The 56,097-nt window shown below is 65.8% G+C and carries 42 protein-coding genes and 1 riboswitch (1 of these 43 cut by a window edge); of the genes, 15 read left to right on the forward strand and 27 right to left on the reverse strand.

Annotation, left to right across the window (positions count from 1 at the left end):
• Nucleotides 1-1,416 carry the 3' portion of a DUF294 nucleotidyltransferase-like domain-containing protein gene (locus tag THIMADRAFT_RS20535; RefSeq protein ID WP_007195028.1) on the forward strand. The gene continues 57 nt to the left of window position 1, outside the view, so only the last 1,416 of its 1,473 coding nucleotides appear in the window; its start codon lies beyond the left edge, outside the window; its stop codon occupies nt 1,414-1,416.
• 15 nt (nt 1,417-1,431) lie between these two features.
• Here the strand turns inward: THIMADRAFT_RS20535 and THIMADRAFT_RS26325 are convergent, their stop codons facing one another.
• From THIMADRAFT_RS26325 to THIMADRAFT_RS20580, 9 genes are all read right to left on the reverse strand, one after another.
• Nucleotides 1,432-2,199, reverse strand: a complete 768-nt coding sequence (locus tag THIMADRAFT_RS26325) for an adenosylcobinamide-GDP ribazoletransferase (protein ID WP_007195029.1) — start codon at nt 2,197-2,199, stop codon at nt 1,432-1,434.
• Nucleotides 2,200-2,781 carry a histidine phosphatase family protein gene (locus THIMADRAFT_RS26330; RefSeq protein ID WP_007195030.1) on the reverse strand — a complete coding sequence of 194 codons (582 nt, stop codon included), beginning with the start codon at nt 2,779-2,781 and terminating at the stop codon, nt 2,200-2,202.
• A complete protein-coding gene (gene cobT, locus THIMADRAFT_RS20550) occupies nt 2,781-3,836 on the reverse strand; it encodes a nicotinate-nucleotide--dimethylbenzimidazole phosphoribosyltransferase (RefSeq protein WP_007195031.1) in 1,056 nt (351 codons plus the stop codon). Before cobT ends, THIMADRAFT_RS26330 begins: the two co-directional genes overlap by 1 nt.
• On the reverse strand, nt 3,833-4,390 hold the full coding sequence (gene cobU / locus THIMADRAFT_RS20555) for a bifunctional adenosylcobinamide kinase/adenosylcobinamide-phosphate guanylyltransferase (protein WP_007195032.1): 558 nt from the start codon (nt 4,388-4,390) through the stop codon (nt 3,833-3,835). Before cobU ends, cobT begins: the two co-directional genes overlap by 4 nt.
• Before the next feature lie 2 nt (nt 4,391-4,392).
• A complete protein-coding gene (gene cobO, locus THIMADRAFT_RS20560; RefSeq protein WP_007195033.1) occupies nt 4,393-4,998 on the reverse strand; it encodes a cob(I)yrinic acid a,c-diamide adenosyltransferase in 606 nt (201 codons plus the stop codon).
• Nucleotides 4,995-5,582 (reverse strand): hypothetical protein, encoded by a 588-nt coding sequence (locus THIMADRAFT_RS20565; RefSeq protein WP_007195034.1) that lies wholly within the window; start codon nt 5,580-5,582, stop codon nt 4,995-4,997. Before THIMADRAFT_RS20565 ends, cobO begins: the two co-directional genes overlap by 4 nt.
• A gap of 207 nt (nt 5,583-5,789) precedes the next feature.
• Entirely contained in the window at nt 5,790-7,640 is a 1,851-nt protein-coding gene (btuB, locus tag THIMADRAFT_RS20570; RefSeq protein WP_007195035.1) for a TonB-dependent vitamin B12 receptor, read from the reverse strand.
• 220 nt (nt 7,641-7,860) lie between these two features.
• A riboswitch (cobalamin riboswitch) is annotated at nt 7,861-8,083 on the reverse strand.
• Nucleotides 8,084-8,193: 110 nt separating this feature from the next.
• Nucleotides 8,194-9,159 carry a calcium/sodium antiporter gene (locus tag THIMADRAFT_RS20575; protein WP_007195036.1) on the reverse strand — a complete coding sequence of 322 codons (966 nt, stop codon included), beginning with the start codon at nt 9,157-9,159 and terminating at the stop codon, nt 8,194-8,196.
• Between the two features lie 138 nt (nt 9,160-9,297).
• On the reverse strand, nt 9,298-10,269 hold the full coding sequence (locus THIMADRAFT_RS20580; RefSeq protein ID WP_007195037.1) for a calcium/sodium antiporter: 972 nt from the start codon (nt 10,267-10,269) through the stop codon (nt 9,298-9,300).
• Nucleotides 10,270-10,373: 104 nt separating this feature from the next.
• On the opposite strand from THIMADRAFT_RS20580, the gene THIMADRAFT_RS25945 reads away from it, so the two are divergent.
• The gene (locus tag THIMADRAFT_RS25945) at nt 10,374-10,547 is read left to right on the forward strand and encodes a MarC family protein (RefSeq protein WP_007195038.1); all 174 of its coding nucleotides are present in this window, start codon (nt 10,374-10,376) and stop codon (nt 10,545-10,547) included.
• 404 nt (nt 10,548-10,951) lie between these two features.
• Here the strand turns inward: THIMADRAFT_RS25945 and THIMADRAFT_RS20585 are convergent, their stop codons facing one another.
• Entirely contained in the window at nt 10,952-12,091 is a 1,140-nt protein-coding gene (locus tag THIMADRAFT_RS20585) for a glucose-6-phosphate dehydrogenase assembly protein OpcA (RefSeq protein ID WP_007195039.1), read from the reverse strand.
• A 15-nt stretch (nt 12,092-12,106) separates the two neighbouring features.
• Nucleotides 12,107-13,654: a glucose-6-phosphate dehydrogenase gene (zwf, locus tag THIMADRAFT_RS20590; protein WP_007195040.1), complete on the reverse strand. Its 1,548-nt coding sequence runs from the start codon at nt 13,652-13,654 to the stop codon at nt 12,107-12,109.
• Nucleotides 13,655-14,225: 571 nt separating this feature from the next.
• On the opposite strand from zwf, the gene THIMADRAFT_RS20595 reads away from it, so the two are divergent.
• Nucleotides 14,226-16,124, forward strand: a complete 1,899-nt coding sequence (locus THIMADRAFT_RS20595; protein ID WP_007195041.1) for an amidohydrolase — start codon at nt 14,226-14,228, stop codon at nt 16,122-16,124.
• Nucleotides 16,125-16,373: 249 nt separating this feature from the next.
• Here the strand turns inward: THIMADRAFT_RS20595 and THIMADRAFT_RS20600 are convergent, their stop codons facing one another.
• The 3 genes from THIMADRAFT_RS20600 to amrS all read right to left on the reverse strand — a co-directional run bounded on the left by THIMADRAFT_RS20600 (nt 16,374) and on the right by amrS (nt 20,336).
• Nucleotides 16,374-17,738, reverse strand: a complete 1,365-nt coding sequence (locus tag THIMADRAFT_RS20600) for an NAD(P)/FAD-dependent oxidoreductase (RefSeq protein WP_007195042.1) — start codon at nt 17,736-17,738, stop codon at nt 16,374-16,376.
• A gap of 164 nt (nt 17,739-17,902) precedes the next feature.
• The gene (locus THIMADRAFT_RS20605) at nt 17,903-19,108 is read right to left on the reverse strand and encodes a hypothetical protein (protein WP_007195043.1); all 1,206 of its coding nucleotides are present in this window, start codon (nt 19,106-19,108) and stop codon (nt 17,903-17,905) included.
• A 115-nt stretch (nt 19,109-19,223) separates the two neighbouring features.
• Nucleotides 19,224-20,336, reverse strand: a complete 1,113-nt coding sequence (gene amrS, locus THIMADRAFT_RS20610; RefSeq protein WP_007195044.1) for an AmmeMemoRadiSam system radical SAM enzyme — start codon at nt 20,334-20,336, stop codon at nt 19,224-19,226.
• A 304-nt stretch (nt 20,337-20,640) separates the two neighbouring features.
• On the opposite strand from amrS, the gene amrB reads away from it, so the two are divergent.
• From amrB to THIMADRAFT_RS25010, 4 genes are all read left to right on the forward strand, one after another.
• Complete coding sequence (gene amrB, locus THIMADRAFT_RS20615) at nt 20,641-21,426, forward strand: AmmeMemoRadiSam system protein B (RefSeq protein ID WP_007195045.1); 786 nt, start codon at nt 20,641-20,643, stop codon at nt 21,424-21,426.
• A complete protein-coding gene (amrA, locus tag THIMADRAFT_RS20620; RefSeq protein ID WP_139052929.1) occupies nt 21,404-22,033 on the forward strand; it encodes an AmmeMemoRadiSam system protein A in 630 nt (209 codons plus the stop codon). The genes amrB and amrA overlap by 23 nt, the downstream gene beginning before the upstream one ends.
• A 69-nt stretch (nt 22,034-22,102) precedes the next feature.
• The gene (locus THIMADRAFT_RS20625; RefSeq protein WP_007195047.1) at nt 22,103-24,538 is read left to right on the forward strand and encodes a Lon protease family protein; all 2,436 of its coding nucleotides are present in this window, start codon (nt 22,103-22,105) and stop codon (nt 24,536-24,538) included.
• Complete coding sequence (locus THIMADRAFT_RS25010) at nt 24,535-25,341, forward strand: universal stress protein (RefSeq protein ID WP_007195048.1); 807 nt, start codon at nt 24,535-24,537, stop codon at nt 25,339-25,341. The genes THIMADRAFT_RS20625 and THIMADRAFT_RS25010 overlap by 4 nt, the downstream gene beginning before the upstream one ends.
• A 340-nt stretch (nt 25,342-25,681) precedes the next feature.
• Here the strand turns inward: THIMADRAFT_RS25010 and THIMADRAFT_RS20635 are convergent, their stop codons facing one another.
• A complete protein-coding gene (locus THIMADRAFT_RS20635; protein WP_007195049.1) occupies nt 25,682-28,462 on the reverse strand; it encodes an AMP-binding protein in 2,781 nt (926 codons plus the stop codon).
• A 176-nt stretch (nt 28,463-28,638) separates the two neighbouring features.
• Between THIMADRAFT_RS20635 and THIMADRAFT_RS25015 the strand changes: the two genes are divergently transcribed.
• The 3 genes from THIMADRAFT_RS25015 to THIMADRAFT_RS20650 all read left to right on the forward strand — a co-directional run bounded on the left by THIMADRAFT_RS25015 (nt 28,639) and on the right by THIMADRAFT_RS20650 (nt 35,146).
• Complete coding sequence (locus tag THIMADRAFT_RS25015; RefSeq protein WP_233490310.1) at nt 28,639-31,515, forward strand: sensor domain-containing protein; 2,877 nt, start codon at nt 28,639-28,641, stop codon at nt 31,513-31,515.
• A 77-nt stretch (nt 31,516-31,592) separates the two neighbouring features.
• Nucleotides 31,593-34,181, forward strand: coding sequence for a circularly permuted type 2 ATP-grasp protein (locus tag THIMADRAFT_RS20645; RefSeq protein WP_007195051.1), 2,589 nt, complete (start codon nt 31,593-31,595; stop codon nt 34,179-34,181).
• Nucleotides 34,178-35,146 (forward strand): transglutaminase family protein, encoded by a 969-nt coding sequence (locus THIMADRAFT_RS20650; protein ID WP_007195052.1) that lies wholly within the window; start codon nt 34,178-34,180, stop codon nt 35,144-35,146. Before THIMADRAFT_RS20645 ends, THIMADRAFT_RS20650 begins: the two co-directional genes overlap by 4 nt.
• A gap of 254 nt (nt 35,147-35,400) precedes the next feature.
• Here THIMADRAFT_RS20650 and THIMADRAFT_RS20655 read toward each other — a convergent pair whose 3' ends face one another.
• The gene (locus tag THIMADRAFT_RS20655) at nt 35,401-35,955 is read right to left on the reverse strand and encodes a gamma carbonic anhydrase family protein (RefSeq protein ID WP_007195053.1); all 555 of its coding nucleotides are present in this window, start codon (nt 35,953-35,955) and stop codon (nt 35,401-35,403) included.
• On the reverse strand, nt 35,952-36,722 hold the full coding sequence (locus tag THIMADRAFT_RS25020) for a GNAT family N-acetyltransferase (protein ID WP_007195054.1): 771 nt from the start codon (nt 36,720-36,722) through the stop codon (nt 35,952-35,954). Before THIMADRAFT_RS25020 ends, THIMADRAFT_RS20655 begins: the two co-directional genes overlap by 4 nt.
• Nucleotides 36,723-36,981: 259 nt before the next feature.
• On the opposite strand from THIMADRAFT_RS25020, the gene THIMADRAFT_RS25025 reads away from it, so the two are divergent.
• Together THIMADRAFT_RS25025 and cls are read left to right on the forward strand one after the other, a co-directional pair.
• Nucleotides 36,982-37,320 carry a hypothetical protein gene (locus THIMADRAFT_RS25025; RefSeq protein WP_007195055.1) on the forward strand — a complete coding sequence of 113 codons (339 nt, stop codon included), beginning with the start codon at nt 36,982-36,984 and terminating at the stop codon, nt 37,318-37,320.
• Nucleotides 37,317-38,741 carry a cardiolipin synthase gene (gene cls, locus THIMADRAFT_RS20665; protein ID WP_007195056.1) on the forward strand — a complete coding sequence of 475 codons (1,425 nt, stop codon included), beginning with the start codon at nt 37,317-37,319 and terminating at the stop codon, nt 38,739-38,741. Before THIMADRAFT_RS25025 ends, cls begins: the two co-directional genes overlap by 4 nt.
• Before the next feature lie 193 nt (nt 38,742-38,934).
• Here cls and THIMADRAFT_RS20670 read toward each other — a convergent pair whose 3' ends face one another.
• Nucleotides 38,935-39,111: a PLDc N-terminal domain-containing protein gene (locus THIMADRAFT_RS20670; RefSeq protein WP_007195057.1), complete on the reverse strand. Its 177-nt coding sequence runs from the start codon at nt 39,109-39,111 to the stop codon at nt 38,935-38,937.
• 191 nt (nt 39,112-39,302) lie between these two features.
• On the opposite strand from THIMADRAFT_RS20670, the gene THIMADRAFT_RS20675 reads away from it, so the two are divergent.
• Nucleotides 39,303-39,854, forward strand: coding sequence for a hypothetical protein (locus THIMADRAFT_RS20675; RefSeq protein ID WP_007195058.1), 552 nt, complete (start codon nt 39,303-39,305; stop codon nt 39,852-39,854).
• Nucleotides 39,855-40,022: 168 nt separating this feature from the next.
• On the opposite strand, the gene THIMADRAFT_RS20680 is transcribed toward THIMADRAFT_RS20675, so the two are convergent.
• The 4 genes from THIMADRAFT_RS20680 to THIMADRAFT_RS20695 all read right to left on the reverse strand — a co-directional run bounded on the left by THIMADRAFT_RS20680 (nt 40,023) and on the right by THIMADRAFT_RS20695 (nt 48,352).
• A complete protein-coding gene (locus THIMADRAFT_RS20680) occupies nt 40,023-43,475 on the reverse strand; it encodes a mechanosensitive ion channel domain-containing protein (protein ID WP_007195059.1) in 3,453 nt (1,150 codons plus the stop codon).
• A gap of 70 nt (nt 43,476-43,545) precedes the next feature.
• The gene (locus THIMADRAFT_RS20685; protein ID WP_007195060.1) at nt 43,546-43,830 is read right to left on the reverse strand and encodes a hypothetical protein; all 285 of its coding nucleotides are present in this window, start codon (nt 43,828-43,830) and stop codon (nt 43,546-43,548) included.
• Between the two features lie 326 nt (nt 43,831-44,156).
• A complete protein-coding gene (locus THIMADRAFT_RS20690) occupies nt 44,157-47,306 on the reverse strand; it encodes an efflux RND transporter permease subunit (protein WP_007195061.1) in 3,150 nt (1,049 codons plus the stop codon).
• Nucleotides 47,303-48,352, reverse strand: a complete 1,050-nt coding sequence (locus THIMADRAFT_RS20695) for an efflux RND transporter periplasmic adaptor subunit (RefSeq protein ID WP_233490311.1) — start codon at nt 48,350-48,352, stop codon at nt 47,303-47,305. Before THIMADRAFT_RS20695 ends, THIMADRAFT_RS20690 begins: the two co-directional genes overlap by 4 nt.
• A 308-nt stretch (nt 48,353-48,660) precedes the next feature.
• On the opposite strand from THIMADRAFT_RS20695, the gene THIMADRAFT_RS20700 reads away from it, so the two are divergent.
• A complete protein-coding gene (locus tag THIMADRAFT_RS20700) occupies nt 48,661-50,907 on the forward strand; it encodes a patatin-like phospholipase family protein (protein WP_007195063.1) in 2,247 nt (748 codons plus the stop codon).
• Nucleotides 50,908-50,929: 22 nt separating this feature from the next.
• Here the strand turns inward: THIMADRAFT_RS20700 and THIMADRAFT_RS20705 are convergent, their stop codons facing one another.
• From THIMADRAFT_RS20705 to THIMADRAFT_RS20725, 5 genes are all read right to left on the reverse strand, one after another.
• Nucleotides 50,930-51,475, reverse strand: a complete 546-nt coding sequence (locus THIMADRAFT_RS20705; protein ID WP_040733143.1) for a hydrogenase maturation protease — start codon at nt 51,473-51,475, stop codon at nt 50,930-50,932.
• Nucleotides 51,475-52,710, reverse strand: a complete 1,236-nt coding sequence (arsJ, locus tag THIMADRAFT_RS20710; protein WP_007195065.1) for an organoarsenical effux MFS transporter ArsJ — start codon at nt 52,708-52,710, stop codon at nt 51,475-51,477. Before arsJ ends, THIMADRAFT_RS20705 begins: the two co-directional genes overlap by 1 nt.
• Before the next feature lie 177 nt (nt 52,711-52,887).
• The gene (locus THIMADRAFT_RS20715) at nt 52,888-53,889 is read right to left on the reverse strand and encodes an ArsJ-associated glyceraldehyde-3-phosphate dehydrogenase (protein WP_007195066.1); all 1,002 of its coding nucleotides are present in this window, start codon (nt 53,887-53,889) and stop codon (nt 52,888-52,890) included.
• Nucleotides 53,886-54,434: an arsenate reductase ArsC gene (locus tag THIMADRAFT_RS20720; protein WP_007195067.1), complete on the reverse strand. Its 549-nt coding sequence runs from the start codon at nt 54,432-54,434 to the stop codon at nt 53,886-53,888. The genes THIMADRAFT_RS20715 and THIMADRAFT_RS20720 overlap by 4 nt, the downstream gene beginning before the upstream one ends.
• Nucleotides 54,435-54,572: 138 nt before the next feature.
• Complete coding sequence (locus THIMADRAFT_RS20725) at nt 54,573-54,938, reverse strand: metalloregulator ArsR/SmtB family transcription factor (protein ID WP_007195068.1); 366 nt, start codon at nt 54,936-54,938, stop codon at nt 54,573-54,575.
• A 353-nt stretch (nt 54,939-55,291) separates the two neighbouring features.
• On the opposite strand from THIMADRAFT_RS20725, the gene THIMADRAFT_RS20730 reads away from it, so the two are divergent.
• A complete protein-coding gene (locus THIMADRAFT_RS20730) occupies nt 55,292-55,903 on the forward strand; it encodes an amylo-alpha-1,6-glucosidase (RefSeq protein WP_007195069.1) in 612 nt (203 codons plus the stop codon).
• Nucleotides 55,904-56,097 lie beyond the last annotated feature (194 nt).

A 56,097-nucleotide genomic window follows, 5' to 3' on the forward strand; every position in this document is an offset into this window, starting at 1 on the left:
ACCGACCAGGGGCTTCTGCGCAGCCTGGCGCGGCGAGAGCCGCTGATCGTCGGCCCCGGAACCAGCCTGCGCGAGACCCTCTATCACTTCAGTCAGGATCATCTGGACGCCGCGGTCGTCTGCGATCCCGTCAGCGGCCTTCCACTGGGCCTGATCCGGCTGCGCGATATGCTGCATGTCATCGGATTCGAGGGCGGCGGGCTCGACGACCCTGTCGCCGTCCACATGATCGGCGCACCCCTCACGCTCACCGCGGATGCACCCGCGCATCGCGCACGGGTCATGATGGCCAAGCGCGGTGTGGAGCACCTGCTCCTGACCGAGCACGACGGGCGCCTCTTCGGTCTGGTCAGTCAAGCCGACCTGCTGGGGCTACGCGCCGGCGGTGCGGACACGCTGATCGCGGGGATCAAGGCCGCTCGCGACGTCGAGGCGATGGCGCTTGCCGCGGATCGGGTGCGGCGGCGCGGCGCGGAGCTCTTCCACTCCGGCATGGGCGTCGAGACGCTCTGCTACTGGATGTCCGGTCTCAACGACCTGATCGCGATGCGGGTCATCGAGCTGATCGAAGACGAGTTCGACCTCCCCGCCGTGCCCTGGTGCTGGATGGCATTCGGCTCGGAGGGTCGCCTGGAGCAGACCTTCTCGACCGATCAGGACAACGGCCTGCTCTTCGTGCCGCCGGACCCGGAGAGCACCGAGTCGGTCCGTCGAGCCTTCCTGCCGTTCGCTCAAGCGGTCAACCAGGCGCTGCATTTCTGCGGCTTCGAGCGCTGCCGGGGCAACATCATGGCCGGCAACCCCGACTGGTGCCTGAGTGCGGACGAGTGGCGCAAGCACTTCCGGACCTGGCTGCGCGAGCCCGAGCCCGAGGCCCTGCTCAACGCCGTCATCTTCTTCGATTTCCGCCCGCTTTACGGCAACGACGAACCGGTCGACCGTCTGCGCGATTGGCTGAGCCGCACCGCGCCCGAGCAGACGCGCTTCTTCCACTGTCTCGCCGAGCAGGCTCTCGGGGTTGCCCCGCCGATCGGCTGGGCCGGGCAATTCGCGTTCGATCACAATCGCGATTTCCCGCACACCATCGATCTGAAGACCCAGGGCGCGCGCTTCTTCATGGACGCCGGCCGGCTCTGGGCGCTTAAGCACGGCATCTGGGCAACCAGCACGGCGGAGCGTTTGCGTCTGGCCGGTGCCGCAAAACGACGCGACCCCGAAGAGATCGCCGCCGAGATCGAGTCCTTCCACTTGATCCAGCGGTTCCGCATCCACCAACAGCTCACGACCAAGGATCCTGACGCCGTCAACCGGGTCGACCCCGACGACCTCAACGAGCTGCACCGCTTGATGCTCAAAGAAGCGTTCAAGCAGGCCAAAAAGATCCAGACGCGCATCAAACAGGAGCTCGCCCCGTAGGTTGCGCGGAAACGACTACGGGGTAAGGACTGCTGCGAGGATCACAACGGCGAGCAGGAGCGCCGTCTCGGTGATCTCGACGAGCGCACCGGCGGTATCTCCGGTAAACCCGGCGATCCGGCTCATCATGGTTCGGCGGGATAGACCGAAGACCAGAAGCGTCATGAGGCAAAGCGCGAACCCGATCCAGCCGGCGATCCAGACGCTGACGATCCCCGCAATCAGGGTGACCGCCCAAGCTGCGCGACGCGGCAGTTGCGCCACCTGCTCGGACGCCATCCCATGGGCCCTGGCATAGGGTGTGGTCAGCATCAGGAGCGGCAACTGCGCACGCGCCAACAGCGGAATCAGGATCAGAAGCCAAGCCGAACCGCCGGCCATCAGGGCCTGAAGCGCGGCCCATTTCGCAATCAGGACGAGCCCGATCGCGGTCACCGCGGCCGGTCCGCTGCGCGGGTCTTTCATGATCTCCAGGGTCCGCTCGCGGCTCGCGATCCCGCCGACCCAAGCGTCCGCGCTGTCGGCCAGACCATCCAGGTGCAGCGCCCCGGTGGACCAGACCCAGAGGATCAGGACCAAGGCCGCCGCGACGCCCGGATCCACGGGCACGAGCGCACCCCCGCCAAGCGCCAGCAAACAGCCCAGCAACGCTCCGATGAGCGGATACCAAGGCACCGACAGACCCGCAAGCAGACCCGCAAGTCCGGGCTCGATCTCACGGGGCTCGGGAAACGGCAGACGCGTGAGCAGACGTCCGGCAAGCCAAAGCGGACGCAGGTCCACTCAGGGAGGCCCGTGGCGCATGAGACTGGGTCGCCCGGGTGACTCAGGTATGCGCAGGCGCGTCAAACAGGCCGGTGGAACCTCGATCAAGAGCGACGCCTCGGGCGGCATCCTCAGCATCTCGGCGAGGACGACCCGGATCACGCCGCCGTGGGTCACGGCCAGGGTGAAGGGCTCGTCCTCGGCGCACACCTGATCCCACGCGGCCAGAACCCGCTCGCGAAAGCGCTCGAACGGCTCGCCGTCGGGCGGCGTGTAACCGACCGGATCATCCCAAAACCGGGTCAGCTCCTCGGCCGGGATCTGATGCGCGGCCAGCCCCTCCCAGGCGCCGAAGCCGCGCTCGCGCAGCCCGGGCAGGATCGATACCGACAGGTTGCGGCTCTCGGCGAGGCGGTGCGCGAATGCGCTGCATCGCTGCGATGGCGAGCAGACGACCCGCGTCCAATCCGGATCGACGGCGGTCGCACGGGCCATCTGATTCCAGCCTTCCTCGCTCAGGGGGTCGTCATGCCCGCCCCGAAAACGCGCACCGCCCTGCGCCTCGCCGTGGCGCAGCAGATCCACGAACCGATCAGGCATCAGACCTCGCTCACCCCGGCCTCGCCGAAGGTCGCCATCTGCTGATGGAGTGCGCACGCCAGCCGCAACAGGGGCACGGCGACGGCGGCGCCGCTGGCTTCACCGAGTCGCAGCCCCAGATCGAGCAGCGGGTCGGCATCCAGCGCGGCCATGATGCGACGATGTCCGGGTTCCGCCGAGCCGTGCGAGAACAAGAGCCAATCACGCACCTCGGGCTGCATGCGCACGGCGGCGAGCGCCGATGCGCTCACGATGAAGCCGTCGACCAAGACCGGGAGTCCACGCTGCGCGGCCGTGATAAAGGCACCGACCATCGCCGCAAGCTCGAAACCGGAGAGTCGAGCCAGCAGATCCAACGGGGTGCGATCGGAGCTGCCGTGAATCGCGAGCGCCTTGGTGATGACCTCCGCCTTGCGCACGACCCCGGGCTCATCCAGCCCGGTGCCGGGACCGACCAGCGCAGCGGCGGGCAGATCGAGCAGCGCACAGGCCAAGGCCGTCGCTGCGGTCGTGTTGGCGATCCCCATCTCGCCGCAGATCAACAAACGCGCCCCGCTGTCCACCGCACGCTCGGTCGCGGCGCGACCGGCATTCATGGCTGCGGCGAGTTGCTCGTCGGTCATCGCCGGCTCGCGCGCGATGTTTCCGGTGCCCGCGCCGATGCGCTCGGAGCGCACGTTCGGGATCGGTCCCGGGTCCTCGACCGTCCCGAGATCCGTGATCTCCATGCGCGCATCCAATGCACGGGCGAGCACCGAGATCGCTGCACCGCCGCCGGCGATGTTTCGCACCATCTGGTTGGTAACGGTCTGGGGGAAGGCCGACACACCCTCGGCCGCAACACCGTGATCGGCGGCGAACAGCAAGATCTGCACCGGATCAGGCGACGGTGTGGGGGTACCCTGCAATCCGGCAAGCCGAATCGCGATCTCTTCGAGTCGGCCCAGCGAGCCGCGCGGTTTGGTGAGCTGATCCTGCCGCCGCCGCGCCGCATCGGCGGCCATGGCATCGATCGGCAGACACGGTTGGCTGATCCAGCGCAGACCTTCGATCATGTCGATTCTCCTTTGAGCATGAGCGGCAAGCCGGCGACGGTCAGCACGACCCGGTCACAGCGCGCGGCCAAATCCTGGTGCAGCACGCCGGCGAGGTCACAAAACCGCCGCGAGAGTGCTCCGAGCGGGACCACGCCCATGCTTGTCTCGTTGCCGACCATGATCAGGCGTCCGGGCGCCCGTGAAACGACATCGAGCAGGGCCCGGGTCTGATCGTGCAGACCCGATTCATCGGTTTTCATAAGCCAATTCGTCAACCAAAGTGTAAGACAGTCGACCAGGATGCAGCGATCGGGCGCACATTCGCGCGCCAGCACCTCGGCCAAGAGGAGCGGTTCTTCAACGAGACCCCAGTCGGGCGGGCGACGTTCGCGATGCCCGGCAATCCGCCGTGTCATCTCGGCGTCCCCCGCGCGGGCGGTCGCGACATAGACGACCGGAAGTGCGCTTTCGATGGCCAGACGCTCGGCCAGGCGGCTCTTGCCCGAGCGCACCCCGCCGAGGATCAGGCAGCGTCCGCCCCCGTCGGAGCGGGGGCGGGACGGATGATCCATACTCAGAGCTCGACCCCTTTCTGCGCCATGATGCCTGCATCGAAGGCATGCTTGAGCGGGCGCATCTCGGTGACCGTGTCGGCGATCTCGATCAACTCCGCAGGCGCCGCACGGCCGGTGACGACCGCATGCTGATGGATGGGACGGTTCTGCAGTGCATCGAGAACCACATCGAGCGGCACCAGGCGAAGCTTGAGCGCAATGTTGAGCTCGTCCATCACCACCATGCCGAACGCCGGATCGGCGAGGAAGGCCGCGGCCTTCTCCCAGGCCGCCATCGCCGCGCGTCGATCCGCCTCGGCGTCCTGCGTCTCCCAGGTGAAACCCTCGCCCATCACATGGTATTCGAGCTCGGGAAACCGCCGGAAGAAGGCCTCTTCCCCCGTCGCGAAGCTCCCCTTGATGAACTGGACCACGGCGACCTTCATGCCGTGACCCATCGCGCGGGCGACCATCCCGAAGGCCGAGGAGCTCTTGCCCTTGCCGTTGCCGGTGTTGACGATCAGGACACCGCAGTCCTGATCGGCCCGCGCAATCCGTGCATCGACGAGCTCCTTTTGGCGCTGCATGCGCCGGCGATGGCGCTCCTGCGCGCTCTCGTCGGTCATTGCGGACGGGCACGCTCGGAACGCGCACCCGGCAGGGCGCGCGTCAAGGTCAGATGAACCACCGCAGCCAGGCCCACGTAGACCATCAGGTGCAGCAGGGTCGCCGGCATGTAGGTTGCGAAGCGCCCGAGCAGCTCGACCGCGCTCAGGTCGGCAAAGCGACCGGAGAAGAGATAGAAGCCGCCACTGGCGAAGACCTCCGACAGGACACCGCCGGCAAGCAGGACGCCGAAGAGCAGAGGCAGGCTATCCTTGGTCATTTCGAGACGACCGGCCGACCAGCGACCCATCCCCCAGACCACACCGTAGGCCGGAATCAACATCCAATAGGCCGCGGTCATGCAATAGCCGCTCACGCCGCCCCAACCGATCGCGGTCAGATCGATGACGGTCGCCAGACCGAACAGGGCCGGGAAGCCCCAGATCGAGCGCAGGTACAGACCGGCCAGGAAGAAGACGGCCAGAGAGGCATCCGGAAGATGATGAGCCAGCGGTGCAAACTGCTGGCCGCGGGTCGCAGCCATGAGCGCGGCCAAGCCAAGGCCGATCAGGATACGGCTGCGAGAGTCTGTGATGGGGGTCATGTGGTCGGATCTCCTGGTCGTGTCGCCGGGGCGACAATGTGGTGTTGCTCAAGTCTCGTACGGCCATTGTAGGTGGTCGCACGGGGTGTCGAAAGCGGAACGAGGTCGGGTGGACAAGCTATGTAGGGTGGACAAGCGTAGCGCAGTCCACCAGCGCCGGCACAGGGCTCGGTGGACTTCGCTCTCGCTCGTCCACCCTACGGGTTTCTACGGCTCGTATCGCAAGGTCAGGTAAAACGCCCTCCCCGGCTGGTTGAACAGATACGCGGTCTGGTAGTCCTCGTCGAGTGCGTTCTCCAGTCGCCCCTGAATGCGTACCGCAGGGGTGAAGGCGTACTCGGCGCGCAGACCCAAGAGGGTATAACCGTCCAGCCGCTCGCTGTTGGCCAGGTCGTCGAATGTTCGCCCGGCGACATAGAGGCTTAGCCCCGCAGACCAGCGCTCGAACCGACGGTCCAGATCGAGCTGGACCATTTGCTCGGGGCGTCGCGGCAACAGATTACCCTGATTCGGGCCGTTCGAGCGGTTTTCCGGATCCAGCAGGGTGAGACTGGCGCCGAAATCCCACTCACGGATGCTCAGCAATCCGGACGCCTCGAAGCCGCGGATGCGGGCCGAGGCGATATTGGCCGGCGCGTAGGTGACCGAGTCGAAGGCGATCAGGTCGTCGATGTCGGTCTCGTAGAGACTCAGCTCCCAGCGGCCCAGCGGCAAGGCGCCGGTCAGACCCAGCTCCAGGCTGGCGGATTCCTCCGGGGACAGATCGGGATTACCGAAGCCGGGGTAGTAGAGGTCGTTGAAGGTCGGCGCCTTGAAGGCGGTGCCGTAGGACAGAGAGACGCGAATCCCTTGATCGAACAGATAACCCCAAGCGACATTGCCGGTCGTCTGTCCGCCGAACTGCTGGTAGTCGTCGTATCTGAGGCTGGCGGCAAGCTCGTTCGCCCCGATGGAGCCGAGATATTGTCCGTAGACACCCGTGTTGCTGCGCGAGTCGTCCGTGTAGTCCACGGTGCCCGAGATTCGGTCGACCTGGTAGTCCAGTCCCAAGGTAAAGAGCTGCTCGGGGATCAAGGCGAGATCGTTCTGGATGCCGAAGCTGTCGCGCTCGGTCTCGAAGCTGTCGACGAAACGCTCGGGCACAAAGGCGTCGGAATAAAACGCCCGATACGTGTCCTGACTCCGACCGGCCGAGAGGGTCAGGGTCCAGGGATCGAGCGGACGCAAGGTGCCTTCCACGCCGAACACCTGTTGCTCTGAGCGCGAGAGGTTGCCCGCGAAGATGGACCCGTCGAAATCGGTCCGGTTATCGGAGGTGAGGAGACTGAAATCGACCTTGGCCCTGTCGCTGAATTCGTAGCCGGCGCGTGCACTCACGCCGAGGTTGCGGTAGCCGTCGCGATCCGGCTGGTCGACGCCGCAGCCGGCGAAGGGGAAGGCGCGGCCGTCGCAGGCATTGATCCCGTCGGTCTGCTCCATGTTGGCGCCGACGTCGAACCAGCCCCGCTCCCCGCCGCCCGAGATGCCGCCCGCAACACTCGCCGTATCGAAGCTCCCCGCGCCGACGCTGAACCGCGGTCGTAAGGCACCGCCGCCGCGGCGGGTGAAGATCTGGATCACGCCGCCGATCGCCTCCGATCCGTAGAGGCTCGAGCGTGGACCGCGCACGACCTCGATACGCTCGATCTGGGCGATCGGCAGATCCTGCAACGGCGCCGTGCCGAGGGTCGCCGAACCGACCTTCACGCCGTCGATCAGGACCAGCACATGGCCCGCATTGGTCCCGCGCAGAAAGAGCGACGCCGGCTGACCGGCCCCGCCGCTGCCCGAGATCGTGACGCCCGGCAGGCCCCGCAGGGCATCCGGGACCGAGCGAAACTGACGGCGCTCGATCTCCTCGCGATCGATCACGCTGACCGACGCCAGGGTGCGATCTTCGGGCTCCGGCGTACGGGTTGCGGTCACCACGAGGGGATCAAGGATCACAGTCTGCGTGTCCGCATGCAGCGGCAGACCGAACGACAGCGACAAGGCCGCCGCCACAAGAGGGATTCTCATCGACAAACTCCGACACAGGCCCGAGCGCACCCGCATGGGCCAACAGAAAGAAGGGGTCGAGAGAACGACGTCGGGCGAGAGCGGAGCCGTGACGATACGACGGGGCCGGCATCCCGGCCGGCCGCCCCGCGCGACCCCGGTTCGAGGCTCCTCCCGAGTGTCTCGAAGACGCGAAAGGCCGACGGCTGGTCGGCCCTTGCACGCATGTAAGACGCACGAAACGGTCCCCGATCATCCGGCCGGTCTCCGGGCTCACGAGCGGGGTCGAACCCCGGACGCGGCGCCTTCCCGTGATGACTCACAGTGGCATCTCGCCGCGTCTTGACTCGTCTACCGTTGCGGGGGCAGCGTCGGATTTGCGGGTCCCGAGGGCACCGCGCACCGACTTCCCGTTTAACCCGGAAGGCGAAGGCCTTCGAGGCACCGGACAATCAACGCGGCACTGTAGGGTTTTGGCGATCGTCGCGTCAATCCGCACGGCGCCTGTCCGAGGCCGAGCGCTGACCTGGATCAATAGATGCCGTCAAACTCGGGCGAGCGCAGATCGCGCCGCTCAGAAGATGGTGCTGATCAGATAGGACGTATAGGCGACGAAACAGCCGAGGAGGAGCAACCCCTCGAGTCGATTGATCCGACCCGGACCGCGAAATCCGTAGCCGATGACGAACAGTGAGAGGGTCAAGGCGCCCATGACCATCATGTCGCGCGAGATCACCTCCGGCGGCACCGTCGTCGGATGGATGGCCCCCGCGATACCGACGACCGCCAGGGTATTGAAGAGGTTGGAGCCGATCACGTTCCCCAGCGCCAGGTCATGCTCGCCCTTGCGCACGGCGATGAGCGAGGAGGCCAGCTCGGGCAATGAGGTCCCGATCGCCACGATGGTCAGACCGATGACGAGATCGCTCACACCCAACCCGTGCGCGATCTCGACCGCCCCCCAGACCAGGACGCGCGAGCTCACGATCAACAGCACCAACCCGACAGCCAACCAGGTCAGGGCGCGAGACAGCGGCATGGGATGGGCCTCGAGCGACTCCACCACCTCGCCGGCCAGCGCATCGGAGCGCTGACGCAGGCCCTCCCGGATCGACCAGCCCATCAGGAGCGCAAACACGACGAGGAAGGACCAAGCGTCCATGCGGGTCAGCTCTCCGTCCCGGAGCACGAGAACGGCGAAGGCGGTGACACCCGCCAGGATCGGCAGCTCCTTGCGCAAGATACTCGAATGCACGGCGATCGGGCTGATCAGCGCGGTCAGACCCAGGATCAGGGCGATGTTGGTAATGTTCGATCCGTAAGCGTTGCCCAACGCCAGCCCCGGATTCCCTTGAGACGCCGAGATGGCGGAGACCACCATCTCGGGCGCCGAGGTACCGAAACCGATGACGACCATGCCGATCAAGAGCGGCGGCATGCCCATGTGGCGGGCGGTCGCGGCAGCCCCGTCGACAAAGCGATCCGCGCTCCAGACCAGCAGGGCCAAACCCAAGATGACGGCAAGTATCGGCAGAGCCATGATGAGCGGGGCGCCTCCTCGCGAAAATCCGGATGTGAAAAGGCCCCCCATCTTATCAGCACGGAGCGTCGCGGACGCAGCCTCGCACCGCGCCGGATGCACGAGACGAGCCGCGAGACGCGACCCTCCGCCCGCGCCCTACGGCTTGAAGAGGGTGCTGATCAGGTACGAGGTGTAGCCGACATAGCAGGCCAGGAGCAGCAGTCCCTCGATGCGATTGATGCGACCCGGTCCGCGGAACCCGTAACCGATCACGAACAACGACAGCGTCAGCAGACCCATCACCATCATGTCCCGCGAGATGACCTCCGCAGGCACGACCATCGGATGGATCGCCCCCGCGATCCCGACCACCGCGAGCGTGTTGAACAGATTCGACCCGATGATGTTGCCCAGGGCGATGTCGTGCTCGCCCTTGCGCGCGGCGATGATCGAGGAGGCGAGCTCCGGCAGCGAGGTTCCCACGGCAACGATCGTCAAACCGATGATGAGGTCGCTCACACCCAGCGCATGTGCGATCTCGACCGCACCCCAAACCAAGAGTCGCGAGCTGACGATCAGCAGTACGAGACCGATCACCACCCACAGCAGAGCGCGACGCAGCGGCATCTCCGCCGCATCGAGCTCCTGCTTCATCTCGTCGGCCAAGGGATCGGAGCGATGTCGTAGACCTTCCCGAACGGTCCAGAACATCAGTGCCGCGAACACGCCCAGGAAGACCCAGGCGTCCATCCGAGACAGCTCGCCGTCCAAGAGCATCAGGACGGCAAAGATCGTCACTGCGGCGAGGATCGGAAGCTCTTTGCGGAGCACGCTTGAATGCACCGCGATGGGGCTGATGATCGCGGTCAGACCCAGGATCAGCGCGATATTGGTGATGTTCGAGCCGTAGGCGTTCCCGAGCGCGAGCCCGGGATTGCCCTGCATGGCCGCCAAGGCGGAGACCACCATCTCCGGAGCCGAGGTTCCGAAGCCGACGATCACCATGCCGATCAGCAATGGCGGCATGCCCAGATGTCGAGCGGTCACGGCGGAGCCTTCGACGAAGCGATCGGCACTCCAGAGCAACAGCGCCAGACCGAAGACGACGGATAATGAAGCTAGAACCATAAAGAGACGAAACGCCTCGTACTCGGGGTTGGATTTGACAGGCTGCGGAGTCTACAGCGCTACGGGGACGGAGCGAAGCGCCCCCGCTTGGCTAAACTCGGGGCATGGATCCGATCTCCGCCGCCATCCTCTTGGCCTCGGGCCTCTTGATGGAGAAACTCGGGCCGCGAACGCTTCGAGCCCTGGTCCGACTCACAGGGATGCTGCTGATCATGATGGCCGTGCAGCTGCTGATGGACGGCGTGACCGCCTATATCACCGACCTGCGGACGGGCTGAGCACGGGGGATGTCCTTGAACCTAGATCCGGCAGTTGACCGCTTCGTGCTTCATGCAAGGCTTTGACTGCCTTGAAGTTCGTGGTCGTCCGAGGGATCACCCGTCGGGTGACGGCCGCTACGCCCCCTGGAGCACGCCCCGCGCGGCGCCCGGCTGCGTTGCAACGCGTTGGCGTAGAACCACTACGCCGCCTCGTTGCGCCTTGCCGGACACCGCGCGGGACGCACTCCAGGGGGCGTTCAACTGCCGGATCTAGGTTGAAACGAAACGGTGTCGAGGGCGAGGTGCTTATTCTCGAGCGAATTGGACGTTCGCCGAAGCCACAACCCTTGGCGAGCTTGGACAATGGGTCCGAACCGACTTGGAGCCCGGATCGGTCTATCAACCACCCGGAGCGCAGTTGGCTAACCGCGTTCATCGGGTTCTTTCTTCGCCGCTACGGTCTCCCCTTTGACCACCTTCGCCATGGCCTCGGAGAACGCGATCGACTCCGTGAACAGCCGATCGCCCGCGCGGTGTGCGAGTTGGGCGGCGACCATCTGTTCGAGCCGCTGCTCCACCGCCGGTGTCGATGAGGGTCTCACCGAATCATCGCTCGGGATGTGGCGAATATGATGGCCCTCGTGGCGATATTCGGCATAGCCGGCCGGCTGAGCGTCGCCCGCCCGCCAGCTGATGCGCATCCAGTCGATATTGGGCGGACCATCGTCGCGGCGTTGCATCGTGATACGGACCGGACCGTTCGGCGACTCGAACCGCCAATTCAGCTGGCTGCCCGCCTCGGCAACACCCTGTTTCGGCTGCCAACCGAGACGCGAGGCCAACCAGCCGAGCAGCAACCAGGCCAGCGGCAGCGCGTGGGGGCCATGGTGCAACGCGATGGCGTCGATGCGCTGCAGCGCACCGGGCAGCGTGCTCGGGTCCAGGCTCTGTGACAGCATCCGTCGCCAGGGCTTGAGCCGGCGCCATGCCAGATTGAAGATCACGGTGCGGTTGTTCTTTGACCATCTCACCATTGCCAGCACACCGCTTGGCGGATCCGCCCAGCCGATGCTGTCGTAGATGATTTGGTTGGCCATGGGCGCGAAGGCATCGAACACCGCACCGGTGAGCGCAGGCGGTCGCGGACTGAGCCACCACAGCGCGCACGGAAGGTCGCTGATCAGCAGTGAACGCACGATCGATGCCGCGCGCGCCGCGCTGCCCACGCCGAAGCGCAATTCAATATGCTCGGCGCAAAGCTGCTGGCCATCGCCGGTGCGGCGACAGTGGGACGTGACCCAGGCCTGCACGCCTTCACCGGCCTGCTCTTCGATGAGAGCCAGCACCAGGACCCGTGCCGGGTGATGTTGCACCAACCGCGGTATCCGATCCGCGGCGTCCAACGCCTGGTCCTCGCCGTCGCAGAAGATCATGACGTTGGACATGGAGGCCCGGGTGACCGTACCGCCGTCCTTCTGCTGACCGTTCATGGTCGCCCAGATTGCGGTGAGCTCGCGTTCGATCTCCACCGGGTCGATGTAGTCGTCTGCAGAACGATTCATGGCGGCGACCCGTCTTTAGAGTTGACGCCAGGCGCAGCCGTCGGCGTCGATCAGCCGATCGGCTTCGATCGGCCCCCAACTGCCCGCCGGGTATTCCGGCAACCAGCGCTCGCCGCTCGCCTCCCAGGCATCGAGGATGGGCTGGATCCAGTTCCAGGACGCCTCCACCGCGTCGTCGCGCATGAACAAGGTCGCATCGCCCGCCATCACATCGAGCAGGAGGCGTTCGTAAGCCTCCGGCGACTGGTCGCCGAAGGTCGAGCCGTAGCGGAAGTCCATCTTGACCGGGTAGATCTTCACCTTGGGCCCCGGCAGCTTCGAGCCGATGCGCAGGGACAAGCCCTCGTCCGGTTGGATGCGAAGCGCGAGCACATTGGGCTCGAGCGGATGATCCGTGTCGGTGTTGAACAGCATGTGCGGCACCGCCTTGAACTGCACCGCAACCTCGCTGACGCGTTTCGGCATCGCCTTGCCGGTCCGGATATAGATCGGCACACCCGCCCAGCGCCAGTTGTCGATGAACAAACGCAGGGCAACGAAGGTCTCGGTGGTCGAATCCGCGGCCACGCCGTTCTCGCGGCGATAACCCGGCGCGTTCTTGCCGTGGAAGAAGCCCGATGAATACTGAGCCCGCACCACATGCCGCTCGACCTCGTCGATGCGCAGCGGGCGGAGGCATTGCAGCAGGTCCAGTCGTCGGTCGCGGATCACGTCGGCGCGCATACTCCAGGGCGGCTCCATGGCCACCAACGAGAGCAACTGCAGGATATGGTTCTGTACCATGTCACGCAGGGCGCCGGCCGTCTCGAAATATCCCGCGCGTGTGCCGACCCCCTCCGCCTCGGCCACCGTAATCTGCACATGATCGATGTATTTGGAATTCCACAGTGGCTCGAAGATCGAATTGCCGAAGCGCATGGCCAGGATGTTCTGGACCGTCTCCTTGCCGAGATAGTGATCGATGCGGTACAGCTGATGCTCGGCGAAACAAGACTGGAGTGACTGGTTGACGGCGAGCGCGCTGGGCAAATCGCGCCCGATGGGCTTTTCCACAACCAGACGGGTGAAGGGCAGATCCTGGTCCGGCGGCGCCACTAGGCCTGCGTCCCTCAACCCGAAGACGCAGGTATCGATCAAGGAGGGTGGGATGGCGAGATAGTAGAGCCGGTTTCCGGAGATGCCGAAGCGCGGCTCGATCTCGTCGAGACGCATCCTTAGCGTTGCATAGGCCGAGGCCTCGCTGAACTCGCCTTGCTGATAGAACAGATGCTCGGCGAAATCCAGCCAGTCCTCCTCGCTCAGCTCGCGCCGCGAGAATCGTTCGATGCCCTCGCGCGCGAAGTCCCGAAACGCGTCATCGCTCATCTCGTCGATGGCGAACCCGATCACTGCGAATTGTGTCGGCAACAGGCCGTCCAACGCGAGATTGTAGAGTGCCGGGATCAGTTTGCGCCGGGACAGGTCGCCCGCGCCGCCGAAGATCACGATGGTGCAAGCCTGCGGAAACAATGACTGGTTTCGACCGGTCATCAACGGGTTCGAGTCGGCCGGGTTCTCGGTCATGGCTGTCTACCTCTTCACGGATTCCTGCCGATTCCTCTCGCTGAGCAGCGCCGAGGGGATCGTGCCGGTGAGAATCGAGTACCTTCGCGTCAAGAGATGCCGCGGTCGAGGCCCGAGATGATACCGATCGAAGCGTAATGCGGACGAATCGCTTCCGGCTCAAGGGCAGAGTGAACCGAGAGTGAAGACGCTGCCCGAAAAAGAATGGTACCGCCATCTTCACAAAGGATCGACCAGGCGCCGGCGCTGATTGCGCTCGACCGTCGCTGTTCCCGGCGACCCGAGAGACAGCAAGACGCGCGTTGCTGTAACCGTCGACCCGGGGTCCGGACGCAGGCTCACGACCCGTCGGAGATGTCCGCGCCGCTCTCGGTTGAGCCTTGACCAGCCTTCCGGCCCTCGCTAGCCTCTCGTCCTGACGCCGCCGCAGGCTCACGGAGGCGGTTGAATTTCCGAATCCGTAAGCCGCGATGGCTGGATCCCCGGCGAGTTCGACGCGACGCCGGTCCTCGCCTATGCCGGCACCTGCGCCGCTTGCGGCCACCCCTCGCCGCCCCCCCGGGAGACGCCGATGTTCCGATTCACCATGGCCGCCGCCCTGCTGCTGGCCAGCGCCAGCGCCTTCGCGCAAACCGCGGACCGCATCTGGTCGGGCGGCCCCATCCTGACCATGAACGATGCGGCGATGCGCGCCGAGGCCATTGCGGAACGGGACGGCAGGATCATCGCGGTGGGCAGCAGCGAGGAGGTGATGCCGCTGCGCGGGCCGGACACCCGGCTCATCGACCTGAACGGGCGCGCGCTGCTTCCGGGCTTTGTGGATGCCCACGGCCACATGATGATGGGTGGGCTGCAGGCGCTCTCGGCCAATCTCCTCGCCCCGCCGGACGGTGACGTCACGAGCATCGCCTCGCTGCAACAGGTGTTGCGTGACTGGGTTGCGGCCAACCAGGCGGCGGTGGACAAGGCAAAGCTGATCATCGGCTTCGGCTACGACAACGCCCAGCTCGCGGAGCTGCGCCATCCTACACGCGACGACCTGGATGCCGTCTCCGATGACTATCCGATCCTGATCATCCATCAGTCCGGCCATCTCGCGGTGCTGAACAGCAAGGCGCTCGAGATCGCCGGCATCTCCGCGGCCAGCAAGGACCCGGAGGGCGGCGTCATCCGCCGGCGCGCGGACAGCGAGGAGCCCAACGGCGTGCTGGAGGAGCTGGCCATGTTCAGCGCGCTGTTCAAGATCCTGCCCGCCATCGGGGCCGAGGGATTCAAGGAATTCGCGCGCGCGGGCAGCAACCTCTGGGCGCGCTTCGGCTACACGACGGCGCAGGAGGGTCGGTCCTCGCCGGACACCGTGCGCCTCATGCGGGAGGTCGCCGCCGAGGGCAGCTTCGCCATCGATGTCGTGACCTACCCGGACGTCCTCATCGACCGCGACTTCATCAAGGCCGGCGTCAGCCCAGGCTACGACCAGCGCCTGCGCATCGCTGGTGCCAAGCTCACCATCGACGGCAGTCCGCAGGGCTTCACCGCCTGGCGCGACCAGCCCTACTACAAGCCGATGGGCAACTATCCGCCGGGCTACTCGGGCTATGCGGCGGCCACCGCGGAGCAGGTCTTCGATGCCGCGCTCTGGGCCGCGGAGAACGCTATCCAGCTGATCACCCATGCCAACGGCGAGCGTGCGATGGACCTGCTCATCGCCGCCCAGCGCGCCGCCGCAGCCAGGCATCCGGAGGCCGGTGCGCTGCGCCCGGCGCTGATTCACGGCCAGTTCGTGCGGGCCGACCAGCTCGATGACTTCAAGGCGCTGGGGGTCATCCCATCGCTGTTCCCGATGCATACCTTCTACTGGGGCGACTGGCACCTGGAGCACACCGTCGGCCCGGAGAAGGGGCAGAACATCTCGCCCACGGGCTGGGTGCTGGAGCGCGACATGATCTTCACCAGTCACCACGACGCGCCGGTCGCCTTCCCCGACTCCATGCGCGTGCTGGATGCCACCGTCACACGCCGGGCGCGGGGCTCGGGCGTGGTCGTCGGGCCGCAGCACCGGGTGGACGTGATCACGGCGCTGAAGGCCATGACCCTCTGGCCCGCGTACCAGCACTTCGAGGAGACGACCAAGGGCTCGCTCGAGGTGGGCAAGCTCGCCGACTTCGTGATCCTCTCCGCCGACCCCACCGCGGTGGACCCGGAGACGCTGGACACCCTGGCGGTCACGGAGACGGTCAAGGAGGGCCGCACCGTCTTCCGTCTCGACGCACGGACCGCGCGGGCGGCGGAGAACCCGGGCTTCACCCGCGCCATGGCGGCGCTCGCGGGCGCGAGCCATGCACCGCGCATGATCCAGCCGAGCGCCTGGTCCCAGGTGCTTGCAGGGCAGAAGGCCGCCGTCACCACCGCCTGCCTGTCCGACCTTTTCCTCGCCCTCTCCGACGGTATGGCCTCGGCGCCGGGGCGCTGAATCATCCGGTCGTCGTCGAGGCACGGGGGGCCTCGGGCGCTCGTCCAGACGGCCGGGCACCGACGCCGCAAGCCATCGCCGCACTCATCGAGCAGGTGCGCATCCGCAGGCTGGGGAATTCAACGTCCGGTCTGTTGCATCGACCAGACGCTCTCGTCCGAGAGGCCAGTGGCCGTAAGTAGCCGATTACAGACTCGTTTAACACGGCCAACCCGACGACAGCCATCGCGCTCTTTGCGCCTTCGCGGTTCAGACTCCGATCCGCCGCAGTATCCCCTCCGCCGCCATCAGCCCGTTGACCGCCGCGCCCACGATGCCGCGCGACTTCCCTGCTCCGTCACCCGCGACGAAGAGTCCCGGCACGTCCGTTTCCAACTCGGGACTGGTGGGGTAGCGGACGTCGTAGAACTTGATCTCGGGGACATAGATGGTGGTCGATGGATGGGCGACGCCGGGAATGACACGGGCGAGCAGCTCCAGGCTCTCCTGCAGGTTGCGCACGATCCGGCCGGGATAGGCGAAGGAGATGTCGCCGGGCGTCACGCCGGGGCCGGGCGGCAGGGTCGGCATCAATTTGTCGAAGCCCGACCGAGCGGAAAAGAAGCTTTCCGTCTTGGAGCGCCGGCCGGCCATGAGATCGCCCCAGCGCTGGACGACGAGACTGTTGCCGCCGCCCCAAAAATTGGCGAAGCGTGCGACCTGTTGTCCCATCTCGGTGGTGTCCTGCAGGGGCTCGGTCATGCCCACGGTGTTCAAGATCGCGAAGTTGGTGTTGGTCGTCTTGGATGCTTTGAGCGCGTCGCCGTTGACCAGGCGGAAATCGCCATGCTCCTCGATCCTGACATGGCCGCCGGGATTGGTGCAGAAGGTCCGTGTGCGATCCTGATGCGTCGGGGTACAGAAGATGAACTTGGGGTCGTAGAGGACCTCGGTGATCTCCTCGTAGACCGCCGAGGCGATCTCGACTCGGCAGCCGATGTCGATCACGCCGTGGCCGGTGTGCACCCCGAGTGCCCGCGCCTTCTCCCGGAACCAGTAGGCACCTTCGCGCCCCGGCGAGCAGACCAGATAGGGCGCGCGGAAGTCGCCCGCGGCGGTCTCGATCAGGAAGCCGCCGTCGATCTCGCGGCGGATCTCGGTCACGGCGGTCCCCAGCATCAAGGTGCCGGCGCGTTGCTCGACCGTGTCGGCCATCGCCTTGGTGACCCGGTGCGCGAAGTCGGTCCCCATGTGCCGCTGCACCACCGGGACCAATTGGATATCCCAGCGACCCTTCGAGGCGGGTCGGCGCACCCAGGAGACGCGATCGAGCCACCATTGAACGCGCGCCTCGTCCATCCCGTGCAGCGTCGGATCCGCCCCGTGGTCGAGAAAGATGCGATCCACCTCCTCGATCCGACGGGTCGCCTCCTCCTCCGACAACCCGAGCTCGGTAAGATCCAGCCCGATGTGCGGGGAGAGGTTGAGCTTGCCGTCGGTGTAGCCGCCGGCCCCGCCCGGGCGCGGGCGGCGGTCGATGACCAGGACCTTCATCTTGCCCGCGAGCCGCATGGCCGCGAACAACCCGGCGGGCCCAGCCCCGATGATGACGACGTCGAACGCTTTGGCCGGCATGCTCGTCTCCTTAAACCGCGCCCGGCGCGGTCTGCGATGTTTTTGGATGGGATCGGCCCCGGCAGATTTGACGGCCGGTGGAGCCGGCGCGGTTTAAGATTGTAAAAAAACGAGAATGAGCATCTCGCTCTGGACGCGGTTTAGACCCTCGATGATCCACGGGGTTACTCCGGATTCAGCTCCACGGAGGGAACGCGAAAGAGAACGCGCTTGACCTCGTCGAAGTAGTCCGGGAGATAACACTCCCGCAGCCGCACGGGCAAGCGCTCGAGCCGAACCTCGGGTGCCGCGGGCAGTGCGAAGAGGTACTCGAGCAGGAACTCGACGTTTTGCGACAGGTGGCCTTGGTAGGCCCGCCCGAGACGCTGGCGGATGATGCGATCCTCGTGCATACAGCGGCCGATCTCGCTCTCCAAGGTCTCCTCGGCGTCCGAGCAAATGATCTCCACGCGCACGGCGGACTCGCCGCTGCGCACGAAGGTCTCGAAGCGGTTGCGGGTCTCGTGCGGCGAAACGCCCTGGTCCCGGAAGACGCGCTCGACCTTCTCGGGAAGCCCTTGCTCCAGAATGCGCTCCTTGTCCGGAGCGTAATCGACGAGCAGATTCACCGCACGGTAATCGCCCCTGTGGACCTCCCGCTCCACCAGCCGACACCCAAGCCCGCCGAGGATCTCGGCGAGTCGCGCCTGCATGCCCGGCTCCATGACGACCTTGATCCCGGCCACGTCGTTGATCTCGACATCATGGGGCCAACAGGGCGAGGACGTCGCACGCAGACGATCCAAGAGCAGGCGCGCGTGCGCGTCGAGCGCATCCGGGTCGGCGAAGAGGTCGTCTTGCGCCGGTCCGGCGATGCCGCACCTCGTCCGAGCCGAATCCGAGATCTGCGGATCCGATCGAGCCTGCAGGATGATCTCTTCGCAGAGCCAATCGACGACCTTGCGCGCGGACTTCTCGGCAAGCCGTCGGATGCGTTTGATGCGACTCGAGCCCACATAGCGACGCTGACCGCAGGACTCTGCGAAATAGAGGGTGCCCCGAAACGGGGTCTCGCGATAGAAGCGCCCGAGGTCGGCCCGGTAGTCGGCAACCAACCGGCTTGCCCGCTCCGAGGAGCTCGGCAGGTAGGCCGCGAGCTGGTCCTTGAGGTCACCCTTGGTGAAGCATGTCCGCCGCGCGATCCGATCGCCGTGCAAGCCCTGCAGCAGACCCTGTGCAAGCAGCGGGAGATAACGCGCGACGTACACCGAGTTGAAGTGGACCAACCGGAGTAGAGCCGTCGGGTCCGACGGCTCGAACCGATCGAGCATCCAGCGTCCGATCAGGTCGTGCAGGGCCTCGCGATGGATGAATCCCGTGATCGTGATCATCGTGACCTGGTGGCCGGCGCGGCGATCCGATCGCCTGCCGATCCGACGTCCTCTTGGTGACTCGACACGGGGTCCACCCTTGCGGTCGCCCATTCCCGACCGACGCGACCGGCGTTCAGGCCGCGAAATCGCGCAGGCGAACCGGCTGGCGACGATCGCCCCACTGTCCCGGCGCGGGCTCGAAGACGCCGGCGCAGGGAGCCCCGCAGCGGTTGCAATGTCCGTCCGCGGTCAGATTCCAATCCGAGAGCCGATACCAATCCCGGCCGATGAGCGTCTGTCCGCAGGCGTGGCAGTAGGTGCTCTCGCCATTCTTGTCGTGGACGTTGCCGGTATAGGCATAACGCACGCCGTTCTCGAGCGCAATGGCTCGGGCTCGGGTCAGTGTGGATGTCGGGGTCGATGGATAATCCAACATCTTGTAGTCGGGGTGAAAGGCCGTGAAGTGCATCGGGACATCCGGACCGAGATGCTCGACGACCCATTGGGTCATGGATTGGAGCTCGGCATCCGAATCGTTCTCCCCGGGGATCAGCAGGGTCGTCAGCTCCACCCAGACCTCGGTCTCGCGGACCAGGTACTCCAGGGTTTCCAGGACGGGTTGCAGATGACCGCTGCAGAGCCGGTGATAGAAGTCATCGGTGAAACCCTTCAGGTCGACATTGGCGGCATCCATCCACTCGAAGAATTCGACCCGCGGCTCGGGACAGATGTATCCGGCGGTCACGGCGACCGACTTGATGCCGCGTTCGCGACAGGCCCGGGCCACGTCGATGGCATATTCGTGAAAGATCACCGGGTCGTTGTAGGTGTAGGCAACACCGCGACAGCCGAGCGACTCGGCTGCCCGCGCGATGGTCTCGGGCTCGGCCGCATCCGCGAGGGTGTCCATCTCGCGGGACTTGCTCATGTCCCAGTTTTGGCAGAACTTGCAGGTCAGATTACAGCCGGCGGTCCCGAACGAGAGCACCGGGGTCCCGGGAAGAAAGTGATTCAGCGGTTTCTTCTCGATCGGATCGATGCAGAAACCGGACGAGCGACCATAGGTGGTCAGCACGATCCCGCCCTGCTCGCAGGCGCGCACGAAACACATGCCGCGCTGCCCCTCCTTGATCCGACAGAAGCGCGGACAGAGATCGCACTGCACTCGGCCATCGTCGAGACGGTGCCAATACCGCGTCGGGACGACCCCGTTCGCCGACTCGCGACGCATCGCTTCAGGCTTCATCGCAACCTCCCGCTCGGCTGTTGCCGAGACTTGATCACGCCATCGCGCTCGACCCCGCGGCCGAACGCCGGTTGAGCCAATCTCTCTATTCAGTGTGGAAGAGCCGGTGACGAATGCAAGCCTGCAACGGCTGCGGCGCGCGGCCTCCATCGGCGCTTCGATCGGGCCGAGAAGCAGGGCCATGCGGACACCCGTCGGGGTCGCCCGCGAGACTCCCGACGCATCCCGACTATACTTGGAGTGTAAACCACAGCCTCGGAGACGGTGCCCGACACCGTCGCCACGCGTGCAGGAGGAACCATCCATGACACTGTCGCGACGACCCGCGGTGGCCGGTCTCTTTTACCCCGGCGATCCACGCGAGCTCAAACACATGGTGGACGGTTATCTCGCGGAGGCGCCTGCTCGGGACACACCGCCGAAGGCCCTGATCGCGCCCCATGCCGGCTACATCTATTCCGGCTCGATCGCGGCCAGCGCCTATGCGACCTTGTTGCCGGCGCATGCGGCGATCACCCGCGTGGTCCTTCTCGGACCCGCCCATCGCGTGCCCGTGCGTGGTCTGGCGACCAGCAGCGCGGAGTGCTTCGACACGCCGCTCGGCTCGGTCGATCTGGATCGCGCAGCGATCGATTCGGCGCTGGCGCTACCGCAGGTCCGGATCATGGACGAGGCGCATGCCCAAGAGCACAGCCTCGAGGTCCAGCTCCCGTTCCTGCAGGAGGCGCTCGACCGCTTCACGCTCGTGCCCTTCGTCGTGGGCGACACCAGTCCCGCGGAGGTCGCCGAGGTGTTGGATCTGCTCTGGGGGGGTCCGGAGACGCTGATCGTCGTCAGCTCCGACCTCAGCCACTATTACGATTACGCCACCGCGAAACGGCTCGATACGGCGACCTCCACGGCCATCGAGGCGCTCGAACCGCAGGACATCCATTACGAGCAAGCCTGCGGGCGCATCCCGGTGAATGGCCTGCTCGAGCTGGCACGGCGACGCGGCTTGCACGCACGCACGCTCGACCTACGCAACTCCGGCGATACCGCAGGTCCGCGCGACCAGGTGGTCGGGTATGGCGCCTATGTTTTCCATTGAGGCCGCGCCTGCCTACCGCACCGAGGAACGACAGATGCTCCTCGGCATTGCCGCCCGATCGATCGAGCACGGATTGAATCAGGGCTGTCCCCTGGAACCGGATCCGCACGACTACCCGGCCGCGCTCCAAGCCGAGCGCGCGACCTTCGTGACGCTCCAAATCGACGGAGCTCTGCGCGGCTGCATCGGCGTACTGGAGGCGATTCGACCGCTGGTCCTGGATGTGGCACACAACGCCTTCGCAGCAGCCTTTCAAGATCCGCGTTTCCCGCCCCTGACGCGCGCCGAGCTGCCGCGTCTCGAGATCCACATCTCGGTCCTGACCCCGCCGCACGCCATGCAGTTCAGCTCGGAGGCCGACCTGCTCGGGCAGATCAGACCCGGGATCGACGGGCTGATCCTGGAGGATCGCGGTCGGCGCGGAACCTTCCTGCCGTCGGTGTGGGAGCAATTGCCGAGCCCCTCGGAGTTCCTCGAGCACCTGCGCTACAAGGCGGGTCTACCGTCGGGATACTGGTCGGATACCCTCGCCGTCTCCCGCTATGCGACCGAATCGTTCGGCGCCTCGATCGAGGAGGCCTTCGGCGAGGGCCGTCGCTCCGCATGAAGGGCTGCCCTCTCGAATCCCGTCTCGATGCCGCAGGGCGTCGATCTTCACCCTGACCCGAGTCAGATCATGCCCATTGCCTCACTCGAAGCGACCGCGCTCTATCGACGCTGCGACCCCGAGCAGCTCCAATTCGAGACCACGGCGGATCTCGATGTGCGCGACGGACTGATCGCGCAGGATCGCGCGATCGCGGCGGTTCGTTTCGGAATCGGCATTCATCACGAGGGCTACAATCTCTTCGCACTCGGCCCTTCGGGGACCGGCAAGTACGCCTTGCTCCGGAGCGCGGTCGAGGAGCGCGCCCACGGCGAAGCAGTTCCGCCGGACTGGTGCTACGTCTTCAATTTCGAGGACGCACATCGCCCGCGCGCGCTGCGTCTGCCGCCCGGCAAGGGCGCTGAGCTCAAGCGCGACATGGACCAGCTGGTCGAAGACCTGCATCGGGCGATCCAGGCGCTGTTCGAGAGCGACGAATACCGGACCCGCACCCAGGCGCTCGAAGAAGAGCTCGAGGAACGCCAAGAGCGTGCCATGGGCGAGATCCGCGAGCTGGCCAAGGAGAAGGACGTCATCCTCCTGCAGACCCCGACCGGGTTCACCCTCGCGCCGTTGCGCGACGGCAAGCCGCTCGGACCGAACGAGTTCCATGCCTTATCGGAAGACGAACGCGCCCGGATCGAGGAGGACATCAACAGCCTTCAGGCCGAGATGCGCAAGGCATTGCACCAAATGCCGCTCTGGAAGAAGCGCTCGGACGAGCAGATCGAAGCGCTGAATCGCGAGATGGCCGCCGCCGCCATCCAGAGCCTGATGGAGGGACTCTGCGAGAAATACGCCGATCTCCAGGCCGTCGTCGACTACCTCAATCAGGTCCAGGACGATGTCGTGGAGAATTTCCGCCAGTTTCTTCCCGATCACGACAAGCAGCCGCAGCTGCTCGGGATCTGGATCCCGCAGAACACCGACGGCCCGCCCTGGCATCAACGCTACCGCGTCAACGTCCTCCTCGGACACGACAAGAACGGCGGCGCCCCGGTCGTCTACGCGGATCTGCCGGCGCATCATCAGCTGGTCGGCCGCATCGAGCACCGCGCCCACCTCGGCGCGCTGGAGACGGACTTCACCATGATCCGCGCCGGCGCGCTGCATCAGGCCAACGGCGGCTATCTGATCGTCGATGCACTCAAGCTGCTGATGCAACCCTTCGCCTGGGAGACCCTAAAGCGCCTCCTGCAGGCCGCCGAGATCCGCATCGAGTCGCTCGCCCAGATCACCAGCCTCATCAGCACCCTGTCGCTGGAGCCCGAGCCGATCCCCCTGGATGTGAAGATCGTGATGCTCGGCGAGCGGCACATCTACTATCTGCTCTGCGAGCTGGACCCGGAATTCAGCGAGCTGTTCAAGGTCGCCGTCGATTTCGAGGATCAGCTCGAGCGCGGTCCGGAGAGCCATCTGGTCTATGCACGCTTTATCGCCTCCGAGGTGCGCCGCGCAGGGCTGCATCATTTCGACCGCGCGGCGGTCGCACGGGTGATCGAGCACAGTGCGCGCTTGGCCGACGACAACGAGCGGCTCACCAGTCACATGCGCTCCATCGGCGATCTGGTGCGCGAGAGCGATTATTGGGCCAAGACCGCCGGGCGCGAGACGGTCGGGGCAGAGGACGTCCAACGCGCCATCGACGCCAAGATCGAGCGCGTCGACCGCATCAGCCGTCGGCTACGCGAAGAAACCACCCGCGGAACCATCCTGATCGAGACGCGCGGCAGCAAGGTCGGTCAGGTCAACGGGCTCGCGGTCATGAGTCTGGGCGGATTCGCGTTCGGACATCCGAGCCGGATCACCGCCCGCGTGCGACTCGGCAAAGGCGAGCTGATCGACATCGAGCGCGAGGTCAAGCTCGGCGGCCCCATCCATTCCAAGGGCGTGCTCATCCTCCAGGGTTTCATCGCCGGGCGCTATGCACTTGACTATCCGCTTTCACTCTCGGCCAGCCTGGTGTTCGAGCAGTCCTACGGCGGTGTGGAGGGCGACAGCGCCTCCTCCGCCGAGCTCTACGCCCTGCTCTCCGCGCTCGCCGATCTGCCGATCAGCCAATCGCTTGCGGTCACCGGCTCGGTCAATCAGCTCGGGGAGGTCCAGGCGATCGGCGGGGTCAACGAGAAGATCGAGGGTTTCTTCGACGTCTGCGCGGCACGCGGTTCGGTCGACGGACAAGGCGTCCTGATCCCTGCATCCAACGTCAAACACCTGATGCTGCGCGCCGATGTGCGCGAGGCGGTGGCTCGGGGTCGTTTTGCGGTCTACCCGATCGCGAACATCGACGAGGGGATCGAGATCCTGACCGGGATGCCGGCCGGCACGCGCGCATCCGACGGGGCCTTCCCCGCCGGCAGCGTCAACGCGCGTGTCGAAGCCCGCCTGGTCGGATTCTCCGAGCGCCTGCGGGCCCTGCATGCACGGGACGGCAAGTCCCGATCGGGTGAAGGGGCCGAACCATGAGCACCGAAGCCTCGAGCGGGCGAATCCGCCGGATCGCGGTCGCACTGGACGCCTCCCCTCACAGCCTACAGGGTCTGACCTTGGCCGCCGGCATCGCCGCCGCTCTGGACGCCGAGCTCGAGGGCGTTTTTGTCGAAGACACCGAGCTGCTGCGTCTCGCCGGGCTGCCCTTTCTGCGCGAGCTGCGCCTCGCGACACTGTGCGAGAGCGCCCTGGACGCCGAACGGCTCGAACGCGAGCTACGCGCGGCGGCACGCGGCGTTCGCGAACGGCTCGAACGCACCGCTGTCGAGCTGGGTGTGAACTGGTCGTTCCGGGTCTGGCGCGGCGATCTCGAGGCCGAGATCCTGGGTGCCGCACTCGATGCGGAGCTCTTCGCGTTGGGGCGAATCGGACGGTTTGCCCCGCTGCGACGGCGACCGCGGCCGATCGCCCCCAAGCCGCGGAACGGCGGCCCCCTCGTCGGCGTGCTCTATTCCGGCAGCGAGGGGGCCACGCGCGCCCTCGCGATCGCCTTGGAGTTGGTGGTCCGACATGCCGCGAACCTCGTGGTCATCCTGCAACCCGAGATCTCCGCGGATACGGCCACGCTGCGCGGCCGCGTGCTCGAGCAGCTCGCAACCCTGCACGAGCAGACTCGCCTCGTGTCGCTGGAGGGCGCCGATGCGGCCGGTCTCTCGGCGACGGTCGGGAAGCTCGGCATCGATCTGCTCATCCTCGACGAGACCAATCCGCTCCTGGCACGCGCCTCGCTCTGGAACAGTCTGGAGAGCCTGGGCTGTCCGGTGGTGATCGGACGCTGAGCGATCGTGCGCTCCAAGGTCGATCGACTCGAATGGCTCATCCCGCTGATGTTCGCCCACGTCGCCGCGATCGCCGCTCTGGTCAAGCTTCTCTGAGGAAGGCACCGTCAAGGCCGCGGAACCCTTGCATGCGGCAAGAAGCGTTGGGCCGTCCCTTCAGGGCTTCGGATGGGGGTCGTGTCCCGGGGCGTTGCCCCGGGCTCGCGTGGTGAGCCCCGTTGGGGCAGCCGGAGACCAGCGGGTTCGATGCATGGTCATGGCAGGCTCCGTCCGATAGTGGATCAGGGAGCAGCCTGCGCCGATCGGTGGCTTATTCCGTGAGCCTGGCGGACGATTCTGTCTAATCAGGACCACCGAAGCCGGTCACTCGCTCCGCAATCCAGGCATGCGAGCGGTCGCGCAATCCGATCGCGGCTTCCCAATCGTCCCCGTCGGGCTGGATGGGCGGACCGATCAGGACCTCGGCGTGTCCGGGACGGGGCGAAAATCGGTCGCCGGGCATCAGCTCGCGTGTCCCTCGCAGCACCGCGGGAACAAGAGGCACGCCGGCCCGAGCGGCGGCGGCGAATGCGCCCATTCGAAAGGGCAAGAGCCCGGGCTGCTCGCGGAAGGTGCCTTCGGGAAAAAACGCCAAGGTGTCGCCGCGAGCCAGCATCTCGGCAAAGCGCGCGGACTCGGCACTCCCGGCATGCGGATCGAAGCGATCGACGAAATTCGCTCCCATCCGTCGCATGAAGGCCGCCACGATCGGCCGCGCGAGGAGCTCGCTCTTCGCGACGAAGCCGATCGGACGCTCCAACGCCTCGGCCAAGGCCAAACCATCGAGATAGCTTTGATGATTGGCGACCAAGACAAAGGGATGCCCCTTCGGCGGGAGATGCTCCCGGCCCGTCACGGTGAGTCGCATGAAGGTCGATCGGCGCAGGAGTCGAATGCCGAACCGCGCCATCGACCACCGCAGACGTGGACTCGGACTCGCCATGATGCCGATCCAGAACCAGGGCGCGATCAGGTAGAACACCGCCCAAGCGTACCCCGCATAGAGTTGGCCCGGCAGGCTCGAAGCCCGTGTACGAAGTCCGGACGCAGCGGCCCGCATCAACTGCCAAACGGGGCGACGCACCTGCTCGGAGAGCCGGCCGGCGAGATAGCGATCCCGCGTCGCGGCGCGTCGCAGCTTGCCGCTCGAGGTCTTGAGCACCGCACGCGGCGGCACCAGCAGCAGCTCGTCGGGCGGCAGTCCGAGAACATCGGTCGCACGCTCGCGCAGCCGGCGGGCCAGCTCGGCACGACGCGCCGGGTCACGCTCCTTGCTCTCGGCCAGGATCACCAGCCGCTCGCTGCCCAGCTCCGGATCCAAGGCCGCGAATGCGACCACGCAACCCTTGCGCACCCCGTCGACTTTGCCGAGGGCCTCTTCGACCTCGTAGGGATAGATGTTGCGCCCGCCGCGGATAATGAGATCCTTCACACGACCGGTCAGATGGATGTCGCCGCCCGCCAGATAGGCGCGATCGCCGGTCGAATGCCAGCCGTCGCGGATGAGTGCCTGCGTGGCCGCCGGGTTGCGATAGTAGCCGCGGGTCGCGGATGGCCCCTGAAACTCGAGCAAGCCCTCATGGCGTTCCGGTCGCTCGCGACCCGCTTCGTCGACCACGCGCACCCGATAGCCCGGGAGCGCGCGACCGCAGGCGACGACCTCCATCGCCTGCGGGTCCTCGCAGCCGACCGGCAACGCATAGCCCGCGCGGGCAAATCGGTCGCGATCGATACAATCGATCCGAGGCCCGCGTCCCGCCGGGGGAAACGCCAGCCCGACCGCCGCCTCGGCCAGACCATAGACGGGCGCGAGCGCCTCGGAGCGCAGACCGGCGGGGGCAAATCGCGCTGCGAATCGACGCAAGGTCTCGGGACTGACGGGCTCGGCTCCGTTGAGCGCCCAGCGCCAGCGGCTCAAGTCCAGATCGGCGATCTGGGCATCCGTGATCCGGGTCAGGCAGAGCTCGTAGGCAAAGTTCGGAGCCGCCGAGATGGTCCCGCCGTGGCGATGGATCGCCTCCAACCAACGCACCGGACGGGCCAGGAAGGCAAGCGGGGACATCGAGACCAGCGGAATGCCGTAGTACAGGCTGCCGAGCCACGCACCGATCAACCCCATGTCGTGATAGAGCGGCAACCAGCTGACGAAGACGTCGTCGGGCGCGACCTGTACGACCTCGCCCATGGCGCGGATATTTGCGAGAAGGTCCGCATGGGTCAGAACCACACCCTTGGGATCGCCGGTACTGCCGGAGGTGTACTGGAGAAAGGCGATGTCCTGCGGCGCGGGGCGCGCGCGGGTCTCGCTCGGCGTTTCCTGCTCGAGGCCCTCGAGCGTCACGATGCCCCGCAGCGAGCGGACCTGAACCCGCAGGACGCGGCCGATGGCCCGCGCCTCCGGGACCGTGATGAGAAAGGTCGCACCTGCGTTGTCGAGGATCCGGGCGTGACGACGCAGATGCTCCTCGATCTGCTGGGGTCGGCTCGGCGGATAGATGGGCACCGGAACGCCGCCGGCCATGAGGACGCCGAAGAAGCTGTTGAAGTAATCCGACCCCGTCGGAAGCATCAGGGCCACGGTCGAGCCCGGACGCAATCCGGCTGCCTGCAGACGCGCGGCGACCCGTGCGGCGCCGTCGGCGAGCGACCGATAGCTGATCCGCTGCGCACCCGTATCCGAACCCTCGTACAGGATGTGAATCCGCTCCGCGTGGTCTTGCAGATGGCGATCCAGCACATCCAAAAGGGTCAATGCAGAGGCCGGATGACCCTCGGCGGCACGCGCGGGCGCGACGGCAAACCCGACATCGGGGGCGTCCCCCGACCCTTCGAGCAGAAAACCCATGAGGTCTCGGGCAGTCGCCGCGGAGAGCGCATGCTCGGAGAGCCTGACCCCGAGACCCTTCTCGATCCGTGCGATCAGCTCGGAGCGACCCAGGCTATCGAGTCCGAGATCGGCCTCCAACCGCGTATCCAGATCGATCCCGTCCGGGGGAACCGGCACCCTCGACTCGCGCGCAAAGCTAGACAGAATCGACAGGAGTCGTTGCGCACGCTCGTCGTCCTGAGTGGATCCCGTCATGGACGATTCCGATTCCTCGAAGGCTGTGATTCGAACCCTTCTCCGGCCTGAAGTCTTACACGAAAATAGCCCGAGCATAACCCGCATGCGGGCAGGCCGTGAAGGTGAATAGTTACAATAAAACCCTACTCGTTTTCCTGCATATAATGGCGAATCGGCTGCCATCGCATATCGCAATGTTACCTCTCATGCATCGGGATCACGAGACAAAGGAGCACACCACGCGTGTCGACTCGTCGCCGCAGAGTGCCGTCGAGCTGCGCAGGCTGCTCGAGGCACTGCCCTGCGGTGCCGTCGTGCTCGACGCACATCAACAGGTCGCCGCGGCCACCCGGGTCTTTTCGACCCTTCTCGGCTACCCGCAAGGCTTGACGGGCGATCTCAACTTCAGAGACCTGGTCGACGCCGAGGATGCCGCACGCGTCGACGATTTTCTGGCCTCGGGCGAGGCCGAGATGTCGCACAGCCTGTGTTTGCGGACTCGCGCGGGGCGACCCCTCAGAACGGTCATGCGGTTCTCGCGCCTCGCTTCGGGCAACGCGCCCGTGGCTGCCGTTGTGGGCATCCTCCTCGAGGAGCGCGCCGTCGCGAGCACGCCTGTTCAGTCGAAGCTCCCCGCGGACGAGGCGCAGGCCTTCGCGAGGGTCGCCAACTGGGAGATCGACGTTGCGACCGGTCGCACCCTGGCCTCGCGCACCTGGTACGAGATTTGGGGCCTCGAGCCCGACACGGAGGTCACCCTGGACGCCGTGTTTCTGCGGATCCATCCCGATGACCGTGACCTGGCGAGGGCCGCGGTTCAGCAGGCCATCGAGGCCGCCGTCCCTTTCCGGTTTCGCCATCGCATCATCCGTCCCGACGGAACCCTGCGCTGGGCGGAGAGCGCCGGCCGCTTGGAGCTTGCGGACTCCGACGGCGCACCCAAGCTCGCCGGCGTGGTCATGGACATCACGCAACGCCGTGCCGCCGAAGAAGCACTTGCCCGCTATTACGACATCGTCTCCGCTTCCCCCGACCGCATCGCCTTCCTAGACCGCGCATGCTGTCTGCTCGCCGCAAATGCGGCCTTCCTGACGGCGATCCGACAGACGGGCGAGAACGCGCTCGGCAAGTCGTTGCAGGAGGTCGAAGGTCAAGGTCCGCTCAGCGATCTCGTCTATCGCAACCTCGGGCGCTGCCTCGACGGGGGGCACCCGGTCGTCGACGACATCTACGAGAGCGGACCGGACGGTCAAGCCCGCGAGTCCGAGGTCAGACTCTTTCCCCATCGCGACCACGAGGACAAGGTAACGGGGATCGTCGTCAACATCCGCGACGTGACCAGCGTGCGGGACTCCGAGCGGCGTCTCCTTCAATCCGCGGTGGTCTACGCCGCAACCTCGGACGGCGTCTTGATGACGGACGCGGACGGGCGCATCGTCGCCGTGAACGCCGCGTTCAGCCGGATCACGGGCTATGCGGAGGCCGAGGTCCTCGGACGCAAGCCCAACCTGCTCAACTCCCACTGGCACACCAAGAGCTTCTTCACCCGCATGTGGCGTCGGCTGGTCAAACAAGGCGTCTGGGAAGGCGAGATCTGGAACCGGCGCAAGGACGGCGAGATCTATCTGCAGAGGCTGCATATCCGACGCGTCCTCGATGGCCGCGGCAAGGTCACCAATTTCGTCGGCGTCTTCGCCGAGCGCCCCGTCTCCGCCAACGGGCCGAAGCACGTCGAGTACCTTGCCCACTACGACCCCTTGACCAAACTGCCCAACCGCCTGTTGTTCGACTCGCGCCTGGCCTATGCGATGGATCCGGCACGGCGCAATCGCACCCCGGTCGCGCTCTTCCTGCTCGATCTCGATCGTTTCGCGAACATCAACGCGAGCCTCGGCCACCAGATCGGCGACGAGCTGCTGCGTGCGGTGGGACTGCGCCTGCGCGAGACCATTCGCCCGGCCGATACCCTGGCACGATTGAGCGGCGATCAATTCGGACTCCTCTTCGAGGGGATCCAGACCCAGACAGAGGCGCAGGAGATCGCGCGGCGCATCCGCTCGGCGCTGCAAGCGCCGATGACGGTGCGAGGACATCAGGTCTTCGTCACCATGAGCATGGGGATCGCCTTGGAGGCCTGCGCAAGCAACGACACCGACGTGATGTTCGCACACGCCGCAACGGCGCTGAGCAACGTCAAGCACGGCGGACGCGATGCCTTCCGGATCTATTCCGAGCCGCCGGTCGGCACATCGACCGCGCGGCAGCGCCTCGCCGAGATGCTGCGCAGCGGGCTCGAAACAGGCGAGATCGAGCTGCTGTTCGAACCGCGTGTCCATCTGGAAACGGGGCGCTGGCCCGGCGCCGAGCTCCGATTGCGCTGGCACCAGCCGGACCTGGGACCGGTCGCGCACGAACGGCTCCTCGCACTGGTCGAATCCGGGGGCATGACGGTCGAGCTGGGTCAGTGGATCCTCGCCGAGGCGTGCCGTCAGTTGCGGGACTGGACCCTCAGAGGCACGCCGATCGGGGTCCTTTCCGTGAGCATTTCCGAAACCCAGCTGACGCGCTTCGATTTGGTCCCCTCACTCGAGCGGCTACTTCGCAGCAACGAGCTCGACGCCGGTCGCCTCGAGCTGAGCTTCGCCGAGTCGCTCCTGTTCAAACACCCGGAGCAGGCCCGCGAGGTCATCAACGGATTGCACCGACTCGGCGTAGGTGTCGCCTTAAGCGAGGTCGGCACAAGCTGGCTTGCGCCGCAAGTACTGCGTCGGCTTCCGATCCGCAGGCTCGAGATTCATCGCAACTTCGTGGACGCCATGCCGGACTCGCCGGACGATCTGGCCATCGTCCAAGCCCTGATCGCCATGGCACAAGCCTTGGACATCGACGTGACGGCAGACGGCGTGCGCGACGACCGCCAGCGTTTCATCCTGCTCAATCTGGGGTGCCTCGAGGCGCAGGGCGACCTTTTCGCGCCGCCGCTGCGAGCGCCCCACTACGAGCGCTGCCTGCTCCAAATCTCGGAACCTCCTACCGACGCGCCCGTCGAGCCCCGTCTTCCGCTCGTATGACGCCCTAATCGCACCTTGCGACACCCGGGCATGACGTGTCTAATCCAGGGCCAACGTCCCGGAAAGAGCCCAGGCCCATGTCTGTCCCCGACCTGGCACCCTTACTCGAGCAGTCGGGTTTGGTCGATGCCTATACGCCTTTGCCCGAGCGCTACGACGAGATGCGCACGGTCGAGGGCGAGGTGCGCCCGCACTGGCAATATGTTCTCGATGCCTTGCGCACGCTCGGGCCGAGCGGCATCGAGGCACGTTGGCGCGAAGCGACCCGCATGGTCCGCGACAACGGCGTCACCTACAACCTCAATGCCGAGCCGCGCGGGATGTCCCGCCCTTGGGAGCTGGACCTGCTGCCGCTGCTCATTCGCAGCGAGGAATGGGCCGACCTCGAGCGCGGATTGATTCAGCGTGCCGACCTGCTCAATCAGATCCTGCTCGACCTCTACGGGCCGCGCAGACTGATCCGCAGCGGTCTCTTGCCGGCCGAGCTGTTCGACGCCAGTCCCGAATATCTGCTGCCTTGCCACGGTGTGGAGGTCGCCGGTCATCGCCCCCTGATCCAGTACGCGGCCGATCTGACCCGCACACCCGACGGGCATTGGCGGATCATCGGCGACCGCACCCAGAGCCCGCTCGGATTCGGCTATGCGCTCGAGAACCGCGTCGTCTTGTCGCGGGTTCTGCCCAGCATGTTCCGCGATTCGCATGTGCATCGCCTTGCCGGTTTCTTTCGTTCGATCCGGCGCACCTTGACGCGTCTCGCACCGCGACGGGCCGAGCATGCGCGCGTCGTGGTCCTCACCCCGGGACCCGAGAACGAGGCCTACTTCGAGCACGCCTATCTGGCCAATTACCTCGGGTTTACGCTCGTCCAAGGCGGGGACCTCTCCGTGCGCGACGGGGCGCTGTGGCTGCGCACACTGGGAAGGCTCGAGCGCATCGATGCCGTCCTGCGGCGCGTCGACGACGGTTGGTGCGACCCCCTGGAGCTGCGCGAAGATTCGTTCCTCGGCGTGCCGGGCTTGGTCCAAGCGGTACGGGCCGGCAACCTGGTGATCGCCAACGCCTTGGGGAGCGGCATCCTCGAGCACCCGGCGCTCCCGGCCTTCCTGCCGAGCCTGTGTCGAGAGCTGCTCGGCGAGGAGCTGCAGATCCCCGACATTCCGACCTGGTGGTGCGGCGATCCGGATTCGCTGACCCGGGTCTTGGACCGTCTCGATCAGCTCGTCATCAAGCCCCTGAACAAGCGCCACGGAGAACGTTGCCTCTTCCCCGAGACGCTGGATGCACCCGCCCGCGCGGCCCTGCTCCAGGCCATCCGGGAACGCCCCCACAGCTACATCGCCCAGGAGCGAGTGAAGACGTCGACCGCCCCGGCCCTCATCGGACAGCACCTCGAACCCAGACCCAGCGTGCTGCGGACCTTTTTGACCGCCGAGGAAGACGGCTACGCGGTCATGCCCGGCGGTCTCGGGCGGGTCACACCCACCAACGATGCCGCGCTCAATTCCAACCAGCTCGGCGGATTGGCCAAGGACGTCTGGGTCGTCGCCTCGGAGCCGGAGCGCCAGGAAAGCCTGCTGGTCACGACCGAGATGCACACCCCCGCGGTCACGCAGGAGAGCGAGGTCTCCAGCCGGGTCGCCGACAATCTGTTCTGGATCGGTCGCTATGCCGAGCGTGCCGAGGGATTGGTGCGGTTGCTGCGGATCACCATCTTCAAGCTCTCGGAGCGCAGCGATTATGCCGCCTCGACAGGGGACTCCTGTTGTCTGCGCTCGCTCCTGGAGGCACTGACCAATCAAACCCAGTCGTTCCCCGGGTTTATCGGGACCGGCGCGGCCGAGCGTCTGCGCAACCCCGTGCCCGAGATGCTCTCGCTCATCTCCGACCCCGCACGCCTGGGCGGTCTCCCGCAGACGCTCCAAGCCCTGGGTCAAGCCGCCTATTCGGTCCGTGACCGTCTCTCGGCCGACACCTGGCGCATCGTGAGCGACATCGAGGCCCATCTCGGCAATCTGACCCATGAAGCGCCCGGTCAGCTCTCGCTCGCGCTCGACGAGCTCGATCCGCTGATCACCTCGTTGGTGGCCTTCTCGGCCCTGACCCAAGAGAACATGACCCACAACGAAGGCTGGCACTTCCTCGAGATCGGACGCCGTCTCGAGCGCGCCGCCTCCACCGCAAGCCTCCTTCGCTCCATGCTGGTTCCGATCGCCGGCGAGGCGGACGAGAACATGGTGATCGAGGCGGTTCTCGGCGTGACCGACAGCCTCATCACCTACCGCCGACGCTATCGCGCCGGCACCCGGATCGGCGCGCTCCTTGATCTGGTCTTTCAGGACGAGGGCAACCCGCGTGCCCTCGCCTATCAGCTCGTGCAGCTCGAACGCCTGGTCTCGGAGCTGCCTCGCGGCGACATGGCCGTCGGGCGCACCGCGGTGGAAAAGCACGTCCTCAAAGGGCTCACAGGCATCCGCTTGGCCGAGATCGACAGCATGGTTCAGCCCGACAAGGCAGGCGCCCGACGCGCCGCGCTCGCCGCGATGCTCGCCGAGCTGGATCGGCAAAGCGCCGCCATCTCGGACGCCATCACCGCCCAGTATTTCAGGCACGAAGAGCAGCCGCACAGCCTGCTGCGCCGAGCCGCGGCGCGGGGCGCCTCATGAGATTCCGGATCAATCACGTCACCCGCTACGAGTATGCCGAGCCGGTGTCGCTGTGCCACAGCATCGCGCATCTAAAGCCACCCCAGACGGCGCGCCAGCGCTGCCTGTCCAGCCAGATCCGGGTCGACCCCTGGCCGGCGGTTCATCGCGAGCACGAGGATTTCTTCGGGAACCGGGTGAGCTATTTTTCGATTCAGCAGGCCCACGATGCACTTGAGGTGCGCGCCCAGAGCGAGGTCGAGGTCGTCGCGCCGACCCTGCCGCAACCCGAGGCGACTCAACCCTGGGAGCGGATCGTCGATCGCCTGCACGATCGCTACGACGAACCCATGACCGACCTGCGGATCTTTACCCTCTCCTCGCCGCTCGTACCGCCGGATCCCGACGCGCTGGCCTACGCAGCCGAATCCTTTTCACCGGGACGCCCGATCTTGGAGGCGACGGTCGAGCTGATGGGGCGTATCTTCCGCGACTTCGTCTACGACCCGACCTCCACGACCATCGCCACGCCGCTCGCCGAGGTGATGGAGCAGCGCAAAGGCGTCTGCCAGGACTTCGCGCACGTCGCCATCGCCGGTCTGCGCGGGCTTGGACTCGCAAGCCGCTATGTCAGCGGCTATCTGGAAACACTCCCGCCGCCGGGACAGGTCAAGCTCCAAGGCGCCGACGCCTCGCATGCCTGGTTCTCGGTGCTCATTCCCAACCTGGGTTGGATCGATTTCGACCCCACCAACGATCAGATCCCCGGCGAGCAGCACATCACCACGGCCGTCGGTCGCGATTTCCAGGACGTCACGCCGCTGCGCGGGATCTTCTACGGCGGGGGAACCCATGAGCTGCGCGTGGCGGTGGACGTGAATCGCGTGGAGCCTGCGGTGAGCGAGGTCGCCGATGTCGGAGAGGCGCCGGACCCCGCCCCCCGACCCCCGACCTCGGCTCTGCCGCCCCAGCCGCAAGGTCGCTAGTGAAGGGTTCGACAAGAAGGAATACGACTCGACGATAGAGTCACCTTGGCGTCGTTGTCTTGTCGATTACGACAACGACAACGACAACGATTGGATTCCGTGCTCCGCTCGTTTCCGACAGGTTTCCGCAGGGCAACGCAGCCCGCCCGACCAAGCAACCCGGAAACCCTCACCCGGACGCGGGTTTTTAGGTCGGGTAGAGCGCGGTTGAACCCGGCTTCCCGAACGCAAACACCCCACCGATCCCTGCCGGTCTATTGCGTCGCTGCATGAGTGGATTCCGCCCGGTACCGGTCCGCCAGCCGCACATAGTTCTGCGCGACATACACCAGGTACTCGCGCTCGCGATCCGTCAGCGCACGCACCCGCCGCGCCGGTGCGCCGAGCCAGAGATAGCCGCCCTCCAAGACCTGGCCCGGCGTCACCAAAGACCCGGCACCGAGTAACGTGAAGGGCTCGAGCAGCGCACGATCGAGCACGCGAGCCCCGATACCGATCAGACAGTGATGACGGATCTCGCACCCGTGCAAGACCACCTGATGACCGACGGTGACATCCTCGTGGACAACCACCGGCGCCCCTCCGGGCATGAATCGGCTCTCATGCGAGACATGCAGAACACTCCCGTCCTGAATGTTGGTCCGTGCGCCGATCTCGATGCGATGGATATCCCCTCGGATCACGCATCCGGGCCAGACGGAGGCCTCCGCGCCAAGCGTGACCTCGCCGATCACGACCGCGGTCTCGTCGACCCAAGCGGATGGATCGATCTTCGGGCACCTGCCTTCGAACGAGCGGATGTGTGTCATGGCAATCGGCGTTCAATGCGACTCGCGTGATCGTACCAGAGCAGGGCCGCGGTCTCGAACAAGGCGATCGAGACCCCGGTGACCCGCTCCCATGCCGCGGTCCAGACCGGTGCGATCACACCCGCGGTGCGCGGTGGAACGCTATCCGGAGCGGACCGGGCCCCCGTTTCCCGGGCCCGGTCCAGCTCCGAAGCGCCGTGAGTCAACAGGGCCTCGGGCAGCGCGCAGTCATACTCCAGCGTGCCGTCGTCCAGCCAGACCGCATGGCCGCCGAGCCGTTTGGCCAGCGCGCGCATCCCTTCGTTGTCGGCGAGGACCTCGCAGCGAAAGCGCCGGATCCCCTGTTCCCGCGCCTCGACGATCAAATGCTCCAGCAGCGCGGTTCCCACCCCTTTGCCTTGTGCCCGGTCGACGACGGCCATCGCCAGCTCCGCCGTGTCCGATCCCGGTGTGGAACGGATGCACCGAGCCGCGCCGAGAACCTCCGCCTGAGCGCCAGACACCGGCCCACGGACCGCCGCGAAGGCGAGATGATCGCGCCCGTCCGCACCTGTCAGATACGCCAGATCCGCGTCGGTCAATGCGCGCTTCGCCCCGAAGAACCGCAATCGGCGCGACGCATCCGAAAGCCCCTCGAAACACGCCGTCAGGATTGCCGAATCGCCTCCCTCGATCGGACGCATCCGACAAAAGGTACCGTCCTTCAGACGCACGACCTCGCCGCGAGGCGAGGCTCGGGTATGGGCACGCTCGATATTGATGGTCATCGCAAGGCTCTCCGGATTCTCGACGCACCGGCCCGATACGCCGTCCGGCCGGTCTCCGAGATCGAGACCGCCACCGGGCATACGCGTCGTTTTTGTGCACTGCAACATAAGATGACGGCGCGTCGCGATGGTTCAATCCGAACCGACAGGACGACGGCTCGTAACCCACCGCAGGCGGCGTGCGATGCGGCGATAAACCCACGTGCGCTCGGTATGGTGCACAATAGGCGTCTCGGAAGCCGCAGAGGCGAGGACGCGCATGAGCAAACGATTCCCTTTTACCTGGGCTGCGGCAGGTCTCGGCCTGGTCCTTGCGCTCGTGCTTGCGCTGGGCGGGGGTCCGGTCGGTACGCCGGGCGGTGAGATGGACACTCAGGCGGCGCGCGGGATGCCCTTGCTCACCCGACTCTTCATCGGCGAATTCGGTTTTCTGATCACCGCCGGCGGCGCGTTTTGGGGCTTCAAGCACCGACGCAGTCAAGGCAGCGAGATCGCGACCCTGATCGCGGCGCTGGCCTGTGTCGCCCTGGCCGTTGCCTTCCTGGTCATGGGAATCGGTCTCTGGACCGAGGCCTTCCCGAGAGGGCCGAATCCATGATCATCCTGATCCTGCATCTGCTCATCCAAATCGGACTGGTCATCCGGGTTCTGCTGCGGCCGAATCGGCAACCGGCATCGCGGGTTGCCTGGGTCGTGGTCATCCTTGCAGTACCGGTGGTCGGTGCGGTCGCCTATGTCCTGCTCGGAGAGGTGAATCTCGGGCGACATCGCGGCGAGCGGATGCGGCGCATCTTTTCGCAGGTTCCCGAATTAGCGAGCACGTTCGATCGCCAGCTTGGCCCGCCCGAAATCCCGGACAGCTATCGGCACCTGTTTCGACTCGGGGAATCCATCAGCGGCTTTGCCCCGGTCGGCGGCAATCGGGCGACCCTGATGGCGGACTCCAACGCCACGATCGATGCCATGGTCGCCGACATCGATGCCGCAACCGATCACGTCCACGTGAACTTCTACATCTGGCTGCCCGACAACAACGGGCTGTCGATGGTCGCGGCCTTGGAGCGCGCGGCCCTGCGCGGTGTCACCTGTCGTGCCATGGCGGACGATCTGGGCTCGCGTCGGCTGATCCATTCGATCCATTGGAAGCGGATGGCGGACGCGGGCGTGAGTCTGGCGCGCGCACTGCCGATCTCCAACCCCGTACTGCGACCGCTCGGTGGCCGCATCGATTTGCGCAACCATCGCAAGATCCTGGTGATCGACGACAGCATCACCTATTGCGGAAGCCAGAACTGCGCCGATCCCGAGTTCCGTATCAAGGCCAAATATGCCCCCTGGGTCGACGCCATGATGCGCTTCGAGGGACCGATCGCACGCCAGAATCAGATCCTGTTCGCGAGCGACTGGCTGGCGCATGTCGACGACGACATCGATGCGCTGCTGCGCCGTCCGGTGCAGGCTGCGGGCGAGGGATTCGCGGCACAAGTGATCGGGACCGGACCGACGGTGCGCGCCTCGGCGATGCCCGAGCTGTTCGCATCCCTGATCTACAGTGCACGCGAGGAGCTGGTGATTTCGACACCGTATTATGTCCCCGATGAAGCCATGCAGAGCGCACTCTGCGGTGCGGCCTATCGGGGCGTGAAGACCAGCATCGTCTTTCCGGCCCGCAACGATTCGTTCGTCGTGGGTGCGACCAGCCGAAGCTATTACGCCGATCTGCTCGCCGCCGGGGTGCGGATCTACGAGTTCGAAGGCGGACTCCTGCACACCAAGTCATTGACCCTGGACGGGGCGGTCACCCTGATCGGCTCGGCCAATATGGATAGGCGCAGCTTCGAGCTCAACTTCGAGAACAATATCCTCGTCTACGATCCGGCGCTCACGGCGACCATGCGCGAGCGCCAGGACAGCTACATCGCCCGATCCCGCCCCGTCGATGCCGAGACGGTCGCGGCCTGGGGGCCGGGACGCCGACTCCTGAACAACAGCATCGCCATGCTGGGGCCGATCCTATAAACCGCGCCCGGGACGGTATGCCATGTCTTTGGATGGGATCGGCCCCGGCAGACTTGACGTGCGTTGGAGTCGGCGCGGTTTAGAATATTAAAAAATCTAAAATCTTAAACCGCGTCCCCCGCAAAGGGCCATGGATGCATCGAACGTCGAATTCACTCGAAGATGAGCATATCGCTCCGGACGCGGTTTAAGCTCAGCTCGGTCCGAAAAGAAACCAAAGAATCAAACCCACGACCGGCAGCAAGAGGACGAGAGCGATCCACAACACCTTCGAGCCCGTGCCGGCCGAGCTGCCGACGATCCTGACGATCGCGTAGATCGTCAGGATCAGGTGGATCAAGCCGAGAATGCCTGTGACTTCGATCTGCATCGATGAGCTCTCCATGAGGGTGCGTTGTCTGGGTGCGAACGGCAGGAGCGGACCCTTCGCGAAGAGTCCGCAGCGATGATAGCTCAGTCCCCGTCGCTCGCGTCGGTTGCGACCGGGTCCGACCTCGCGCAGGTGACATGACCGGGACGACCGGTTGCGCTTCCCGACAATTCGACAAAGGAGATCCTACAGTGTCCAGCCTCCCGGAACGGCGCGAGCAGATCCGCCTCGTCCATGCGGCCTTCATCCGTCAGGTGGTCGCGCTGACCCAACGCCCGGAGGGCCGAGCCGAGCTCGAGGCCCTGCTTGCGGGGGCCGAGCAACAGGGTTGGAGCGCGCTTGTCGCCGTGCTGCGACGCATCGCGAAGGGGGAGCGCTCGCCTGCGCTCCTGAACGGCCTCGACGAAGAAGACGGAGTCATCGCGGAATCCGTCCTGCGCGGACTCCAAGACCCCTCCAGTCTGCCGGATCCAAGCCAGGCGCAGGATCCGACCCTCGCCGCACCGGGCCTCGCGCACATGATCCACGCCGCGCGCACGGATCCCCAGGCGCTGGTGCTGATCGGCAACATGGCCGATCAGATGAGCAAGGTCGGGGGCAGTATGGCCCGACTGGCCGGTGTTGTCCGCCCGCTGATCAACGGGGAGCGCAACCCGGACCAGCTCTGTCGCGGGATGGATACCCAGACCCGCCAACTGGTGTTGGAGATCCTCGGCGAGCTGGGCAAATTGGAGGCGCATTAAACTTTTATATTTTTTAATATCTTAAACCGCACCACCTCCAATGATCGTCAAGTCTTCCGGGGCCGATCCCATCCAAAAACATGACATACCGCGCTGGGCGCGGTTTAGCACGGCTCGACCGCCTCGGCATATCTACCCGCTCCCCTTTTGCACCGCGACGCCGCCCGATCAACGCCCGACGGGCCCCTCGCCGTCCGCGTCGCGGGGCTGCGTTGGACCGTCCTCTTCGAGCCTGACCCGCAAGGGTCCGCGCGTATCCAGGTGTAGATCGCGCTGCGGGTAGGCGATGACGATGCCCGCGTCTCTGAATTTGCGGTTGATCGCCATGTTGAGCTCCGAGGTGATGGCGACCCGATGCTCGATATCCTCGATATAGGCGCGCAGCGATAGGGTCAGGGCGTTGTCGCCGAACCCTTCGAGGTTCATCGCAGGCTTGGGGTTGGCGAGCACGCGCGGATTCTCCTGTGCCGCCTCCCGCATCAGGGCATGGGCCAGGTCCACATCGGTGTCGTAGGCCACCCCGACGAGGATCATGATCCGTGTCACCGGGTCGGACAGGGACCAGTTGAGCAGCCGGCCGGTGATCAGCTCCTTGTTCGGGACCAGCAGCTCCTTGCGATCGTAACCGCGGATCGTCGTGGCACGGATGCGGATCTTGGTAACCACGCCATCGGTCCCGTCCACGGTGATGACGTCGCCGACCCGCACCGGGCGCTCGAACAGGATGATCAGACCGCTGACGAAGTTCGCGACGATCTCCTGCAGACCGAACCCGATACCCAGCCCCATCGCGGCCACCAGCCACTGGAGCTGCGACCATTGAGCGCCGACGGTGTCGAGCGCCAGCACGATGCCCAAGGCGACGATGAGGTAGGTCGTCAGGGTCGTCACCGTGTAGCGGCTGCTCGAGGTCATGTGCAGACGCTCGCTCAGGACGATCTCGAGCATCGCCGGCAATCGCTTTGCGAGCACGCCGATCGCGACCAGATACAGCAGGGCGAGCCCGAGATCGGCCAGGGTGACAGGAAGCGCCGTCTCCTCCCCGTTCAGGATCCCGGTGGTGTGCCAGAGGGTCACCTCGTCGAGGATGCCCAATGCAGGAAAGACCGGCGACCAGATGGCGTAGAGACCGATCAGGGCGAGGGCGACGAGCGCCATCCCCAGCAGCTCCCGACCGGCTGCGCCCGCCGCCGCGAGATCCACATGGACATAGTCCGACGGCACGGCGAGGAGCTCCACGCCTGCCGAGGCATCACGCTCCGCGACGGCGACCTGACGGCGCTCGCGCGCAACCCGGCGGGCCAAGCGGGCCCGCGCGTGCATCAGCCAGCTCGAGGCCAGCGCATGCAGCAACACCAAAACGACGCTCAATCCCAAGGTGAGTAGATAGGCATCCCAGAGCACGAGCGCCGAATAGACATAACCCTCCAAAACCAGAACCATGATCACCAAAGGCACGGCCACCAAGACCGGGTACCAGATCGGGTAGGTGCGGGACAATAGACCGGCGCCCGGACGTTGCCGCGACGCCGTCATCAGACCCCGCTCGGGGTGAAACAATCGGAAAAAGAACAGGGCGATCGCAGCGACGGAGACCAGTGCGGTGAGCCGCGCGACGAGTCCGACCGCGGCATCCGGGTTGATGCTGATCGCCTTGCCGAGGATCAGCATCGCCGGAACCAGGACCCAAATCAGCCAGCCGATCTCCGACCTCAGCCGTTGCGCACCGGCCTGCGGCCACCTGAAATGCCCGATCGCCAGACCGCGCGGCAGACAGATCCCGCGCAACAGCAGCAGGACATAAAGCACGACCGCGATGCGGACCAGCTGAACCCCGGCCGTCTCGGACACCTCCGTACCCTGCGCGGCGTTCTGAAGGGCCCAGCCGGCCGCGCCGAAGAGCAGGGGCAGCGGCGCCGCAAGCAACAGGGTGAGCATCAGCGCACGCAGTGTGAGCCGCGTGTCCCCGAGACCGGGCTGCTCCGCTCGGACCGAAGCGCGCTCGATCGCCGCGATCAAGGCCCGGCGCTTCCAAAGCAGCAGGCCCGACATCAAGGCCGCGAGCCAAGACAGGGGCGAGGTCGCAAGCCGCCCTGCGAGGCTGCGGCCAAGCTCGGACCAGACCGGGGGCGACAGCAAGCGCCCGAGCTCGGGTTGAAGATTCGCCAAATCAGCCGGACGGGTCTTGGCCCCCGTACCGAGCCAAAACAGGTGCTCTTCGAGAAAGTAATCGTAGGCACGCGCGACATCCAGCATCCGACCTTCGGCGGCCTTGAGCCTCTGCAGCGCCTCGAGCTGCACGCCCTCGGCCTCCAGCTGCTTGGCGAGCAACACCTGACGCCCCACGATCAAGGTGCGCAGGGTATCGAGATCCTGCGGTTCCGAGTCATCCGAGAGCTTGGCCGCAAGCTCGGCGAGGGTGCGGCTCGGATCCGCGATGCGGGTCGCCTCGTCGAGGTGCTGCAGCCGGCTGACGTTGACAGCGGCGATCTGCTGCTCGAGCGCGCGCAGATTGCGGGTATGGACCTCGAAATCGGGCAGATCCGCACGGTGCTCGAGCAAGAGCGGACCAATGCCTTCGGTCAGCCCGCCGGCCTCCCGAGCCGCACGCACGCGCTCGAAATTGGCCTGGACCCGCTCGGCCGACCGCAGCGCCTGCGCCTCGTCCTCGTCATGTCCGTCGAGTCGCGCGGCGATGGTCGAGAGCTGCTCCGTCAGCTCGGCGTTCTCGCGCGCGAGCTGGCTCAGCAGCGGATCGGCCCCCTCGGTCAACTCCAGCATCCGCACGGCCTCCGCCTTGGCGAACGCCGCCTCGCTCTCGTGCTTGTCGTTGAGCAGCGCCTTCAGCGCCTCGACCTGCGCGCGAAGGCGCCCGACGCTCGCGGCCTCCTCGTCGCGCCTGGCCGCGAGCAGCTCCAACCGCATCGGCTGACTGATAAGCTCTTGCTCGAATGCACGAATCTCGGTGCTCAAGGCGACATAGCGGGTCTCCAGAGCCCACCACCGAGCCTGCATGAGCGAAGAGCCGGAGCCCGAGCCCAGAGAGGCGTGCTCGCCGCCGCCGGACTCCACCCGCAGGGCTGCGGCGATCCCGTCCTGCTGCTCCTGCGCCGCCGTGAGACGCTGGCGGATCATGGTCGGACGGTTCTCGTGGAAGGTGCGCTGGCGTTCGAAATCGGCGCGCCGCGCCTCTGCCGCGGCGAGGTCGGCCTGGGCCTTGCGAAGCCGCAGCGCGATCTCGACACGCGGCGTCTGCGGACCGACGCCAAGCCCCTGTGCCGGATCGGCGGAACCCGCCTCCGCGATCCGCTCGCGCACGCGCCGCGTCTCCTCCGGCGCTGCCTGTGCGACCTCCTCGAAGGCCGCGGCACGGTCCCTGTTGACATCCGCCTCCTTGAGGTTGTTCAGGGCTTCGCGGTAGCGGGCGACGACCTTGGTCTTGATTTCGGCATCCAGATCGGTGCTCGCCTCGGACCGGGCGATCTTGGCTTCCAGACCCTCCGTCGACATCAGCGACGGATTCAACGAGGCGAGGCCCGCGTTCTCCGCGCCGAGTGTCGACGACAACAGCGTCAGGCAGAGCCCCAAGGCAAGCGTGAAGCCGACAACCGGATCTCTCATGATCGACGCTTCGGACCTGGCTCGACCCTGCCGATCGCCCTGCAAGGGCGGGCTGATCGGGCCACGACGACTAATCGATCGTCTCGGGGATATACCCCGGCGCATTGGGACCCATGTTCTTCTCGCCCTCCTCGGCCTCCTCGTAGGGATCGCCGATCGCATAGGGCTCGCCGGCCGCGACTCCAGCGGCGTCCGCCGGGTTGTCGATCACGCTGTCTCCGACGAGAGCCCCGTCCGAGACGTTCACGCCTTCGACGATGACTTGATCGCCGCAGCCGGCAAGTAGCAGGAGCGCGAGGACCATGGCCAGAGAGGAGAACCGGCGATGCTTGGAACGGGTATCGGGTTCGATCATTGTGGCTCCGTTGCGTTTAAACCGCGCCCGGCGCGGTATGCGTCATGTGTTGGGGACTTGCTCATAAACCCGGCCACGTCGCTGATCGTAGCTGTAGGGTGGACAAGCGCAGCGCAGTCCACCAGCGCCGGCGCGGGGTTCGGTGGACTTCGCTCTCGCTCGTCCACCCTACGCTCTCGCTCGTCCACCCTACGGCCGGGATGATGAACAATGCCTGTGTTGGCGCGGCTTAAGGTATTAAGACTTCCTCGACCCGAAGCCGGACTGCCTCGAGAATCTTGAACAGGGACGAAGCTCCGCGTAAGGTCTTCCAGCCCCATCGGACGTCACGAAACCGGGGCCTCGTGCTCCGGACCCGGCTCCCGAACCTTCACGCCCCCGTGGACCTTCTCCCGAAGCCGCTGGAAGATCACGTAGAGCATCGGGATCAGGAAGATCCCGATCAGCGAGGCGGCGAGCATGCCGCCGAAGACGGCCGTGCCGACGCCGCGCTGACTCGCCTCGCCTGCTCCGCTGGCGATGACCAAGGGGACGAGACCGAGGATGAAGGCAAAGCTGGTCATGAGAACGGCACGGATCCGCAGACGTGCCGCTCGGGTGGCCGCGTCCAGTATCGAGGCCCCGGAGGCGCGCTGCTCGATCGCGAACTCGACAATCAGGATCGCGTTCTTGCTCGCCAGCCCGATCAGCACCACGATGCCGACCTGGGCATAGAGGTCGTTGGAGAGACCCGCGACCCAAAGTGCGCAGAGTGCGCCGAGCACCCCGACCGTGACGCTCAGGAGCACGACCGCCGGCATCGACCAACTCTCGTAGAGCCCGACCAGGAAGAGATAGGCGAACAAGACCGCCAGCGCCAGCACGATCGGCGTCTGCCCGCCGGCCTCGCGCTCCTGAAAGGCGGTGCCCGTCCACTCGAAGCCGTAGCCCGCCGGCAAGGTCGCCGCGGAGATCCGCTCCATCGCCGTCAGGGCGTCGCCCGAGCTGAAGCCGGGCGCCGGCTCGCCCTGGATCGTGACGCTGCGATAGTTGTTGTAGCGTTGCAGCAGCTGCGGTCCCAGGATCAGCTCCGGGCTCAGCAGTGCGCGCAGCGGCACCATGTCGCCTCGGTCGTTGCGCACATGGATCCGGTAGATGTCCTCGACGCTGCGACGGTCGGCCTCGCGCCCCTCCACCTGGACCTGCCAGACCCGTCCGAACCGATTGAAGTCGTTGACGTAGTAGCCCCCGAGGGTCGCTTGAAGTGCGTTGAAGACGTCGCTGATGCGCACACCCAGGGTCTGGACCTTTTCGCGATCGATGTCGAGAAACACCTGCGGGTTATCGGTCGCCCAGGTCGAGAACACGCGCGAGAGCGCGGGATCCTGATTGGCGGCGAGGATCAGTCCGCGCATCACCCCGGCGAGCGCCTCGGGGGTGCGACCCTGCAGGTCTTCGAGCTGATACTGAAAGCCACCGCCGGTTCCGAGTCCGACGATCGGCGGCAGATTGAACGGCATGATCCGCGCGCTCGGAATGCCGATGGTTGCGGCCGCGATCCGATCGATGACGGCATCGACCTTGAGATCCGCCGTCTTGCGCTCCTCGAACGGCTTCAACCGCCCGATGATGGCCGCCGAGTTGGAGAGCACCGCGCCGTCGAGGATGCTGAAACCCGTGATCGTCACCACGTGCGCGACCGCGGGATCGGCCTTCACGAGCGTCTCGAGCTCCTTCACCACGTCGAAGGTCCGGCTCACCGAGGCGCCTTGCGGCAACTGCACATGGGCCATAAAGGCCCCTTGATCCTCTTCCGGGAGGAACCCGGTCGGCGTGACCTTGAACAACCAACCGGTCGCGAGCCCGACCCCGAGGATCAGCACCACCACCAGCATCGCAACGCGCACCAGCCGCGCGACGATCGCGGCATAGCCGTCGCGGACCCGATCGATCCCGCCCATCACATAGCGCATCGGCCCGCGTCGATGACCGCCGGGCTTGAGCAGGACCGCGCACAGCGCCGGCGAGAGGGTCAGGGCATTGACGGCCGAGATCAGCATGGCGAAGGCGACGACGGCCGCGAACTGCTGAAAGAGCTGTCCGGTGATCCCGGGAATAAAGGCCACCGGCAGGAAGACCGACAGCAGCACCAAGGTGATGGCGATGATGGGGCCGGTGATCTGGCCCATCGCCTTCTTGGCGGCCTCGCGCGGAGGCAGGCCCTCCTCCTCCATGATGCGCTCGACGTTCTCCACCACCACGATGGCGTCGTCGACCACGATCCCGATCGCCAGCACGACGGCCAACAGCGAGATGGTGTTGGCCGAAAAACCGATCGCGAGCAGGAAGGCAAAGGTGCCGATCAGGGCCACGGGCACCGCGATCAACGGAATCAGGGTGGCTCGCCAGCTCCCGAGAAAGAGGAACACGACCAGGATGACCAGGACGAAGGCCTCGAGCAGGGTATGGACGACCTTCTCCAGACTCGCATTCACGAAGTCCGTGGTGTCGTACACCAAGGTATAGTCAAGATCGTCGGGAAACCGCTCGGCGAGGCGATTCATGGCCGCCTCGACGCCGTCGGCCACGGACACCGCATTCGCACCCGGCGCGAGATAGATCCCGATGGCGGCCGCGTCCTGCCCGTCCAATCGGCTGAAGGAGTCCGACTGGCGCGCACCGAGCTCGACGCGTCCGACATCCGAGACGAGAACGGTCGAGCCGTCCGGGTTGGCCCGCACCACGATACGTTCGAACTCGGCCGCATCGGTCAAGCGCCCGCGGGTCTGGAGCGTAATCTGGAACTGTTGGTCGGCCGTCATCGGCTGCGCGCCGATCCGCCCCACCGCGGCCTGGATGTTCTGGCCCTGGATCGCCGCGATCACGTCCGCCGGGGTGAGCGAGAGCGCGGTGAGCCGATCCGCCTCGAGCCAGATCCGCATGCTGTAGTCGAGCGGCCCGAACAACGACGCCTGTCCCACGCCGGGCACACGTGCCAAGGTGTCCACGACATTGATGGTCGCGTAATTGCTCAGAAACAGCCCGTCGTAGGATCCCTTCGGCGAGCTCAGCGCGACCACCTGCAACATGGCGTTGGATTGCTTCTGGACCGTCAGACCCTGCCGCTTGACCTCCTCCGGGAGCTGGGCCATCGCCAGATTGGCGCGGTTCTGCACGTTGACCGTGTTGATGTCCGGGTCCGAGCCGAGCGCGAAGGTGACGGTGAGCGAGTAGCTGCCGTCGTTGCCGCTCGTGGACTGCATGTAGAGCATGTTGTCCACGCCGTTGACCTGCGACTCGATCGGCTGAGCAACGGTGGACTCCACGACCGAGGCGCTCGCGCCCGGATAGGCCGCGCTGACCGAGACCTGCGGCGGGACGATGTCGGGAAACTGAGCGACCGGAATACGGGTGATGGCGATCAGCCCGGCCAGCATGATGACGACCGAGATGACGATCGAGAGCCGCGGCCGGTCGATGAAGACATCGGAGATCATTGCTCGAGCGCTCCGGCAGCGGGCGTCGCGGGCGCGGCGCGCACGGCCTGACCGGGCCGCACCTGCTGGATCCCTTGCGTAATGACCAGCTCCCCTTCGTCCAGGCCCTTCTTGACGACGATATCCGCTCCCTTGGTCTGCCCCGTCTCGATGCGACGCGTTTGTGCCTTGTCCTCGGCATCGAGGATCAAGACGTAGACGCCTTGCTGATCGACCTGAAGGGCCGATTGGGGGATCAGGATCGCCGATTCCGGTGCACCCGCTTCGAGCAGGACCCCGACATATTGGCGGTCGACGAGCATACCGTCCGGGTTGGGCAGCTCGGCGCGCAGGGTGACCGAGTCCGTCCCCGGATCCGTGGTCACGTCGACGAAATCCAGACGCCCCGCGTGCTCGTAGAGTGTGCCGTCCGGGAGACGCACGCGCACCTTCACATCGCGAGCATTGCCGCCCTTATCCTCGATGGTCCGGCGCGCACCGAGCAGATCACGCTGCGTCACCGGGAACTGCACATAGATGGGATCGCGACTCACGATGGCCGCCAAGGTACCCGAGGCGGGACCGACCAGATTGCCCTCCGTGTAGCTCGCAAGCCCGATGCGGCCGGCCACCGGCGCCGTGATCGTGGTGTAGCTCAGATCGAGCATGGCCTGGGTGAGGGCCGCCTGCGCGAGCGTGATGCCCGCCTTCGCGATCGAGTCCGCCGCCTGCAGTTCGTCGACGGAGGATTGCGAGATGTTCTTGGCCTTCACCAACTCGAGACCGCGCGCCAATTGGGCGGCGGTGTTCAGTTGATCGGCCCGAGCCTTTTCCAGATCGGCTTGGCGCTGCTCGACCGCGGCCGCGTACTGACCGGGCTCGATCACGAAGAGGACCTCGCCGACCTCGACCTCCTGACCCTCGGTGAAGCGACGTTCGTCGAGGAAACCCTCGACCCGCGCCCGCAGATCGACACGGTTGACCGCGACCGCCCGCCCGACGAAGGATGCCTCCTCGTCCACGACACGCGACTCGGCCGGGATCACGACGACCGAGGGTGGCGGCATCTCCGGCGCGGGGGCATCGGATTCAACGCAGCCCGAGAGGGTCGAGGCAGCGACGAGGAGGGAGCAGGCCAGAGGCCGGAGTCGACACAACAGGCGCCGGGCGCCGAGAGGACCATCCGAAGCATCAGGGCCAGGCTCCGAGGAACGCACGCAGTTGGACATCGCCAGGCATCCTCGAGAAGAAGGGATCGAAGCCCGAAGTCTATCCGAAAAGCCGCGCCGACGGCCGATCGGAGAGCCGCTGCGGGCAGACGCCGCGCGTCGAGGGCATGCTAACGTATCGCTTTTCGTCGACGAGGAACGACATCGTGAGTGTGCTTGCTCTCAAGCATCCGGTTCGACTGGCCCTGCTGCTGGTCCCCCTGCTCGGTCTTCTCATCCCCGCCCCCCCGTCCCAGGCCGCGGGGCGACCGACAATCGGCTTGGCACTCTCCGGCGGCGGGGCACGCGGCGCGGCCCACGTCGGGGTTCTGAGGGTCATCGAGCGGATGGGGATCCCGGTCGACTATGTCGCAGGCACCTCGATGGGCGCCGTCGTGGGCGGGCTCTACGCCATGGGCATGTCCCCGGACGAGATCGAGGCAACCATCGAGGAGATCGACTGGACCGCGATCTTTCAGGACGAGCCGCCGCGCCAGGATCGGCGTATCCAACGCAAGCTCGACGACAACGATTTCCTGTTTAGCGCCAGACCCGGGGTCAACGAGGAGAAGCGCGAGGTGAATCTCGTCCCGGCCCTGATCCAAGGCCATCGACTCGACCTCGCGCTGCGCCGCTACACGCTTCCCGCGAGATCGATTCATGATTTCGACGACTTGAAGATTCCATTCCGCGCGGTCGCCACGGACGCCGTGACCGGGGATGCGGTGATCCTGGGCAGCGGCGATCTCGCGACCTCGATCCGCGCCAGCATGGCGGTGCCCGCCGCGTTCGCCCCGGTCGAGATCGGCGATAAGCTGCTGATCGACGGCGGCTTGGCGATGAACCTGCCGGTCAGCGTCGCGCGCGAGATGGGCGCGGACATCATCATCGCCGTGGACGTCGGCGGACCCCGGCGCGATCGCGAAGAGATCAACGACGTGCTCGAGATGCTCGACCAGGTCATGGGCCTGGTCACCTGGCGCAATACGCAAGAGCAGATCGCCAAGCTGCGCGGACGCGACGTGCTCATCACGCCGCCGTTGGGGCGCATCGTCACGGCGGCGGACTTCAACAAGATGCTCGAGGCGATCGCCATCGGCGAGCGCGGCGCGCAGGAGCAGGAGGTCGCGCTGGCCGTGCTCGAGGTCCCCGAGGCCCGCTATGCCGCCTATCTGCAGCGGCAACGCCTGAGGAGCGAGCCGATGCCGATCATCGATCGCGTGCGCGTGGAGAATCGCTCGCGACTGGCCGACGCGGTGATCACCGAACGCCTGGATGTGCCGCTCGGCGAGCCGCTGAACCCGGATGCCCTGGAGGCGCAGATCGACCGCGTCTTCGATCAGGACAACTTCCAATCGGTCCAATACCGCGTGGAGAAGACACCCGACGACGAGACCGAGCTGGTGATTACCGCCACCGAGAAGTCCTGGGGTACCAGCTCGCTGCAGTTCGGCATCGAGCTGTCCTCGGCCTCCGGGGGCGACTCGCAGTTCAACGTCGGCGCGGCCTATACGATGGCGCCCGTCAACGCGCTGAACGCCGAGTGGCGGACCTTTCTGCAGGCCGGCGAGGAGCCCGGCCTGACGAGCGAGTTTTATCAGCCGCTCGACCCTCTGGAGCGCTGGTACGTCGAGGCGACCGCCGGCTACTTCACCGAGAGTCTGACCCTTTTCGAACCGGAGACATCGGATAACCCGACGGCTAAATATCTGATCTCGCGCGTCGGCGGCTCGCTCGAGGGCGGCCGCAATTTCGGCGACTGGGGACGGCTCGGTCTGAAGTACCGGCGCTACTCGGGCGATGCGGACCTTCGCTACGGCGAGCCCGGCATGCAGGGGTACGGATTCGACGAAGGCGCACTCGACCTCACCTTCTATCTCGACACCCTCGACAGTGCCAACTTCCCGCGTCGCGGGTGGGTGGGCACAGCCTTCGCGTTGACCTCCAGGACAGAGATCGGGGCATCCGAGGACTACGATCAGGCCGGTTTCAGTATCGTGAACGCCCAAAGCTGGGGGAAGAACACGCTCCTGACCGGCATCAGGATGGCCGGCAGCTTCGGCGGGCAGGAGCCGGCTCAGTCCTTCTACCGGCTAGGCGGTTTCCTGAACCTTTCAGGCTTCAACCAGGACGAGCTCTCGGGCGGAAACCTCGGGCTCGCGCGTGCCGTCTACATGCGCAACCTCACATCCGGGCTGGTCAGCACCTACGCCGGGGCGTCGCTCGAGGCGGGCAACGTTTGGGACCAACGCTCGGATATCGGATTCGACGACCTGCGCTTCGGCAGTAGTCTATTCCTGGGCGCCGACACCTTCATCGGCCCCATCTACCTCGGATACGGTTATGCCGACGGCGGGTTCGGGGCGCTTTACCTGATGCTCGGTCGACCCTGGAGCACGCGAGGAAACGACTAAACCGCTCCGGCTCCGGCGGCCGTCAAGTCTGCCGGGGCCGTTCCCATCCAAGCGCATCGGATACCGCACCGAGCGCGGTTTCATCCGAGGCTCCGACGACCCCGTCGGCACGCAACAGCCGGATCAGAAAGCGCTCCGCTCGGTCAAGATTGTCGGATGCCTGCTCGCTCAGGGGTGCGCCGAGCGCGAACCCATAGCCGCGTATCGCGAGCAATCGGGCCGGCGGGGGCGTTTCTCCGGTGACCTGTCGAAACAGTCTGAGCAAGGTGCCCGGAGCGAGTGCATGCGTGCTGAACGACACCTCCGGACTCGGGGGCAACGGCAGGAAGGCGAAGGGTTCCGGGCCGCTCGCGGCCGCATCCACGAAGATAACGTGCTCGCGGCCCTGCAGATCGAGGACGTGCTCGATCTGAAGCTGAAAATCGGTCAGGGTTTCGATACCGCACCGCGCGAGATCGGGGTCCAGGTTCAGGCGCTCGATCAGGAGCGGACCGAGCGCGTCATCCCCGCGCGAAGGGTTCCCGCAGGCGAGAATCAGCACCCGGCCGGCTCCCGATGGGGACGGCATCAGGCGGGAACCGCCGCCGGCTTGGTCTCGCAAACCTCGGGCAAGCGCAGCGAGAGCACGAAGGCGGCGAGCACGAAGGCGCTCGACCACCACAGACAGCCTTCGATGCCCTGCGTCTGATAGACCAGACCCGAGAGCACCGTCCCGGCGAGCCGCCCGCCGGCATTGGCCATGTAATAGAAGCCGACACTCATCGAGACCTTCTCGAAGTCCGAGTAGGCCAAGATCAGATAGGAATGCACCGCCGAGTTGATGGCGAAGAACACGCCGAACAGCATCAGACCGCCGATCAGCACCTCGCCCGGCGGCCAGCCCTGGTGAAGCGCGAAGGCCATCCCCGCGGGCACGATCGCCAGCAACAAGGCCCAACGCCGCGCGGTGCGACCGCCCGGATGACGCCGAGCCGCCTGACGCGACCGCCCGAGGTGCAACAGCCGCGGGGCCACGGCCTGCACCATCCCGTAACCGATCACCCACGCCGCCATGAAGGAGCCGACCCCGGTAAAGCTCCAGCCCAGCACCGAATAGAGAAACACCGGCAAACCGACCACGAACCAGACATCACGCGCGCCGAACAAAAAGAAACGCGCCGCCGAGAGCCAGTTGATCGCGGGCGTATTGGAGAAGACCTGCGTGAACTTGGGCTTGGACGCCATGCGACCGACGCCCGAGGGCAGCAGGATCGCGGTCACGATCAGCACGACCGCGAGCATCCCGGCGAGCACCGCCAAGGCACCGCGAAATCCGATCAGCTCGAGCAGCGCCGCGCCGATGAAGAATCCGGCACCCTTGAGCGCGTTCTTCGAGCCGGTGAGGACGGCGACATATTTGAACAGCCGCGACTCGCCGCCGTCCCCGACCAGGGTCTTAACCGTCGCCTTGGCCGACATCTTGTTCAGGTCTTTGGCGATCCCCGACATCGCCTGGGCAACCATCACATAGGCGACCGTCAGCCAAGCATCGGGCACCGTCAGCATGACGAGCGCGATCACCTGCAACCCCATGCCGATGTGCATGGTCAGGTTCAGCCCGATGCGCGCACCGAGCCAGCCGCCGACCAGATTGGTAACGATGCCGAAGACCTCGTAGAAGAGGAACAACATCGCCACCTCGAACGGCGAGTAACCCAGCAGGTGGAAATAAAGCACCACCAGCATCCGGATCGCCCCGTCGGTGACGGTGAAGGCCCAATAGCCGGCGGTCACGGTCAGGTAATTGCGCGTATTGGTGTCCATGGCCCTCCCGGGGCTCGCTCACGGCAAAATAAGCCGAACCTGTTCATCCAACCGGCGGCCCGGACGCGTAGGGTGGACGAGCGAGAGCGAAGTCCACCGAACCCCGCGCCGGCGCTGGTGGACTGCGCTGCGCTTGTCCACCCTACGGCGCTTGTCCGCCCGCTCTGTCGGCGCGCGCTAAAGCCCCTCGCACAACATCTGAGCGATATCCATCATCCGATTCACATAGCCCCATTCGTTGTCGTACCAGGCCAACACCTTCACCTGCGTCTCGTCGATGACCATGGTGGAGAGCGCGTCGACGATCGACGAACGCGGGTCGTCCTTGTAATCGACCGAGACCAGCGGACGCTCCTCGTAGCCCAGGATCCCCGACAGCTCGCCCTCCGCCGCGGCCTTGAAGTGCGCGTTGACCTCCTCGACCGTCACCGCCCGCGCGGCCTCGAAGACGAAGTCGGTCAGCGAGGCGTTGAGCAAGGGCACGCGAACGGCCAATCCGTTCAATTTGCCCGTGAGCTCCGGAAAGATCTTGGTGATCGCCTTCGCCGAGCCGGTGCTGGTCGGGATCAACGACTGGCCGCAGGCACGCGCCCGGCGCAGATCCTTGTGTCCGAGATCGACGATCCGCTGGGTGTTGGTGATGTCGTGGATCGTCGTCATGGTGCCGTGGCGGATCCCGATCCGCTCGTGCATGATCTTCACCACAGGCGCAAGACAGTTGGTCGTGCAGGAGGCCGCCGTGACCAGATGATGCTCGGCCGGCTTATAGAGGTGATGATTGACGCCGTAGACGATGTTCAGCGCGCCGTCGGTGGGTGCCGCGACCAAGACCTTCTTGACCCCTTGATCGAAGTAGCCCCGAAGCGTCTCGGGCTTCTTGTGGTGCTTGCCGGTCGCTTCGATGACGATGTCGCAGTCCGACCAATCGGTGTCGGCCAACGCCGGGTTGCGGCTGTAGGCGATCGACCGGTCGTCGATCCGGATCGCGTCGCCCTCGCCCGTGCACTCGGGTCCCCAAATCCCGTGGACCGAGTCGAATTTCAGCAGATGCGCGGATCCGGCGGCATCCGTTGCAATCTCGTTGATCCGGACAAAATCAAGCCCGTCCCGACCCCGGGCCGCGCGCAGACCCAGTCGCCCCATTCGGCCGAAGCCGTTGATCCCGATACGTATGGTCATCGCCCCTCCGATTCGGATTGAAACTGTTCGACCTGCTCCAGCACGGGGAGCGGCGTCTGCCCGATCGCGTCAAGCTCGCGTTGCAGCTTGAGCCGATCCAAAGACGCGAGCGGCAGACTCAGGAAGATCTGGATCCGATTCTGAAGCGCGGCAAACGCCTGGCGAAACGCCATCATGCGCGCAACCTCGTTGCCCTCGACCTCGGCCGGATCCGGGACGCCCCAATGGGCTGTCATCGGCTGCCCCGGCCAGACCGGGCACACCTCGGTCGCGGCGCGGTCGCAGACCGTGAAGACGAAATCCATCACCGGGGCACCCGGCTCGGCAAACTCAGCCCAGTCCTTGCTTCGAAGATCCTCGGTCAGGTAGTTGTTGCGCCTGAGCACCTGGAGGGCCAGTGGATGCACCTCCCCCTTCGGGTGACTGCCGGCGCTGTAGCCATTGAATTGGCCGCGCCCGAAGCGGTTGACGATGCACTCGCCGAAAATACTGCGTGCCGAATTCCAGGTGCACAAAAACAAGACGTTGTAGGGTCTCTCGACCATGCGTCAGTCCTCGGTAGCAAGAAATCTCCCCGCACGAGCGTCGGGTGATTGATCTCGACGGATGGTGATACCCCTTCGGCGTGCGCGCCGACACAGCAGTGTCACGCCCGCGATGGACCCGAAGCGCGGGACACGCGGTCAGGCGCAGCGGGGCATACCCGGCCGGTTCGGCATCTCGGCCAGCACCCGATCGTCCTCGACGAAGGGCCGCTCGCCGCACACCGCGTCGAACGTCTCGCGCAGCACCGCCGCAACCCAATCCGGAAGCGCCGGACTCACGCGATAGAAGATCCACAAACCCTCGCGTCGATCCGTGACCAGACCCAGCTCACGCAGCTGCGCGAGATGTCGGGACACATGCGGTTGAACCGCCCCGATCGCATGCGTCAGCTCGCAGACACAGAGCTCGGGGTGACGCATGAGCAGGACCAGGCAACGCAAGCGCGTCTCGTGGGCCAGCGCGGCGAAAAAATCGGTCGGTTGAATTGTCACGGACGAGAACATACCCCGAAACGAATATTAGGCAAAATGAAGATTTGATGACGGATGAGACGCAACGCCGGCCCAGCGTGCGCGGGCCGTGACAACAGCCTCGTGACGGTACCCAAAATCTGAAACACTATACTGGTCGTATGGCTGAATACTGGTCGAATGGCTCAACTAAACGCCGGTTGTTGTCTGCGCAGGACATTCTGCCGCTGGAGCCGCAGAACGAGCGCCGCCGCGGAGGGCTCGGCCGATGGATGGAATTGAACATTCCTGCGGCCTGCTCACCGATCGACCGCCGGATCCGGGATGACGATCTGCCGGACACATCGGCATCCGACCTGCCGCGACAGTCTAGGGGGGATTGACAGATGCCGGATCAGCCGTTCGACAACACTCCGAGCGCCGAACAAGCGGTCGCCGAGGGCCTGGAGCGCGCACTGGCTCTACTGCATGCCTGCAGCACCGCCCACGGCTTCGTGGCCTCCCCCGGCGCCAGTCAGAATTACCACCGCATCTGGGGGCGAGACGGCGTCATCATCGCCTTGGCCGCTTTACAGACAGACGACGGCGAATTGCGCGAAACCGCGCGTCGGACCCTGCAGACCCTGGCGACCTACCAGGGTCCGCACGGCGAGATTCCGAGCAACGTCGATCCCGGCACAAAGCGCATCAGTTACGGCGGCACCACAGGTCGCGTCGATGCCGATCTGTGGTTTGTCATCGGCTGCGGGGAATACTGGCGGGCAACCGGCGACGACGCCTTCCTGGAACGGCTTCTGCCGGTGATCGAGCGCGTGCGATTCCTGCTCGGTGCCTGGGAGTTCAACGCCCGGGGTCTGCTTTACATTCCGCTGACCGGCGACTGGGCCGATGAGTATCTGCACAACGGCTATGTGCTCTACGACCAGTTGCTGTACCTGCAGGTGAGTACGGCCACCTTCCCTGATGTTTCTTCCCCCTTAAATCGTCATCTTTCATGAGGGAGAGCGGTGTGCCTCCCTCGGGGTGCTTGAACAACAGCACCCGTCGGGAGAGTCTCTTGTTTGCGAAGACAAAGAGACTCCATCAGTGTGCCACGCCGTCCTTGAAAGCCCCACGTTTTTCGCCGTGTTGATGCACATCGACGAGGACCTCGCCGAGGCCGCCCGAGGGGAGGGTTGTCCCGCCTGCGGCG

This window comes from Thiocapsa marina 5811 (assembly GCF_000223985.1).
GTDB classification, from domain to species: Bacteria; Pseudomonadota; Gammaproteobacteria; order Chromatiales; family Chromatiaceae; genus Thiocapsa; species Thiocapsa marina.

Excerpts from the sequence above, each read along its gene's own strand:
- THIMADRAFT_RS26330 (WP_007195030.1), bottom strand. The coding sequence starts at position 2,781 with ATGCCTGATCGGTTCGTGGATCTGCTGCGCCACGGCGAGGCGCAGGGC.
- cobT (WP_007195031.1), bottom strand. The coding sequence starts at position 3,836 with ATGATCGAAGGTCTGCGCTGGATCAGCCAACCGTGTCTGCCGATCGAT.
- cobU (WP_007195032.1), bottom strand. The coding sequence starts at position 4,390 with ATGGATCATCCGTCCCGCCCCCGCTCCGACGGGGGCGGACGCTGCCTG.
- cobO (WP_007195033.1), bottom strand. The coding sequence starts at position 4,998 with ATGACCGACGAGAGCGCGCAGGAGCGCCATCGCCGGCGCATGCAGCGC.
- THIMADRAFT_RS20565 (WP_007195034.1), bottom strand. The coding sequence starts at position 5,582 with ATGACCCCCATCACAGACTCTCGCAGCCGTATCCTGATCGGCCTTGGC.
- btuB (WP_007195035.1), bottom strand. The coding sequence starts at position 7,640 with ATGAGAATCCCTCTTGTGGCGGCGGCCTTGTCGCTGTCGTTCGGTCTG.
- THIMADRAFT_RS20575 (WP_007195036.1), bottom strand. The coding sequence starts at position 9,159 with ATGGCTCTGCCGATACTTGCCGTCATCTTGGGTTTGGCCCTGCTGGTC.
- THIMADRAFT_RS20580 (WP_007195037.1), bottom strand. The coding sequence starts at position 10,269 with ATGGTTCTAGCTTCATTATCCGTCGTCTTCGGTCTGGCGCTGTTGCTC.
- THIMADRAFT_RS25945 (WP_007195038.1), top strand. The coding sequence starts at position 10,374 with ATGGATCCGATCTCCGCCGCCATCCTCTTGGCCTCGGGCCTCTTGATG.
- THIMADRAFT_RS20585 (WP_007195039.1), bottom strand. The coding sequence starts at position 12,091 with ATGAATCGTTCTGCAGACGACTACATCGACCCGGTGGAGATCGAACGC.
- zwf (WP_007195040.1), bottom strand. The coding sequence starts at position 13,654 with ATGACCGAGAACCCGGCCGACTCGAACCCGTTGATGACCGGTCGAAAC.
- THIMADRAFT_RS20595 (WP_007195041.1), top strand. The coding sequence starts at position 14,226 with ATGTTCCGATTCACCATGGCCGCCGCCCTGCTGCTGGCCAGCGCCAGC.
- THIMADRAFT_RS20600 (WP_007195042.1), bottom strand. The coding sequence starts at position 17,738 with ATGCCGGCCAAAGCGTTCGACGTCGTCATCATCGGGGCTGGGCCCGCC.
- THIMADRAFT_RS20605 (WP_007195043.1), bottom strand. The coding sequence starts at position 19,108 with ATGATCACGATCACGGGATTCATCCATCGCGAGGCCCTGCACGACCTG.
- amrS (WP_007195044.1), bottom strand. The coding sequence starts at position 20,336 with ATGAAGCCTGAAGCGATGCGTCGCGAGTCGGCGAACGGGGTCGTCCCG.
- amrB (WP_007195045.1), top strand. The coding sequence starts at position 20,641 with ATGACACTGTCGCGACGACCCGCGGTGGCCGGTCTCTTTTACCCCGGC.
- amrA (WP_139052929.1), top strand. The coding sequence starts at position 21,404 with ATGGCGCCTATGTTTTCCATTGAGGCCGCGCCTGCCTACCGCACCGAG.
- THIMADRAFT_RS20625 (WP_007195047.1), top strand. The coding sequence starts at position 22,103 with ATGCCCATTGCCTCACTCGAAGCGACCGCGCTCTATCGACGCTGCGAC.
- THIMADRAFT_RS25010 (WP_007195048.1), top strand. The coding sequence starts at position 24,535 with ATGAGCACCGAAGCCTCGAGCGGGCGAATCCGCCGGATCGCGGTCGCA.
- THIMADRAFT_RS20635 (WP_007195049.1), bottom strand. The coding sequence starts at position 28,462 with ATGACGGGATCCACTCAGGACGACGAGCGTGCGCAACGACTCCTGTCG.
- THIMADRAFT_RS25015 (WP_233490310.1), top strand. The coding sequence starts at position 28,639 with ATGTTACCTCTCATGCATCGGGATCACGAGACAAAGGAGCACACCACG.
- THIMADRAFT_RS20645 (WP_007195051.1), top strand. The coding sequence starts at position 31,593 with ATGTCTGTCCCCGACCTGGCACCCTTACTCGAGCAGTCGGGTTTGGTC.
- THIMADRAFT_RS20650 (WP_007195052.1), top strand. The coding sequence starts at position 34,178 with ATGAGATTCCGGATCAATCACGTCACCCGCTACGAGTATGCCGAGCCG.
- THIMADRAFT_RS20655 (WP_007195053.1), bottom strand. The coding sequence starts at position 35,955 with ATGACACACATCCGCTCGTTCGAAGGCAGGTGCCCGAAGATCGATCCA.
- THIMADRAFT_RS25020 (WP_007195054.1), bottom strand. The coding sequence starts at position 36,722 with ATGACCATCAATATCGAGCGTGCCCATACCCGAGCCTCGCCTCGCGGC.
- THIMADRAFT_RS25025 (WP_007195055.1), top strand. The coding sequence starts at position 36,982 with ATGAGCAAACGATTCCCTTTTACCTGGGCTGCGGCAGGTCTCGGCCTG.
- cls (WP_007195056.1), top strand. The coding sequence starts at position 37,317 with ATGATCATCCTGATCCTGCATCTGCTCATCCAAATCGGACTGGTCATC.
- THIMADRAFT_RS20670 (WP_007195057.1), bottom strand. The coding sequence starts at position 39,111 with ATGCAGATCGAAGTCACAGGCATTCTCGGCTTGATCCACCTGATCCTG.
- THIMADRAFT_RS20680 (WP_007195059.1), bottom strand. The coding sequence starts at position 43,475 with ATGAGAGATCCGGTTGTCGGCTTCACGCTTGCCTTGGGGCTCTGCCTG.
- THIMADRAFT_RS20685 (WP_007195060.1), bottom strand. The coding sequence starts at position 43,830 with ATGATCGAACCCGATACCCGTTCCAAGCATCGCCGGTTCTCCTCTCTG.
- THIMADRAFT_RS20690 (WP_007195061.1), bottom strand. The coding sequence starts at position 47,306 with ATGATCTCCGATGTCTTCATCGACCGGCCGCGGCTCTCGATCGTCATC.
- THIMADRAFT_RS20695 (WP_233490311.1), bottom strand. The coding sequence starts at position 48,352 with ATGCCGCCACCCTCGGTCGTCGTGATCCCGGCCGAGTCGCGTGTCGTG.
- THIMADRAFT_RS20705 (WP_040733143.1), bottom strand. The coding sequence starts at position 51,475 with ATGCCGTCCCCATCGGGAGCCGGCCGGGTGCTGATTCTCGCCTGCGGG.
- arsJ (WP_007195065.1), bottom strand. The coding sequence starts at position 52,710 with ATGGACACCAATACGCGCAATTACCTGACCGTGACCGCCGGCTATTGG.
- THIMADRAFT_RS20715 (WP_007195066.1), bottom strand. The coding sequence starts at position 53,889 with ATGACCATACGTATCGGGATCAACGGCTTCGGCCGAATGGGGCGACTG.
- THIMADRAFT_RS20720 (WP_007195067.1), bottom strand. The coding sequence starts at position 54,434 with ATGGTCGAGAGACCCTACAACGTCTTGTTTTTGTGCACCTGGAATTCG.
- THIMADRAFT_RS20725 (WP_007195068.1), bottom strand. The coding sequence starts at position 54,938 with ATGTTCTCGTCCGTGACAATTCAACCGACCGATTTTTTCGCCGCGCTG.
- THIMADRAFT_RS20730 (WP_007195069.1), top strand. The coding sequence starts at position 55,292 with ATGCCGGATCAGCCGTTCGACAACACTCCGAGCGCCGAACAAGCGGTC.